The organism is Streptomyces sp. CB01249, assembly GCF_001905735.1.
In the GTDB taxonomy this organism is placed as follows: domain Bacteria; phylum Actinomycetota; class Actinomycetes; order Streptomycetales; family Streptomycetaceae; genus Streptomyces.
This window is the reverse complement of the sequence record NZ_LISW01000002.1, coordinates 718,426-774,301: the sequence shown is the minus strand read 5'-3', so window position 1 is coordinate 774,301 and position 55,876 is coordinate 718,426. Positions and strand designations below refer to the sequence as shown.

Here is a 55,876-nt window from a genome sequence, read left to right as displayed (position 1 = left end):
AGTAGATCTTCGGCAGCTTCGACTGGTCCGGCTTGTCCGCGCCGACCTTGATCCAGTGGCCCATGTAGTCGCCCATGTTGTAGCCGCAGAACGGCAGCATGGCGAACGGGTCGCGGCGCAGCTCGCCGACCTTGCCCTCGGCGGCGGCGGTCTTCTCGGAGGCGACGTTGGCGCCGAGGAAGACACCGTGCTGCCAGTTGAAGGACTCGGTGACCAGCGGGACGGCGGAGGCGCGGCGGCCGCCGAAGAGGATGGCCGAGATCGGCACGCCCTTCGGGTCCTCCCACTCGGGCGCGATGATCGGGCACTGCCCGGCCGGGACGGTGAAGCGGGCGTTGGGGTGGGCGGCGGGCGTCCCGGACTCGGGGGTCCAGTCGTTGCCCTTCCAGTCCGTGAGGTGCGCGGGCGGCTCCTCGGTCATGCCCTCCCACCAGACGTCGCCGTCGTCGGTGAGCGCGACGTTGGTGAAGACGGAGTTGCCCCACATCGTCTTCATGGCGTTGGCGTTGGTGTGCTCGCCGGTGCCGGGCGCGACGCCGAAGAACCCGGCCTCCGGGTTGATCGCGTACAGCCGGCCGTCCTCGCCGAACCGCATCCACGCGATGTCGTCGCCGATGGTCTCGACGGTCCAGCCGGAGATCGTGGGCTCCAGCATGGCGAGGTTCGTCTTGCCGCAGGCGCTCGGGAACGCGGCGGCGACATACTTCGCCTCACCGCGCGGCGGCGTGAGCTTCAGGATCAGCATGTGCTCCGCGAGCCAGCCCTCGTCGCGGGCCATGACGGAGGCGATGCGCAGCGCGTAGCACTTCTTGCCGAGCAGCGCGTTGCCGCCGTAGCCGGAGCCGTACGACCAGATCTCGCGGTCCTCCGGGAAGTGCGAGATGTACTTGGTCTCGTTGCAGGGCCAGGGGACGTCCTCCTGGCCCTCCGCCAGGGGGGCACCGAGGGTGTGGACGGCCTTCACGAAGAAGCCGTCGGAGCCGAGCTCGTCCAGCACCGGCTGCCCCATGCGCGTCATGGTGCGCATCGAGACGGCGACGTACGCGGAGTCGGTGATCTCGACGCCGATCGCGGACAGCGGGGACCCGAGCGGGCCCATGCAGAACGGGACGACGTACATCGTGCGGCCGCGCATCGAGCCGCGGAAGACACCCCGCTCACCCGTGAAGATCTCCCGCATCTCGGCGGGGTCCTTCCAGTGGTTCGTCGGACCGGCGTCCTCCTCCTTCTCGGAGCAGATGAACGTACGGGTCTCGACGCGGGCGACGTCGCTGGGGTCGGAGGCCGCGTAGTAGGAGTTCGGGCGCTTGATCTCGTCCAGCTTGGTGAAGGTGCCCTTGGCGACGAGCTCCCCGCACAGGCGCTCGTACTCGGCCTCGGAACCGTCGCACCAGACCACCCGGTCCGGCTCGGTGAGTGCTGCGATCTCGTCCACCCAGGAGATCAGCTCCTGGTGGTTGGTGGGAACAGTGAGGGGAGCCGCGATGTCGCGCGCCACGATCGCTCCTTGATGAGGGTGTATTCGGTTGGTGCTCCTGCTGCCCCGTGGGGGCCTCGACCCGGATGCGTGTACCCCTTCGATTCCCCTGGCGCTCATCCGGTGCCGACCGCACTCATTTGATCATCCGACCCTCGCGCCCATATGTCCAGAGGGCCGCCCATGTGAGCATGCACACTCGGTTCCGGCCCATATCCGGTACCTACGGGCCCGTAGGTACGATGCGGGAATGACTGCTGCCGCTGCCGCACCCGACAACGCCGGCCCCCGCACGGCCACGCTCGCCGACACTCCGCTGAAGCCCCTGATGCGCGGCTGGCTGCACGCCGGAATGTTCCCCGCCGTGGTCATAGCGGGCATCGTGCTCGTCGCGCTCTCGGACAGCACCCGGGGGCGGATCGCCTGTGCGATCTACGTCCTGACGGCGTGCCTGCTCTTCGGCGTGAGCGCGGTCTACCACCGGGGGACGTGGGGGCCGCGCGGCGAGGCCGTCCTGCGCAGGCTCGACCACGCGAACATCTTCCTGATCATCGCGGGGACGTACACCCCGCTGACCCTGCTCCTGCTGCCCGAGTCCACCGGGACCCCGCTGCTGTGGGCGGTGTGGGCGGCGGCGCTCGCCGGCATAGCCTTCCGGGTCTTCTGGGTCGGCGCCCCGCGCTGGCTGTACACGCCGTGCTACATCGCGATGGGCTGGGCGGCGGTCTTCTTCCTGCCCGACTTCATGCGGACCGGCGGGATCGCGGTGCTGGTCCTGGTGGTCGTCGGCGGCGTGCTCTACAGCGCGGGCGGTGTCATCTACGGCATCAAGCGGCCGAACCCGTCACCGCGCTGGTTCGGCTTCCACGAGGTGTTCCACTCGCTGACGCTGGCCGCGTTCGTGGTGCATTACGTGGGCATCTCGCTGGTGGCGTACACCCACAGCTGACGTCTTCGCGGGGGCTTGTGCGGGGCGCCCCGGGGGCGCCCCGCACAGGTCTCACGCCCCGCCGAGCGCGCGGGCCAGCGTCTCCGGGTCCGTCGTCGGGGCGTCGCAGACGAAGTGCCGGCAGACGTACGCGGTCGGCGCGCCGTCCGCCTTCGGCCGGTCGGCCAGCAGCGGGAACTCCGCCCCGCCCGACTCCCCCGCCGCGACGACCGCACCGGGCGCCCGCCCGAGCAGGGCCGTACGGTGCAGCTCCCCGCCGACCGGCCCGGCGACGGCCACCTCGCGCGGCCCGTCGAGCAGCGCCTCGGCCACCGCGAGCCCCCAGCCGATGAAGCGCGGGGCGCGCGGGCCCAGCGCCTTCACGACGCCCAGGGCCTCCTCGGCGGCGGTGCGGTGCGGCTCGGAGCCGGTGTGCGCGGCGTACGAGAGGAGCGCCCCGGCGGCGGCCGTCCAGCCGGCCGGGGTCGCGCTGTCGGTGGGGTCCTGGGGGCGCCGGATCAGCCGCTCGGCGTCGTCCGCGGTGTCGTACAGCTGGCCGCCCTCGCCCCGGAAGTGCTGGAGCACGATGTCCAGCAGGAATCCGGCGAACTCCAGCCAGGCCCCCTCGCCGGTGACCCCGGCCAGCGCGAGGAAGCCCTCCGCGACGTCCCCGTAGTCCTCCAGGACCCCGGCGTGGTCACCGGCGCGCCCGTCCTTCGACGTCCGCACGAGCCGGGCGACGGGGCCCATGTGCACCCGCACCAGCAGATCGGCGGCCTCGGTGGCGCGCTCGACCAGGTCGGGCCGGCCGAAGAAGGCGCCGGTCTCCGCGAGCGCGGCGATGGCGAGCCCGTTCCAGGCGGCGACGATCTTGTCGTCGCGCCCGGGGCGCGGGCGCTCGTCCCGGGCGGCGAGCAGCCGCGCGCGTACGGCGGCGGCGCGGGGGTCGTCGGGGTCACGGAGGTCATCGGGGCCGCCGGGCAGCTGGAGAACGGAGGAGCCCTCCTCGAAGGTGCCCTCCTCGGTCACCCCGAAGTGCGCGGCGGCGAACGCGGCATCCTCCTCGCCCAGCACCTCGCGCAGCTGCTCCGGCGTCCACACGTAGTACGCGCCCTCGACGTGCTTGCCGTGCGCGTCCTCGCTGTCGGCGTCGAGCGCGGAGGCGAATCCGCCCTCGGGCGTCCGCAGCTCGCGCACCATGAAGTCGGCGGTCTCCAGGGCCACCCGCCGGGCGAGCTCGGACCCGGTGGAACGCCAGAGGTGGGCGTACACGCGGCAGAGCAGCGCGTTGTCGTAGAGCATCTTCTCGAAGTGCGGGACGACCCAGTCCCGGTCCACGGCATACCGGGCGAACCCGCCGCCGAGCTGGTCGTAGATCCCACCCCGGGCCATCGCCGCGCAGGTGTCGGCGGCCATCTGAAGGGCGCCGTCCGCGCCGGTGCGGGCGTGGTGGCGCAGCAGGAACTCCAGCGCCATGGACGGCGGGAACTTGGGCGCCCCGCCGAACCCGCCCCGCTTCTCGTCGTAGTCCCGGGTCAGCCCGAGCAGCGCCTGCGCGAGCTCCGCCTCCCCGGGCGGCCCGTCGCCGCCGTGCGCGAGACTCCTCTCGGACAGGTCCCGCACGATCCGCCCCGCGACCTCCCCGACCTCGTCGCGCCGGTCGGCCCAGGCGGCGCCGACCCCTTCGAGCACCTGCCGGAAGGAGGGCATCCCGTGCCGGGCCTCGGGCGGGAAGTAGGTCCCGAAGTAGAACGGCTCCGCGTCCGCGGTGAGAAACACGGTCATCGGCCACCCACCCTGCCCGGTGGCCGCCTGCACCGCCTCCATGTACACCGCGTCCACATCGGGCCGTTCCTCACGGTCCACCTTCACGGACACGAAGTGCTCGTTCATGTACGCGGCGGTCGCCTCGTCCTCGAACGACTCGTGCGCCATGACGTGACACCAGTGACAGGACGAGTACCCGACGCTGAGCAGCACCGGAACGTTCCGCCTTCTGGCCTCCTCGAACGCCTCGGGCGACCACGGCCACCAGTGGACGGGGTTGTCGGCGTGCTGCAGGAGGTACGGGGAGGTGCTCTGCGCTAGTCGGTTGGCCATGGGGCCATCCTTGCGCACGCGCCCCCGGACGCCCACGTACGACAGGGGCCGGGGGCGGAAGCGCTTGGTCGGTCAGACGAAGTAGCGGGCCTGTAGGCGGTACAGGTCGGCGTAGGGGCCGTTGGCCTGGATGAGGTTGTCGTGGGTGCCGACCTCGGCTACCCGGCCGTGGTCCAGGACGACGATGAGGTCGGCCGCGCGGGCGGTGGTGAAGCGGTGGGTGACCAGTACGGTCACCCCGCCGTCGAGGCGGTCGATCTCGGCGTACTGCTGGAACAGCCACTCCTCGGACCGGGCGTCGAGACTGGCGGAGGGCTCGTCCAGGATCCGCAGCAGCGGTGTCCGCCGCATCGCGGCCCGGGCGTTGGCGAGGGTCTGCCACTGGCCGCCCGACAGGCCCTTGCCGTCCCACGAGGTGCGGCCGAGCCGGGTGTCCAGGCCGTCGGGGAGCCCGGAGAGGAGCCTGTCGCCGCCCGCGGTGCGCAGCGCTTCGAGGATGCGTTCCGGGTCGTCGCGGTGGTCGAGCAGGCCCAGTCCGACAGTGTCCTGGAGGGACATCTCGATCGGGACCGGGTCCTGGAAGGCCACGGTGGTCCGGGCCCGCCACTCCTCCGGGGAGAACTGGGCGAGGTCGGTGCCGTCCACCAGGACGCGCCCCGCGTCGGGACGGTAGAAGCCGGAGAGCATGGTGACGAAGGTGGACTTCCCGGCGCCGTTCTCGCCGACCAGGGCGACCACCGCACCGGCCGGGAGGCGGAGGTCGACGGCGTCCAGGGAGGGCTGGTCGCGGTTCCAGTACTGGAAGGTGAGGCCTTCCAGCGTGATCCCGTCGCGCAGTGCGTCCGGCACCGCCGCCGGGGTGGCCGGGACGACGGCCGCCCGCTCCGCTTCGGCGTCCTCGACCACGTCGAGGAAGACCCGGGTCGCCCGCAGCGACTCCAGGGTCCAGAAGCTCAGGTTCAGCAGGCCCTGCACCTGTCCGGTGATCTGGCTGCTGACGGCGACGGCGGTGATGACCAGGCCGAGCGACGCGTCGCCGGACAGGGCGGCGCGCACCATCAGGACGATCGCGCCCGCGTAGGCCAGCACGAAGAGCAGCCACGCCAGGGCGACCCGCACCCGGGCCCGCCCGTCGGTTGCGGCGATGTCGCGGCCGGCGGCGTCCCACTGCGCGCGGTGCCTGCGCCGCAGTTCGCCCGCAAGTCCGAACAGGCGGGTCTCCCGGCCGGGTGCCGCGGTGGTGGCGAGCGTGAACAGGTGCCCGGCCAGCCGGGTGCCGGGCGTGGTCCGCTCTTCGGCCTCGCCGCGCCGCTTGTCCGCGGCCTTGGTGGCCAGCACGGTGGGGACGGCGAAGAGCGGCAGCACCGCGAGGACCGGGACGACCGACGCCATCAGCACCGCCGAGGCGATCAGCGCCAGCGCGGCTCCGGTCAGCCAGAGCAGCCGGTCGAAGGCCGGTCCGATCTCACCGCGGGTGGCCCGGGCCGTGGCCGCCTTGTCGGAACGGCTCGGACGCTCGTAGACCTCCAGCGTCGGCGTCGTACCGACCACGTCGATGAACCGCAGCTCGATCCGGTTCTGGATCTCCTCCTGAAGCCGCAGCCGGGTGAAGTACCCGGCGATGAACGTGCCCTGGGTGAGCATCACGAATATCGCCGCGGCGAGCGTCAGGAGCAGCAGGCCGTCCGTCGAGTGACGGGTCGCCACCTCGCTGAAGAGGCCGAGCAGCACGGCCAGGCCCACCCCGGTGGCCGGTTCGAGCAGGGCCACCGCCACCACGAGCAGGGACCGGATCCGGTCCGTACGGGGTCCGATCGCCAGGACGAACCGCAGCGCGCCGATCAAGACGCCACCTCCTCAAAGCGCTTGGCCTGCAGGCGGAACAGCTCCGCGTACCGGCCGTCGGCGGCCAGCAGGTCCTCGTGGGTGCCGTCTTCGATGATCCGGCCGCCGTCGAGCACGACCACCCGCTCCGCTTTGCGCACGGTGGCGAACCGGTGCGAGATGGCGATGGTGGTGGCCCCCGCGGTGAGCTCGTGGAACGTGTCGTAGAGCCGGGCCTCCGCGCGGGGGTCCAGGCTGGCGGCCGGTTCGTCCATGATCAGCAGCTGTGCGCCGTGGCGCAGGCCGAACAGCGCCCGGGCGATGGCGATGCGCTGCCATTCGCCGCCCGACGCATCGACCCCGCCCGCGTAACCGCTGGACATCACCGTGTCCCAGCCGTCGGGGAGCCGCTCGATGAAGTCCAGCAGTCCGGCCTGTCGTGCCACGGCGCGCAGTCCGTCCTCGTCGTCCGCGTGGGCCAGCGAGCCGAACGCGATGTTGTCGCGCACGGTCAACTCGTAACGGCCGAAGTCCTGGAACACCGCGACGACTTGGCGCTGCCAGCCGCGACGCCCCGCGTCGTCGACCGGCACCCCGGCGACGTTGAGCGAGCCCCCGCTCGGAGCGTCCAGTCCGGCGATGAGGCGGGCCAGTGTGGTCTTGCCCGCGCCATTGAGGCCGACGACGGCGAGCGACTGTCCGGCGGGCACGGTGAGGTCGATGCCGTGCAGCACCTCGCCCGCGCCGCCGCCGTAGGAGAACCGCAGGCCCGCGCAGGTGAGGGCCCCGGAGGCCGCCGGGGCGACGGCCGATGCAACGGCCGGTTCCGTGGCGGGTTCTGCTGCGGGGAAGGACAGCGCCTCGGCCGCGGCCTTCCCTCCGAAGCCCATACGCAGATCATCGTCGTCCGCCCGCAGCACCTGCATCAGCGCCCGCACGGCCAGGCCGCCGATCGCCAGATCACCCACGGTCGTCCCGTCGGCGCGGGTCGCGGCCCGGTACGCCAGGTAGCAGAAGACCGAGGCGACGGCGGCGCCGGTGAGCAGCACGACCACCACCACGAACAGGTCGTGCTCCCGCCGTCGCCGCCAGACGCCCGCCATGTTCGTACGCCACTCCGCCTGGTACGCGTCGCGGAAGAACCCGGCCAGGCCGAACAGCCGCACCTCCCGGGCGGCTCCGGGGGTGATCGGCACGTCCCGCAGGTAGGACGTACGGCGCAGTTCCGTCGTCTGGTTCACCGTCTCGACCACGGCTTTGCGGTAGTTCCGGACCAGCCGGGAGTGGAGCAGGGTGAACACGACGAAGACGATCGGCCCCAGCCACCAGGCGACCCCGGTGAGCAGCGCGGCGGAACCGATCGCGGTCACCCACAGGGTGGACCGGGTGGAGTAGCCGAAGACGGCCTCCCCCGGGGGCATGTCGATGGTCCCGGCGCCCCGGGCCCGGCTGATCCGGCCGAGGTAGGCGGAATCCTCCAGGTGACCGACGGTCGTCGGCTCCGAGGCCGCCCCCATCACCCGCTCGCCCAGCCGCCCGGTGACCCGGCGGCCGAGCGCCCGGCCCAGCGCGCTGCGTGCCGACTCGGTGAGGTGGGTGACGAGGAACAGCACGACGATGACCGCGACCCAGCGGTAGCAGTCGTCCGCCACCGAACCGCTCGTGCCCTTGCCGGCCGCCGAGGTGAGACCGTCCACGAGTTCACCGATCGCGACGGTGATACCGACCGGCGCGGCGCCGGCCAGCACGGCCGTGAGCACGGTCAGGGTACTCACGGCCGGGGCCTCCGCAAAGGAGTACCGGACGAGAGCGGGCAACACCCGCTGCTTCGCCGGGGCCGCGGGGCGGCCCGTACCCGTAGTCATGCCTGCCCCTGGGTGCTTGACATCGCTCTTTCTCCTGCTCGGTCAGTGCTTCTGCGGCGCTGCGGTGCGGTCAACACCTGTGGACGGCCGCGGCAGCATACGCCTCGCGGAGCCTGCGCTTGAGAACTTTTCCGGTAACGCCCACCGGGATCGACTCCCGGTCAGCAGAACGGAGTTCGGCGAGCGGTGGCTTGTCCAGGCCCACAGCGACCCAACACCCCATCGCCCTAAAGGCGTTCCCGACCGGTGGGCCGCTCCCCTCCCTCGCGCAGACGCGCCGTACGCAGGACACTGGACCTCGCGACCAGCGGAGCCTGAGGGGGACACAGATGCTGATGCGGGACGGCCACCGGGCCGACGCGGAACGGCTGTTGGTACGGGCGGTGGAGGAAGAGGCACGGCGCAGCGGCGGACGGACCGACCCGTCCGTCCTGCTGACCCGGGCGCGGGCCGCCCTCGACACCATCGCGGAGGGCGCGGCGGAGGAGTACGCGGCGTATGTGCAGGCGCTCGACGCGGCGGCGGGCGGGCAGCGCTTCCGCCGGGAGAGCATGGCGACGCCGTTGCTGGTCACCGGGGTCGCCGCCGCCGCGGCCTTCGGCGCCGACGTGGCGCTCGGCACCGCGTCCGGTCTCGCGCTCGGCGCGGGCGCGGTCGTCGCCGTGGCGGGGGCCACCGCGACGGTCGCCAAGGCCACCTCCTCGCACCGGCCGGCCGCCCCGGCGGGCGCGAGTCCGGAGCAGCTGCGGCTGCAATGGCTGGCCGCCCTGGACGTACGGGGCATACGCCCGTTCCTCGACCAGCAGCGGATGCTCACCGCCACCACCCGCGCCCCGGCGAAGAAGGCCGCCGCCAAGGCGCGCACCCCGCTGCGCGGCGGGGACCGCAGCGCGGCCGCGCGGATGCGGTCGCTGCTTGAGCAGTCGTTCGGCCATCTCCCGGCGGCCGACGGGCTGTTCGCGGGGCGGCGGGGCGAGCTGGCCCGCATCGGCCAGTGGGTGCACGCGGCCCGCGCGTCGACCGAGACGAAGCCGACCGTCGTCGTGCTGCACGGCCCCCCGGGCGCCGGGCGCACCACGCTCGCCGTACGCGCGGCGCACGAGTTGAAGGACCAGTTCAAGGGCGCGTGCGTGGTGGACCTGCGGGGCGACGCGGAGGGCGAGGCACCGCTGCCGACCCGGGACGCGCTGCTGCATCTGCTGAACCGGCTGGGCGCGCCCCGCGAGCAGCTGCTGTTCCGGGACAGCGCGTCCGCCGAGCAGCAGGTGCGGCGGCTCAGCGAGCTGTACCACCAGCATCTGACGGGCACGGCCGTGACGATCGTCCTGGACGACGCCCGGGACGCGGAGCAGGTCGCGACGCTGATCCCGGAACGCTCCGACAGCCTGGTCCTGGTCACCGCCCGCGAGCCGCTGGACCTGCCGGACTCGCTGCCCGCCTGGGTGCACCGGCTGGAGGTCGGGGCCCTCGATCCGGGCGGCGCGGAGGAGCTGCTGCGCGGGGTCTCGCAGGAGGCCGAGCCGGGTCCGTACGACTATCCGTCGAGCGAGGCGATCACCGAGCTGTGCGGGGGGCTGCCGCTGGCCCTGCGCGTCGCCGGTTCCGCGCTCGGGGCGCGTACGGCGGACGTGCTGGCCGCGGACCTGGCCGCGTACGGCCCGGTGCCGCCCGTCGAGCGGGCCCTGTGGCTGCGCTACACCGACCAGTCCGAGCAGGCCAGGCGGCTGCTGCGGCGGCTCGCGCTGGCGGGCCGGGCGAGCCTGGGCGCTGCGGCGGCCGCGGCGCTGCTCTCCGCCGACGAGCAGGAGGCCGGGCGGCTGCTGACGGCCCTGTCCGGGGCCGGGCTGCTCGACCACGTACGCGGCTCCCGCTACCGGCTGCACGACCTGGTACGCGGCTTCGCCCTGGCCCGGCTGCTGGACGAGGAGGAACCGGCGGAGCGCGCCGCCGCGCAGGAGCGGCTGATCGCGAACTACGCGGAGCTGGCCGGTGCGGTGATCCGGATGGTGGACGGCAAGATGTCGACCCGGGCCGGTCAGTTCGGCTCGCACGGCTTCAGCTCGCTGGACGCGGCCCTGCGCTGGCTGGACGACGAGTCGAGCTTCATCACCTCCGCCCTGCGGCACGCGGAGGGCGTCGACCAGGCGGCGGTCCTCGCCCTGCTCGGCGCGCTCTGCGACTACTGCCTGCTGCGCGGCGACCTGTACCGGCTGGGCGAGATCAGCGAGCTGTCCCAGGCGGTCGACCAGGGCCTCCTCGAACGCTCGGTGCGGTGGCGTACGGGCATCGCGGCCCGGCAGCTCGGCGAGCTGGACAAGGCCCGCACCACGCTGTCCTCCGTCGTCGGCCTGTACCGCGAGGCGCAGAACGACGCCGGTACGGCGTTGGCGCTGTGCTCCCTCGGCATCACGCTGCACCACCAGGGCAACCTGACCGAGGCGGCGGCCCGGCTCCGCGAGGCGATGGAGCTCCAGCTCGCCGCGGGGCAGGACGCGGACCGGGCCTGGTCGCTGCACGCGCTGGCCGCCGTCGAACGCGACCGGGGCAACCTGGCCGAGGCGGTGACCCTCCTGGACACCGCGCTCACCCTGCACCGCGAGGGCGAGTCGCTGCACGGCGAGGCGTGGACCCGGTTCCAGTCGGGCCAGGTCCGGCTGCGTCTGGGCGAGGTGGAGGAGGCCGAGACCGCCCTGCGCGCCGCCCTCGATCTGTACGGGCGGACCCGGGACGAGCGCGGTGTGGCGTGGGCGACGACCCAGCTGGCCCGGGCCCGGCTGCTGGACGGCGAGCCGGGCGCGGCGGTCGAGCAGCTGGCCGCGGCCCTGACCCGGCACCGGGACAACGAGGATGCGCGCGGCGAGGCGTGGACCCTGTACTACCTGGGCCAGGCGCTGGAGGAGACCGGCGACACGGTGGAGGCCGTACGGCACCTGGAGCGGGCCCGGACGATGTTCTCGCGGATGCGCGACGTCTACGGTCTCGCGTGCGCCCGGCACCACTCGGGGCGCGTCACCCGGGACCAGCGGGCCGCCCAGACGGGCAACCTGCGCAATTCCGGCTTCGCCCGCCAGCTGCTGGCCGACGCGCGGGCGGACTTCCGGCGCATCGGGGTCGCCCACGGCGAGGCGTGGACCTGCCTGGACCTCGCGCTGATCGACGCGGGCAACCAGCGGACGCCCCAGGCCCTCGGGCTGTGCGACGAGGCGGTCGCCCTGTTCGAGTCGTACGGGGACGCGCGCGGCGCGGACTGGGCGCGCTTCCTGCGGTGCACGCTGCTGCCGTACGCCTCGCCGGGCGGCGCCGAGGTGGGCACGGTCGTCGCCCAGCAGGAGCTGGCCGAGCTCCGCGCGTCCGGCCACCCGGCCAGGGACCGCAAGGTGGACGAGTGCGCGGACACCTACCGGGTGATCCTGGACCGGGGCGCGGACCTGGAAACGGGCTGGCAGGCGTGGTCACTGCACCTGACGCCGTCCCGACGGACCCGGGAGATCATGGGCGTAAGGGTCTGATCTCCGCACCATCAACGGCAGGCGGGGCGCAGCCAAGCGCGCGCCCCGCCGTCCTACTTCCGCTTCGCGGACACCGGCTCGGCCGACTCCTCGGCCGCCGGGTCCGGGGTCTCCTCGAAGTTCACCCGCCCCATGTGCCGGTTCATCGACTTCATGAGCGCCCACACGCCCACGGCGAGCGCCGCGAAGACGATGAAGCCGAGGACCCCGGGGGTCACCTTGTTCTTGTCGAGTTCCTCGGCGAGCGGGACGAGGTTCGTCAGTGCCTGAGTCGCGTACATATCAGGCATTGTCGCGGATGCCCGCGAAGAGGTCGCTCTCGGGGAGGGAGGTATCGACCAGAGACTTCGCCAGCTCGTACTCCTCGGTCGGCCAGACCTCCCGCTGGATGTCCATCGGGACGCGGAACCAGCCGCCGTCCGGATCGATCTGCGTGGCGTGCGCGATCAGCGCCTTGTCCCGGATCTCGAAGAAGTCCGCGCACGGAACGTGCGTGGTCAGGGTGCGCTCGGCGCGCCCGAACTCCTTCCACCGCTCCAGCCACTCCCCGTACGGCGACTCCATGCCGCGGGCGAGCAGCGCCTCGTGCAGGGCGACGGTGCGCGGCCGGTTGAAGCCCTGGTTGTAGTAGAGCTTCTGCGGCGCCCAGGCGGGGCCGAACTCCGCCTCGGGGAACTTCTCGGTGTCCGCCGCGCCCTCGAAGGCGATCATCGAGATGGTGTGGGTCATGATGTGGTCGGGGTGCGGGTAGCCCCCGTTCTCGTCGTACGTGGTGATGACCTGCGGCCGGAACGCGCGGATCTTCGCGACGAGGCGGCCGGCGGCGACGGTCTCGTCCTCCAGGGCGAAGCAGCCCTCGGGGAGCGGGGGCAGCGGGTCGCCCTCGGGCAGGCCCGAGTCCACGAAGCCGAGCCACTCCTGCTTCACGCCCAGGATCTCCCGGGCCTCGTCCATCTCCTTGCGGCGCACCTCGTGGATGTTCTCCTCGATGTACGCGTCGCCCTGGAGTTTCGGGTTGAGGATGGAGCCGCGCTCGCCTCCCGTGCAGGTCACGACCAGCACGTCCACCCCCTCGGACACATACTTGGCCATGGTGGCCGCGCCCTTGCTCGACTCGTCGTCGGGGTGAGCGTGTACGGCCATCAGTCGAAGCTGCTCAGTCAAGACTCGATCCTCAGTGATTGGTCGCGATGTGCGACTTCTATAGTGACCGAACCGGGGGGTGGAAAATTCCTCGATCCCCGGCACGGGAGGAACGATCATGACGGCGGTGCGCGAGGCGCTTCCCGAGAACCGCTACGGCCGCTCCGCGGACCAGCGCGCGGACCGCAAGCTCAAGATCATCGGCGCGGTGCTCGGCGCGGTCCTGCTGGGCGTGGTCGGCTGGATCGGCTACGACTACGTGGGCGGCAAGGGCCTCAGCGCCGAGATGATCAAGTTCAAGGTCACCTCGGACGAACGCGTCGAGGTGCACCTGGAGGTCCGCAAGGGCCGGGACGACCGGGGCTACTGCACCCTCCGCTCGCTCAGCGAGAACGGCACGGAGGTCGCCCGCAAGGACTTCCGCTTCGATGACGACAGCGACCGGATCGACAGGATCCTGACCCTGCGGACCACGTCCCGGGCGACCGCCGTCGAGCTGCTGGGCTGCACGGAGGACGGCGGGGCGTCGAGTTGACCGCAGCACGCCCGTCGTAACCCCATTTGACCGGCCCTGACCTGCGGTTTCCACGGTCGGGACTTTTACCTTCTCCCCCTTTTCCCGGTGAATTGTTAGGCTCGTGGTTTCGCCCACCCGTAGCAGCGCATGCTTGCGGGTAGGGCGTTGCTTTGTATTCCCAGTACCGACGAGGAGCACCCTGTGACCCAGACCAGCGAAAACGTCACCTGGCTCACGCAGGAGGCGTACAACCAGCTCAAGGCCGAGCTGGAGTACCTGTCTGGTCCCGCGCGCACGGAGATCGCCGTCAAGATCGCGGCGGCCCGTGAGGAGGGGGACCTGCGCGAGAACGGCGGGTACCACGCGGCCAAGGAGGAGCAGGGCAAGATGGAGCTCCGGGTGCGCCAGCTGACCCAGCTCCTCGAACACGCGAAGGTCGGCGAGGCGCCGGCCGACGACGGCGTGGTCGAGCCCGGCATGGTCGTGACGATCGCCTTCGACGGCGACGAGGACGACACGATGACCTTCCTTCTGGCCTCCCGTGAGTACGCGAGCGCGGACATCGAGACGTACTCCCCGCAGTCGCCGCTCGGCGTGGGCGTGAACGGCAAGAAGACCGGCGACAACGCCGACTACGAGCTGCCGAACGGCAGGACCGCCACGGTGAAGATCCTGTCGGCGAAGCCGTACACCGGCTGATCCGTACGTGAGAGAGCCCCGGCCGCACCATGCGGCCGGGGCTCCTCCGTGTCCGGGAACTCCCGGACGGCGACTCCCGGACAGCGACTCTCAGACGGCGACCGAGCGGTACTTGCGTACGGCCAGGGTCCGGAAGACCACGATGATCAGCACCGACCAGATCAGCGAGGCCCAGACGGGGTGCTCCATCGGCCAGGCGCCCGTCACCGACTTCGGGACGCCCGCGATCGTGTTGCCGAACAGTTCGCGGGCCGCCGCCACCGTCGCGCTGAACGGGTTCCACTCGGCGACGTACTGGAGGAACTTCGGCATGCCGTTGACCGGCACGAAGGCGTTCGAGATGAACGTCAGCGGGAAGAGCCAGATCAGGCCGCCGGAGGTGGCCGCCTCCGGGGTGCGGACGGAAAGGCCGATCAGCGCGCCGATCCAGGTGAACGCGTAGCCGAGCAGGAGCAGCAGGCCGAAGCCGCCGAGGACCTTGCCGATGTTCTCGTGGGTGCGCCAGCCCACGATCAGCGCGACGCCCGCGAGGACGACGAGCGTGACGGCGGTCTGCACCAGGTCGGCCAGTGTCCGCCCGGTCAGCACCGCGCCCCGGGCCATCGGCAGCGACCTGAACCGGTCGATGAGGCCCTTGTGCATGTCCTCCGCGATGCCCGCGCCGGCGCCCGCCGTGGCGAAGGTGACGGTCTGCGCGAAGATGCCCGCCATCAGGAATTCCTTGTACGCACTGGCGCTGACGCCCGCGCCCGGAATGGCGATAGAGCCGCCGAACACGTACGTGAAGAGCACCACGAACATGACCGGCTGGATGATCCCGAACAGGATCATCTCGGGGATCCGGGTCATCCGGATCAGGTTCCGCTTGCCGATGACCAGGGAGTCGCGGACCGACTGGCCGATGCCGCCGCCCGGGCGTGGGGCGGCGGTACGGGCTTCGCTGAGGGCGCTCATTTCTCCGTCTCCGTTCCGGAATTCCCGGCCTCGTTCTTCTCCTGCTCGGCCGCGTGGCCGGTGAGGGAGATGAACACGTCGTCCAGGGTGGGGCGGCGCAGCCCGATGTCGTCGATCTCCACGCCCTGGGCGTCGAGGTCGCGGATGACCTCGGCGAGGAGCTTGGCGCCGCCGTCGACCGGGACGGTCAGCTTGCGCATGTTCGGCAGGACGGTGGTCTCGCCCTTGCCCAGGCGGGTGAGGACGGTGCGCGCCGGTTCGATCTGCTCGGGGTCGTGCACGACGACCTCGACGCGCTCGCCGCCGATGCGGGCCTTGAGCTGGTCGGAGGTGCCGCGTGCGATGACGCGTCCGTGGTCGATCACGCAGATGTCGTGGGCAAGGTGGTCCGCCTCCTCCAGATACTGCGTGGTCAGCAGCAGGGTCGTACCCCCGGCGACCAGCTCCTCGATGACCTCCCAGAGCTGCTGGCGGTTGCGCGGGTCGAGCCCGGTCGTCGGCTCGTCCATGAACATGACCGGCGGCGAGACGACGAGCGCCGCCGCCAGGTCGAGGCGGCGGCGCATGCCGCCGGAGTACGTCTTGGCGGGGCGGTCCGCCGCGTCGGCCAGGTTGAACCGGTCCAGGAGCTCGCCCGCCCGGACCTTCGCCGCGCGTCCGCTCATCTGGTAGAGCTGGCCGACCATGCGCAGGTTCTCGCGGCCGGTCAGATATTCGTCCACGGCGGCGAACTGGCCGGAGAGCCCGATCGAGCGCCGCACCTCGTTGGGGTTCTTCAGGACGTCGATCCCCGCCACGAAGGCGCGGCCGCTGTCCGGCCTGAGCAGGGTCGTCAGGACCCGGACGGCGGTCGTCTTGCCGGCCCCGTTGGGGCCGAGGAGTCCGAGCACGGTGCCTTCCGGCACGTCGAGGTCGACACCGCCGAGTGCAGTGACGTCACCGAAGGTCTTGACGAGCCCTTCGGCGTAGATGGCGCCTGGCATATGGGATTCCCCCAGTGCGTTCGGGTGGCTACCTCTCAGACCCCAGATCCTAGGTTTGCCGGGGGCGCCGTGCCCGATGAACACACAAGCCGGGGCATACCTGTCAGCCCATCACCAAATAGCCCGCGTCCCGCAGCGCCGCCTTCACGTCGTCGCAGTGCTCCGGCCCCTTGGTCTCCAGGTGCAGTTCCACCTCCGCCTCGGTGAGGCCGAGGCGCGGGTCCGTACGGGCGTGGCTGACGTCCAGCACGTTGGCGTCGGCGACCGAGAGGACGCCGAGCATGGCGGCCAGCGCGCCGGGCCGGTCGGTGAGCCGCAGCCGCAGGCTGAGGTAGCGGCCGGCCGCCGCCATGCCGTGGGTGAGGATGCGCTGCATCAGCAGCGGGTCCACGTTGCCGCCGGAGAGCAGGGCCACCACCGGGCCGTGGAACGCCTTCGGGTCGCCGAGGAGCGCGGCGACCGGGCTCGCCCCGGCGGGTTCGACCACCATCTTGGCCCGCTCCAGGCAGAGCAGCAGGGCGCTGGACAGCTCGTCCTCGGAGACCGTACGCACCTCGTCCACCAGGTCCCTGACCAGGGCGAACGGCACGTCGCCGGGGCGCCCGACCTTGATGCCGTCCGCCATGGTCTGGAGCATCCCGATGGAGACGGGGCGGTCGGCCGCCAGGGACGGCGGGTAGCACGCGGCACCGGCCGCCTGCACGCCGACGATGCGCACGTCGGGCCGGACGGCCTTGACCGCGACCGCGATACCGGCCGCGAGCCCGCCGCCGCCCATGCCTACGACGATCGTCCGGACCTCGGGGCACTGCTCCAGGATCTCCAGGCCGACGGTGCCCTGCCCGGCGATGATGTCGGCGTGGTCGAAGGGGTGGATGAACACCGCGCCGGTCTCGCGCGCGTACTCCTGCGCGGCGGCCAGGGTCTCGTCCACGACGGTGCCGTGCAGCCGCACCCGGGCCCCGTACTCACGGGTGGCGGCGACCTTCGGCAGCGGCGCCCCGACGGGCATGAAGACCGTGGCGCGTACGCCGAGGAGCGCAGACGCGAGGGCGACACCCTGCGCATGGTTCCCGGCGCTCGCGGCCACGACCCCCGCGGCGCGTTCGACCGGGGTGAGTCCCGAGATGCGTACGTAGGCGCCCCGCAGTTTGAACGAACCGGTCCGCTGGAGGTTCTCGCACTTGAAGAGGACGGGCGCGCCCACGAGGCCCGAGAGATGGCGGCTTCCTTCGAGCGGAGTGACCTTGGCGACCCCGGAGAGCATCTTCTGCGCCCCCCGTACGTCATCGAGGATCACGGAGGGAAAGCTGCCGGGCGACGGGAAGTTCATACCGTAAGTCTTGCAGCTCGCAGGGGTCCCGGCCGCCGCTTGCGGGGCCGTCCTGCGCCGATGTCCGCAGGTTTGTGCAGCACTGGTACGCGTTGCCCCGGGGCCGCGTACTCTGTCCCCCACCCATCCGACACCGCACGAAGAGAGCCCCCGGCCATGCCCCCTCAGGACATGACGACTGCCTCGTCTCCTTCCGGGGGCGCTGCCCCGGAAAACCCGGGTCCCGACCACGTTCTCGACACCCTTCAGCATCAGGTGGCCGTATTCGCCCGCCGGGCCGAGCAGACCCGTCTCGGCGGGGTGGGCCAGGTGCGCAACTCCATGGACCGGGCGGCCTATCTGCTGCTGAACCGGCTGGATCTGGAAGGTCCGATGGGCGTCAAGGCGCTGGCCGCCGGGATGGGGATCGACTCGTCCACGGTGACCCGGCAGGTCGCGCCGCTGGTGGACACCGGGCTGGTGAAGCGGACCTCGCATCCGGAGGACGGCCGGGCGGTCGTGCTCCAGCTGTCGCCGCGCGGCCAGGCCCGTCTCGACGAGGTCCGGGACTCGCGGCGGGAGTTGATGTCGCAGGTGACGGACGGGTGGAGCGAGGAGGAGCGGGACACGTTCTGCGCGCTGCTGACCCGCTTCAACGCGGCGCTGGCGGCCCGGCAGGCCGCGCACCAGACGGCGCACGCGAACTGAAAGCCCGCGGTGTTCCGAGGGGTTGACCTGGGGACCGCGGCGCGTTCGGATTGACGTGTGCGAGAGCGTCATGCGGGCCCGCTGCGGGGCCGCGCCCAGGACTTCGAGTCCTTCGTCGCGGGCGCGGCGGGCCGTCTGCTGCACACGGCCACGCTGCTCACCGCCGAACCGGCGGACGCGTCCGGCGCCCGCCCGCACGCGCTGCGGCTGCTGACGGCCTCGCTGGCCCGGACGTTCGCCGACTGGGAGCGGCTGCGGGGCGAGGACCCGTACGACCGCACCCGGCAGGAGCTGGCGGCGAGGTTCGCCCGCGAGACATGGCGCCATCACCGGCCGCGCGGCGGACTGCTGGACCGGCTGACCCCGCAGGAACGCCTCGTCCTGGTGCTGCGGCTGTACGAAGGGGTGCCGGAGGAGCAGACGGCGGCCCTGCTCGGGCTGCCCGAGGAGCGGGTGCGCGCGGTCTGCAACCGGTCGGTGGCCACGATGCGCGGCACCAGGAGCCCGACCGCCCGCCGGGGCCCGGCCCGGCTGCTGAGGGCCGCGCCGTGAGCGGCACCGGCCGCCGCCAGGACGAGGTGCGCCGGATGCTGGAGGGCCCGCACCCGCCGGTGCCCGCCGGTCTGGCGGCGTCGGCGGCGGAACGGGGTGCCCGGCTGCTGCGCCGAAGACGGGCGCTGCGCCGCCTCTGGGTGATGGCGCTGGTCGCGGCGGTGACGGTGTTCGCGGTGTGGGCGCTGACGGTCCGGCCCTGGGAGACGCCTCCTGCGGAGACGACGCCGGTGGAGGGCTGGTAGACGCGGCGGGCGGGGCGTTCCGGACTACCCTGGAAAGGAGTGGTCAGGAGGCTGTCATGACCCGGAAAATCGCTGACTGCCGCAAGTACCCGAGTGAGACGAACTGCTCGCTGACGATCGCCGGCGAGGAGGAGGAAGTCGTGCGGGCCGCGAGCGAGCACGCCGTCTCCGTCCACCAGCACACGGACGGTCCCGAGCTGCGGGAGCAGGTCAGGGCGACGCTGGAGGACGAACCGGCCTGACGCCCGAGCGGGCGGGACCGGCTAACCGGCCCCGCCTCTTTTACGCCCTAGCCCAGCGCCTGCGTCAGGTCCGCGAGGAGGTCGTCCGCGTTCTCGATGCCGACGGAGAGGCGGACCAGGTCGGCCGGGACCTCCAGCGGGGAGCCGGCCGCCGAGGCGTGCGTCATGCGGCCGGGGTGCTCCAGCAGCGATTCGACGCCGCCCAGGGACTCGCCCAGGGTGAACAGCTTCGCCCGGTTGCAGACTTCCAGCGCCGCCTCCTCGCCGCCCGCGACGCGGAAGGACACCATGCCGCCGAAGGACCGCATCTGCTTGGCCGCGACCTCGTGGCCCGGGTGCTCGGGCAGGCCCGGGTAGAGGACCTGGGAGACCTTGGGGTGCCGGGTCAGCAGCTCGGCGATCTTGGTGGCGTTCTCGCTGTGGCGGTCCATGCGCACGGCGAGCGTCTTGATGCCGCGCAGCACCAGCCAGGCGTCGAACGGCCCGGCGACGCCGCCCATCGCGTTCTGGTGGAAGACCAACTCGTCGGCCAGATCCGGGTCGTTGACGATCAGCGCGCCTCCGACGACGTCCGAGTGGCCGCCCATGTACTTGGTGGTGGAGTGCACGACGACGTCCGCGCCGAGCGCCAGCGGCTGCTGGAGGTAGGGGCTCGCGAAGGTGTTGTCCACGACGAGCCGTGCCCCGGCGTCGCGGGCGGCCTGGGCGACGGCGGCGATGTCGGTGATGCCGAGCAGCGGGTTGGACGGGGTCTCCACCCAGACCGCCTTGGTGCGCGGGGTGATCGCCGCGCGGACCGCCGCCACGTCCGAGGTGTCGGCGACGGAGAACTCCACGCCCCAGCGCGAGGCGACCTTCGCGAACAGCCGGAACGTGCCGCCATAGGCGTCGTTCGGGATGACCACGTGGTCGCCGGGGGTCAGCAGCGTACGGAGCAGGCAGTCCTCGGCGGCGAGGCCGGAGGCGAAGGCGAGCCCGCGCCGGCCGCCCTCCAGGGCCGCGAGGTTCTCCTCCAGGGCGGTGCGGGTCGGGTTGGCGCTGCGGCTGTACTCGTAACCGCCGCGCAGCCCGCCCACGCCGTCCTGCTTGTACGTGGACACCTGGTAGATGGGCGGAACCACGGCACCGGTGAGGGGGTCGGCGGTGTTCCCCGCGTGGATCGCGCGCGTTTCGAAGCTGTGCTGGTCGCTCATGGGGCCGAGCGTAGTTCGTCACGAGGTCCCGCACGGGTCACATGGCCGTCCGGTGACAATGGGGGCATGGAGATTCTGTGGTTCCTGCTCGCGCTGTGCCTGCTGACCGCCGCGATCGGCCCGTACGTGCTGCGCCGCCGCGGCGGTGGCATCCGGCTGGCCGCGCCCGGCTCCCCCGATGCCGCCGACCCGCAGGACTACGGCTTCGTACGCCAGGAGGAGCTGGACGTCCGGACGCCGGGGGCGGACCAGGACCTGCTGGACGTGCTGGAGGTCGTGCAGCACACGCAGGAGTGGCGGGCCGCGTCCCAGCTGCTGGCCGGGACGCCGAAGGAGGGCGAGCTTCGCTGGCAGCGGGTACAGGCGTTCGCCGGGGCGGCCTCGCTCGAACTGCTGGGGAAGCCGGGCGTCGGCGGGGCGTGGCTGCGCAAGTGGCGCGCCGAGGCGCCGAAGGACGCGGGCGCGGCGGCGGTGCACGCGGAGTTCCTGGTGCAGCAGGCGTGGCGCTCGTCCACGGCGGGGACGGACGACTTCCGGATCATCCTGGAGGAGGCCCGTACGGTGGTCGGCGAGGCCGCCCTGCTGGCCCCGGGCGACCCGGTCCCGTACATCGTGGAGCTGGCGGTCGCGCGCGGGCTGGGTTACTCCGGCGAGGAGTTCGACCGGCTGTGGGCGAAGATCATCGACCGGGCCCCGGCGCACCTGGGCGCGCACATCGCGGCGCTGCACTTCTGGAGCGAGCGCTGGCACGGCTCGCGCGAGGAGGCCGACCGCTTCGCGACGGCCGCCGCCGCCCGCGCCCCGCAGGGCTCGCTGCTGGCGGGCCTGCCGCTGTTCGCGGTGTACGAGCATCTGCCCGAGGTCAATCTGGTGCGCGGCTTCTACGAGAGCCAGGTGGTGACCCGGGCCGTGGAGGGCGCGATGTACGCGGTGCACTCGGCGCGCGCGGACGACCCGATGCTGCCGCACGTCCGCCATCTGCTGGTGCTGTTCCTGGTGCGGATGGAGCGCTGGGCGGAGGCGGTGCACCAGCTGGTGCACATCGACGGCTACGTGGGCGCGCTGCCGTGGACGGCGAGCGAGGACCCGGCCGCGGAGTACGCGGTGTACCGGGCGCTGGCGGTCGCGGGCTACGAGGCGAACGGCGGCAGCCCGGCGACGCTGCCGCACTAGGAATCCGCAGGGCCCTTCGCGCGTTGTACGGACAGCACGCCGACCCAGGAGGAGCCCCCGCATGTTCCTGCACCGCCGCACCCCCCAGCTCCCCACCCCGGAGGAGGCCCTGCGCGGCCGTCCCGTCCCCGAGTTCACCGTCCCGGCCCGGCACACGGTGCTGGGCAACCCGCTGCTGGGCCCGTACCCGGAGGGTCTGGAGGTCGCGGACTTCGGGCTGGGCTGTTTCTGGGGCGCCGAGCGCAAGTTCTGGCAGACGGACGGCGTCTGGACGACGCTCGTCGGCTACCAGGGCGGCTATACGGAGAACCCCGCGTACGAGGAGGTCTGCTCGGGCCTCACCGGCCACACGGAGGCCGTCCGCGTGGTGTACGACCCGAAGACCGTCACGTACGCCGAGCTGCTGAAGCTGTTCTGGGAGTCCCATGACCCGACCCAGGGCTTCCGCCAGGGCAACGACGTGGGTACGCAGTACCGCTCCGCGGTCTACACCCACACCCCGGACCAGGCGGCGGCCGCCGAGGCGTCCCGCCAGGCGTACCAGAAGGTCCTGACGGCCTCCGGCCACGGCGAGATCACCACGGAGATCCTGCCGGCCGAGGACCGCCCCTTCTACCCCGCCGAAGCGGCACACCAGCAGTACCTGGACAAGAACCCGGCCGGCTACTGCGGCATCGGCGGCACAGGCGTCTCCTGCCCGGTGGGCGTGGCCCCGGCGGAGAGCTGAGACACCTCTGAACGGGACGGGCCCGGGCAAGTGCGCCCGGGCCCGTCCCGTTCGGCCGGCCTCACAGGCTCCGGTACGCATCGCTCCGGTGTCCGAGGTGGAGGACCAGGATGACCAGCACGTCGCCCCGTACCTCGTACACCACCCGGAAGTCTCCGGCGCGCACCCGGTAGAGCCCGTCGTGCCCCGCGAGCTGCTTGACATCCGCGTCCGCCCGCCACGGGTCGTCGCCGAGCGGGGTGATGGCCGTCAGGATGCGGAGCGCGTCCTGACGGTCGATCGCGCGCAGTTGGCGCTGGGCGTGAGCGGTGAAGCGGAAGGCGTACTTCACGCGGCCGGGTTCCCCCCCTCGAAGAGGTCGGCGAGGAGTTCCGCCATGCCGACGGTCGGGTCCTGACGGTGCGCCTCCGCCTCCCGGGCGGCCAGTTCGTCGGCAGCCGCGTCCAGGGCGTCGAGAACCTCTATCGGGACCAGCGCGGCAACGCGCTTGCCGTTGCGGGTCACCACCGTCGTTTCGCCGGACTCGGCCCTGTCGATGACTTCCGCCAGGTGCATACGGGCCTCGCGCACGGTCACGGTCTCAGTCATACCTCAAGCGTACACACAAACGTGTACACAAGCCCGCCCTTCGGCGGACGGGAACGGGCCCGGGGAAGCGTCCCCGGGCCCGTTCCGTGCGTCGTGGCCGGGGTCAGATGAGGCCCTGGGCCAGCATCGCGTCCGCGACCAGTTCGAAGCCGGCGATGTTGGCGCCGACGACGTAGTTGCCGGGGCTGCCGTACTTCTCGGCGGTGGTGTAGCAGGAGTCGTGGATGTGGCGCATGATCTCCGAGAGCCGCTGCTCGGTGTGGGCGAAGGTCCAGGAGTCGCGCGAGGCGTTCTGCTGCATCTCCAGGGCGCTGGTGGCCACGCCGCCCGCGTTGGCCGCCTTGCCGGGGGCGAAGGCCACTCCGGCGTCCTGGAAGACGCGGACGGCCTCGGGGGTGGTGGGCATGTTGGCGCCCTCGGCGACCGCCTTGACGCCGTTGCGGACGAGGGCGAGCGCGTCGGCCTCGTGCAGTTCGTTCTGGGTGGCGCAGGGCAGGGCCACGTCGACGGGGACGTTCCAGACGCCGGTGCCCTCGACGTACTTCACGTGCGCGCCGCGCCGCTCGGCGTACTCGGAGATGCGGCCGCGGCCGCGCTCCTTGATCTCCTTGAGCAGGTCGAGGTCGATGCCCTTGTCGTCCACGACGTAGCCGCCGGAGTCCGAGGCGGTGACGACGGTCGCGCCGAGCTGCTGGGCCTTCTCGATGGCGTAGATCGCGACGTTGCCGGAGCCGGAGACGGAGATCCGCTGGCCGTCCAGGGACTCGCCCCGGCTGCGCAGCATCTCGGCGGTGAACATGACGCAGCCGTAGCCGGTCGCCTCGGTGCGGACGAGGGCGCCGCCCCAGCCGAGGCCCTTGCCGGTGAGGACGCCGGACTCGTGGCGGTTGGTGATCCGCTTGTACTGGCCGAAGAGGTAGCCGATCTCGCGGCTGCCGACGCCGATGTCACCGGCGGGTACGTCGGTGTACTCGCCGACGTGGCGGTGGAGCTCGGTCATGAAGGACTGACAGAACCGCATGATCTCGGCGTCGGAACGGCCCTTCGGGTCGAAGTCCGCGCCGCCCTTGCCGCCGCCGATGGGCATGCCGGTGAGGGCGTTCTTGAAGATCTGCTCGAAGCCGAGGAACTTCACGATGCCGAGGTTCACCGAGGGGTGGAAGCGCAGACCGCCCTTGTACGGGCCGAGCAGGCTGGAGAACTCGACGCGGAAGCCGCGGTTGACGTGGATGTCGCCCGAGTCGTCCGACCACGGCACCCGGAAGATGAGCTGACGCTCCGGCTCGCATATGCGTTCGATGACCCGGGCGTCCACGAACTCCGGCCGCTTGGCGAGCACGGGGCCGAGGGTCTCCAGGACCTCCCGGACCGCCTGGTGGAACTCCTTCTCGCCCTGGTTGCGGCGCAGCACCTCGGCGTACAACGGCTCGATGATGCGGTTCTCGGCGGCGTGCGAGGTGGCGGAGTCAGGGGTGACCGGCATCTGATCAAGACCTTCCATGGGTCGGCTCATACGCGGGGGCAGCCCCGATTCTCCCAGTGGGCCCGCCGGAAGGCCCGTGGCATCCACCTGATGACCCTGCCCCGCACCCCCCGGACCTGGGCCAACGGCCTTGCGGGGGCCGGGATCGGCGCACGATTGGCCGGACCGGAGCGGCCACCGGCGCCCCGCCGAAGTGGTGAATCTCACAGCCGCACGGTCTCGACGGTGAGGTTCCGGAAATCCAGCCGTTACGCCACCGGAGCGGCGCCCGCCGCCGCCCGCAGCGCCGCGGCGGTCGCCCTCGGGTCGTAGTCCGCCGCGACGCCCTCCACGAGCACCAGGTCGCCCGCCATGTTCCGGGTCCGCAGCGGCGCCAGCTCCTGGTAGGCCGGAGAGGCGTACCAGGCGCGCGCCTCCCCGATGGACGGGAAGCCGAGGACCACCACCGCACCGGGCCACGCGCCCTCGACCACCTCGACCGGCGCGTTGTGGACCAGGAAGCGGCCGCCGTACGGGTCCATCGTCGACTGGATGCGCTCGATGTAGTCGATGACCTCCGCGTCGGGGCGGCCCTCGGGGTACAGGTGCGCGATGGCGTAGGCGGTCATGGCGGGCCCTCCGGTTCGTGCGGTCGTGGTCGTCCGTCGGCTGATGGGCTCCATGCTGCCGAGGGCACCGGAGGGCGTCGATTACCCGCGGGGTAATACGGAACGCCCCGGGACGTAATGACGGGTCATCAGACATGATTCGCTCATGACATCCATACGGGGAAACCGCAGAGGTCTCCGTCCGCCCCGGCCCGCCGGGCCCGCACGGCCCGCCCGGTCCGGGTACAGCGGCTCGTTACGCCCCGGGCCGCGCACCCCGCCGCGCGCCGGTGAGATGCGGCGCTGCCTCGCGGTGGGCCTGGACTGCTACCTCTGCGTACTCACGGCGGGGCTGCTGGCCAGGCCGTACGTGGACAGCGCGTCCCTGCCCGAGGCGGCGGCGCTGCTGGCCGGTCCGGTGCTCGCGCTGTCCTTCGTCAACCAGGTCGTGCTCACCGCGTTCCTCGGCGCGGGCGCGGGCAAGCTGATCATGGGCATCCGGGTGGTGAGCCTGCCGGACGTCCGCCGCCCCGGACCCGGCCTGCTGGTGCGGCGCTGGCTCTACGGGCTGGCCTGGCTGCCGCTGCGCCCCTGGCACGGGCTGCGCGGGCGGGACGACGAGGCCGGGCCCCCGCTGGTGCGGAGCTGCGAGCAGGAGGTCTGGTACGCGGACCCGCTCGGCCTGCGCCAGGTCCGCCGGGGCGACCTCGTGGCGTACCGCAGGGCCGCGCGGCCCGGGAGCTGACACCGCCGCCGGGGGCACGGGGGCCCGCCGGCGGCGGTCGGGGACGGGGTCGGGGCGGATCAGGCCGGGGCGTTCTCCGTGATGGTCACCTTGCCCTTGCGGATGGTGGCCAGGCGCGGGGCGCGGCGGGCGATGGCGCTGTCGTGGGTGACCATGACGAAGGTGAGCCCGTGCTCCTTCCACAGGGTCTCCAGGACCTCCATGATCTCGTCGCGCATGGACTCGTCCAGGTTGCCGGTCGGCTCGTCCGCGAGGAGCACCTTGGGCCGCTTGACCAGGGCCCGGGCGATGGCGACGCGCTGCTGCTGGCCGCCGGACATCTCGCCGGGCACATGGCCCAGACGCTCGCCGAGCCCGACGGAGTCCAGCGCCTCGGCGGCTCTTCTGCGCCGCTCGGACGCCTTGACGCCGAGGGGCACGAGGGCGGTCTCGACGTTCTCCTGGGCGGTGAGCGTCGGGATGAGGTTGAAGCTCTGGAAGACGAAGCCGATGTTCTCGGCGCGCACCTTGGTGAGCTTGGCCTCGCTCAGCTTGGCGAGGTCCATGCCGTCGAGCTCGATGCTCCCGGCGGTGGGCCGGTCCAGTCCGCCGAGCATCTGGAGCAGGGTGGACTTGCCGCCGCCGGTCGGGCCCTGGATGACCAGGCGGCCGCCGTCCTCGATGGTGAGGTCGACGCCGGCGAGGGCGTGCACGGTGGACTTGCCGCGCTGGTACTGCTTGGTGACGCCTTGAAGGGTGTACATGGGTGCTCTCCTGACGGGGTGTGAGGTCCGGGCTGCTACTCGACGCGGCGGAGCGCGTCCGCCGGGCGCAGCCGGGAAGCGCGCCAGCCGCCGAAGGCGCCCGCGATCAGCCCGCCCGCCACGGCCAGGCCGACGGCGGTGAGGATGACGGAGAGGGAGACGGGCGCGGTGAGCGCGATGTCGAGGGCCTTGGAGGCGCTCTGCCGACCGAAGCCGGGCCCGCCGCCGCCCATCATGCCGCCGCGCATCCCGCCACCGCCGCCGGAGGAGCCGAGCTCGGCGGTGAGCGTGGGGCTGACGGCGGTGACCACGTAGGCGCCGGCCAGGCCGACGGCGATGCCGAGGACGCCGCCGATGAGGCCGTTGACCAGGGCCTCGCCGACGACCTGGCGGGTGACCCGGCCGCTCTTCCAGCCGAGGGCCTTCAGCGTGCCGAACTCGCGGACCCGGCGGCTGACGGCGGAGGAGGTGAGGAGCCCGGCGACCAGGAACGCGGCGGCCAGGACCGCGAAGGACAGCCACTTGCCGACGCCCGCGGCCAGGTCGGACGCGGTGGACAGGGAGCCGGAGACGGTGTCCGCGAGGTCGGCGGAGGTGGTGACGGTGGTGCCGGAGATGTTCTTCTGGATGGCCGACTTGACGCCGTCGATCTGCTGGGAGTCCGCGGCCTTCACGTAGACCGTGGTGACCTTGTCCTTGGAGTCGGACAGGGTCTGGGCCTGCTTGAGCGGGATGTAGAGGTTGGCCGCCGCGTCACCGCTGTCGGCCGTCGAGACGCCGATGATCGTGAACTTGGTGCCGTGGATGGTCACGGTCTTGCCGGTGGCGAGGCTCTTCTCCTTGGCGTACGCGGAGTCGACCACGGCCACCTCGGCGTTGGTCTCCGTCGTCTTGAACGTACGGCCGGAGGTGATCTTCGAGGAGGTGAGCGGGCCGAGGCCCTGCTGGGTGACGTCGGTTCCGTACACCGTGTAGGAGTTGACGTCGAAGGAGGCGCCGCCGCCCCTGACCTCGCCCTGCGGCATGCCGCTGCCGCCGCCGGGCCGTCCGCCGCCCTGGCTCGTACCGCCCTCCTGCTTGAACTCGCCGCGCTTGAACTGCCCGTCGACCTTCATGACGGACAGGCTCAGCCCGCCGACCGCACCGGCGACGCCGTCCTGCTCGCCGACCTTGGTGACGGTGGAGGAGGCCAGGGTCTGGAAGCCCTGGACCATGACCCGGTCCGTGCTCTGGGTCGCGTCGTCGTCGCTGTCCTTGGCGTCGAACTCGAACTTGGGGCGGCCGGTGGAGCCCGACCCCGGCGCCGCGGCCGCCTTGGTGACGGTCATGTCCGTGCCGAGCCCGTACAGCGATTCGAGGACCTTGTCCTGGGCCTTGCTCATGCCCGAGGAGACGGAGCTGACGACGATGACCAGCGCAATGCCGAGGGCGAGCCCGGAGGCGACGACGAGCGCCGCCTTTCTGCGGCGGCGCAGCTCGCGCCGGAGGTAGGTGAAGAACATGGCGTGAGGCTAGAAACGGCTCGTGATGGTGGGTTAAGGCCACCATGAGAGCCGGATGAGAAGAGTGTGTACGCCGAAGGCGGCGGCACCGGACGGGTGCCGCCGCCCTCGGGCGTACGGGGTGGGGTTCGGCCGGACGGACCGGTCAGGCGGTGGAGCCCGCCGTCCACTCGGCCCAGCTGAGGTTCCAGCCGTTCAGGCCGTTGGAGGGCTGGATCGTCTTGTCCGGGGAGTTCTTGACGACGACGACGTCACCGACCATGGAGTTGTTGTAGAACCACGCGGCGGCCGTGTTGGGGTCACCGGCGCCCTTGGCGTCCTCCAGGCCGACGCAGCCGTGGCTGGTGTTGACCTTGCCGAAGATGCCCTTGCCCCAGTAGTTGCCGTGGATGAAGGTGCCCGACGTGGACAGCCGCATGGCGTGCGGCACGTCCTTGATGTCGTACTCGCCCTTGCCGTCGTCGTCCGTGAAGCCGACGGTGGCACCGTTCATCCGGGTCTCCTTGTACTTCTCGGAGATCACCATCTGACCGTTGTACGTGGGGTTGTCGGGCCCGCCCGCGGAGATCGGGATGGTCTTGATCGTCTTGCCGTCCCGCGTCACGGTCATCATGTGCGTCTTGGCGTCGACCGTGGAGACCTGGTTGCGGCCGACCTTGAAGGTGACCGTCTTCTGCTGGACGCCGTAGACGCCGTCCGCGCCCTCGACGCCGTCCAGGGACAGCTTCAGGGTGACGGTCGAGCCGGCCTGCCAGTAGTCCTCGGGGCGCAGGTCGAGGCGCTGGTTGTTGAACCAGTGGCCGACGACCTCCTGACCGCTGCTGGACGTCACCTTGATGCCGTCCTGGACGGCCTTGGTGTCCGTGATCGGCTTGTTGAAGTTGATCGAGACGGGCATGCCGACGCCGACCGTGGAGCCGTCCTCGGGGGTGAAGTTCCCGATGAAGCTCTTGTCGGGCGAGACGGTGGTGAAGGAGGAGTTCTCGTGGGCCTCGCGGCCCTTGGCGTCCTTCGCCGTGGCGCTGACCTTGTAGGTGGTCGAGCGCTCCAGCTGGGCGTCCGGCTGCCAGCTCGTGCCGTCGGCGGAGAGGGTGCCCTTGACGCTCTTGCCGTCCGCGCTGGTCATGGTGACCTCGGTCAGCTTGCCCTTGGCGACGGTGACCTTGGCGGCGTTGTTGATGCTCGCGTTGGTCGCGCCGTTCTTGGGCGCGATCGTTATCTGCGCCTCGGAGGTCTCCTGGGCCGCCGCCTTGTCGACGTCGGCCGCCTGGGACTTCGAGCTCTCGGGGCTCGGACCGCCCTTGTCGCCGCCGTCGTCGCAGGCGGAAAGCACCAGTACGCCGCCGAGCAGTGCGGACGCGGCCATCAGGCCCTTGCGCCGCTTGCTGTCCGTCATCACACGCTTCTCCATCGTTGCCGAAATCCCCAAAACCCCGAACAAGGCCGCCCAACGGCGAAACCCCGTCAATGTTCCAAGAACCCCTTGTACGGGATCCCCGTTCCACGTGCGTCGAATGTGTGGGGAACACCACTCTTCGACGCCGTGCCGGGGGCGGTGGTTCCCGCGTCCGCGACACGGACCGGCTCGGGTCCGCCGCGAGCGGGCAGGGCCTGCGTTCCCGCAGGTCGGGCCCGCCGCTCCGGGCCGCCGAAGCCGTCGCCCTCCCTCCCATTGTGCGGGACGCCCGGGGTGCCCCCCGCCGTGCACGCATTCCCCCGGGGCCTCACCGCCATGCCTTCCCCAGGGCCCTGGCGTGATGCGAAGGACAGGCCCTAGCATCGGCACGAGCCGGACGTCCGGCCGTCGCAAGGGAGACCGATTTCGTGGCCATCGCCCTCCGCCCGCTCCTGACCGCCACCGCTGCGGGGGCCCTGCTCTGCGCCCTGTGGTTCGTCCCGTCGGCCGATGCCACCACGGGCGATACGGGGACCGCGCCCGGCGCGGCCGCGACAACGGGCGACGACGCGGATTCCGGCGCGCTTCCCGAGATCGGGCTCAGGCCAGCGGACCGGTGACCGGCTCCACGGCGGAGACCAGCCCGCCCGCCCGTACGAAGGCATCGGCGGCGGCCAGGTCCGGCGAGAGGAAGCGGTCGGGGCCGGGGCCCTCGACACCGGCGGCCCGCAGCGCCTCGATGACGGCACGCGTGGCGGGGGCCGGGGTCAGCCCCTGCCGGCCGCGCAGCTCGACCGCGCGGGTCGCCGCGTAGAGCTCGACGGCGACGATCCGGGCGAGGTTGCCGACGGCGGTACGCAGCTTGCGCGCGGCGGACCAGCCCATCGAGACGTGGTCCTCCTGCATGGCGGAGGACGGGATGGAGTCGGCGGAGGCCGGGACGGCGAGCCGCTTCATCTCGCTGACCAGGGCGGCCTGGGTGTACTGGGCGATCATCAGTCCGGAGTCCACGCCCGCGTCGTCGGCCAGGAACGGCGGCAGCCCGTGCGACCGGTTCTTGTCGAGCAGCCGGTCGGTCCGGCGCTCGGTGATCGAGCCCAGGTCCGCGGCGGCGATGGCCAGGAAGTCGAGGACGTAGGCGACGGGCGCCCCGTGGAAGTTGCCGTTGGACTCGACCCGGCCGTCCGGGAGGACCACCGGGTTGTCCACGGCGGCGGCCAGCTCGCGGTCGGCGACGGTCGCGGCGTACGCGAGGGTGTCCCGGCCCGCCCCGTTGACCTGCGGCGCGCACCGCACCGAGTAGGCGTCCTGGACGCGCGGCGCGTCGTCCTGGTGGTGGCCCGTGAGACCGGAGCCCGCGAGGACCCGCAGCATGTTGTCGGCACTGGCGCCCTGGCCGGGGTGCGGGCGGATGGCGTGCAGCTCGGGCGCGAGGACCTTGTCCGTGCCGAGCAGGGCCTCCAGCGAGAGGGCGGCCGTGATGTCGGCCGAGGTGTAGAGCGTGCGCAGGTCGGCGAGGGCCATGATCAGCATGCCGAGCATGCCGTCGGTGCCGTTGAGGAGAGCCAGGCCCTCCTTCTCGCGCAGCTCGACCGGGGCGATGCCGTGCGCGGCGAGGAGTTCCCCGGCCGGGCGGACGGTGCCGTCGGGGCCCTCCGCGTCGCCCTCGCCCATCAGGGCCAGCGCGCAGTGCGACAGGGGTGCCAGGTCGCCGGAGCAGCCGAGCGATCCGTACTCGTGGACGACCGGGGTGATCCCGGCGTTCAGCACGTCGGCCATGGTCTGCGCGACCTCGGGCCGGACACCGGTGTGGCCGGAGGCGACCGTCTTCAGTCGGAGGAACATCAGCGCGCGGACGACCTCGCGCTCGACGCGCGGGCCCATGCCGGCGGCGTGCGAGCGGACGATGTTGCGCTGCAGCTGGGCGCGCAGTTCCGGGCTGATGTGGCGGCTGGCCAGGGCGCCGAAGCCGGTCGAGACGCCGTAGACCGGCTCGGGCTTCGCGGCGAGCGCGTCCACGATCTCGCGGGCGGCGGCGAGCGCGGCCACCGCGTCGGCGGAGAGCTCGACACGGGCGTTGCCGCGGGCCACGGCGATGACGTCCTGAGCGGTGGTGCCGGACGTCCCCACCACGACTGTATGCATATCCATATTCAGCAGCGTACGGATTGAAACCCTTCATGTCACCAGTGGTCGGCGGGTTGACCCCTTACGCGAATCCTGAGCCGACCCCGACGCGCGTACCGTTCGTACGGGTCAGTGCTCGGGCGGATTGCCGCGCAGGCGGCGGCGGTCGTGCGGGGACTTCGGCGGGGAGTCCGCCAGCCGGATGACCTCGTCGTCGCGCCCCGCCACCACCGGGCGGTCCGAGCGGGCCGCCTTCGCCCGGTACTGCGCCGCGTCCGCCAGCCGGAACAGCCGCCGGGCCGAGACCACGGGCCCGATCTCGTCACCGGTGGACGCGATCCCGCAGGCGACCCCGTTGCCGAACTCCAGACCGGCCGCCCGCTCGCACAGTTCGGTGGCGACGGCGACCACCTCGTCCGCCCCGGGCCCCACGGCCAGCAGGCAGAACTCGTCGCCGCCCAGCCGGGCCGCCAGCGCGCCGGGCAGTATGGCCCCGCACCGCGACAGCACCGAGCCGAAACGTTCCAGCAGCCGGTCGCCCACCGCGTGGCCATGGGTGTCGTTGACCCACTTCAGCCCGTTCAGGTCGCAGACGACCAGGCTGACCACCACACCCTCCGTCCGGTGCGCCTCCAGCGCCTCGTCCAGCCGCACATCGACGGCCCTGCGGTTGGCGAGGCCGGTCAGCGGGTCCGTGAAGGCCAGCTTGCGGACCTCCTCCAGGCGCTCGGTCTGGGCGAGCCCGGCGGCCACCACGGCGGCCAGCACCGTCGCGAAATCGGCGTCCGCGCGCCCGAAGACCGACTCGCCCACCGGCCGCGCAACGTACAGCTCGCCCCAGGCCCGCCCGTGCAGCACGATCGGCGCGACCACGCAGCAGCCCCGCCCGCGCCGGCGCAGCGCCGCCACCCGCTGGTGGCAGTAGCCGGGCCCGTACCCGTGCGCACCGGCCGCCGCCCGCCGCCCCGGCCCGCCGTCCACGGGGCCCTCGGCGGTCTCCACCCAGGCGTCCGGCTCGCCGCCCCCGGCCCACCGCTCGTGCAGGAACTCGGTGATCTCCGGGAACCGGTGGACCGGATAGACCTCCTCCTCGGGGAACTCCTCCTCGCCCTCGGCCCGCTCACCCGCGTTGACCAGGACCCTCAGCCGGCCCCGGTCGCGCTCCCAGACCGAGAGCGCGGCGAAGCTGCCGCCCAGCGCCTCGCAGGCCCCCAGGGCGGCAGCTCGCCAGCACCCCCGGGGCGTCTGCGCCGCGGCCATCGTCTGCGCCAGCGAGACCACGGCGCGCAGTCGTGCGTCGTCACCACCCATTGCGCCAGTTTAGGGCGATATGGCCCCGGTGATCACTCGGCGACTCCGGAGCGTGATCGATCCGCCCGGAATCGGGCACTCAGGGTCACTCCCCCGGCCAGTTCGGCTTCCGCTTCTCGTTGAACGCGGCCACGCCCTCCGCCCGGTCCCCGGAGAAGGCCACCGACCGCCACGCGGAGTCCTCGACCTCAAGGCCGGCCCGCAGGTCGAGCCCGTGCCCCAGCCGCAGCGCCCGCTTGGCCGCCCGCAGCCCGACCGGCGAGTGCGCGGCGATCCGGCCGGCCAGCGCCAGCGCCTCGGTCCGGTCCTCGCCCTCCGCCACCAGCTCGTCCACCAGGCCCAGCTCCCGCGCCTCGGGGCCGTGCACCCGGCGGGCGCTGAAGATCAGCTCGGCGGCGCGCGCGGCCCCGACCCGGCGGGGCAGCAGCTGGGTGCCGCCGCCGCCCGGGATGACGCCGACGGAGACCTCGGGCAGGCCCACCAGGGCGGTCGGGTCGGCGACGATCAGGTCGCAGGACAGGGCCAGTTCGAAGCCCCCGCCCAGGGCGAAGCCGTGCACGGCGGCGATCGTCGGCATCGGCAGCTCAAGGACGCCGGTGTAGGCGGCGCGCGCGGTGGGCCGCTGGCGCACCAGGTCGGCGTCGGAGAAGGAGTTGCGCTCCTTGAGGTCCGCGCCCACGCAGAACGCCCGTTCATGGCTGGAGGTCAGGACGGTGACGCGTACGTCCCGGTCGGCGGCGAGCGCGTCGCAGGCGGCGGCGATCGAGCGGGCCATGTCCGTGGACACCGCGTTCATGGCCTTCGGCCGGTCGAGAACCAGCTCGGCGACGTGATCGAGGCCCTCGTGGCCCCGGACGACGACGAACTCCCCGTACCGCTGCTCGGACGTGACGGTCATGCTGCACCCCTGTCGGTTAACGAGCGTTACCGAAGGGATCCTAGAGCTCTCCCCCGAAAGGGTGTGCGGAACGGATGCGGGACGGGCCGGTCAGGAGCCGCCGCGCCGGGCCAGCAGCCAGGGTTCGACCACGCCGAGGCCGCGGACCGGGCGCTGCCACATCGGCTGGAGCCCGTAGCGGTACTTCGGCACCGGGACCACCTCCGCGTCCGGGCCCTCCTTCGCGGCCCGCTCCGCCGCCGCGGCGGCCTCCTCGGCCGCGCGCGCCTCGGAGACCGGGGCGTCGCCCGTACGCGTCAGCTCCTCGGCGAACGCCCCGTCGACCAGCACCGCGTCCTTGGGCGCTATCGACGTGAGCCGGCTGGCCAGGTTCACCGTGGTGCCGAAGACATCGCCCATCCGGGTGGTGACCGTGCCGAAGGCGATGCCGACCCGGAGCGCCGGCATGGTCTCGTCCACGGTCATCGCCTCGACCAGGCGCAGCGCGATCTCGGCGGCGGTGCCCGCGTCGTCGGCGGCGAACAGGACCTCGTCGCCGAGGGTCTTGATGAGCCGGCCGCCGTGCGCCGCGACCAGGTCGGCGCAGGTGGTCTCGAAGGACTCGACCAGCTCGCCGAGCTCCTCCTCCTCCAGGCGGCGGGTGAGCCGGGTGAAGCCGACCAGGTCCGCGAAGCCCACGGCCAGGCGCCGGTCGACCATCTCGTCGTCGTCGGCCGCCTGCACGACCCGGCCCGTGGCGGCGGCGAGCTGACGCCGCCACACGTACACCAGGAACTCCTCCAGCTCGGGCAGGAGCAGTTCGACCAAGGGGTACGTGACCTCGGTGCGGGTCATGCCGGGCTCGGGGGGCTCGGTCAGCCCCTCCAGGAAGGAGTCGATCTGCCATTCGGCCAGCCGGGCGGTGGTCTGCCCGGTCGACCGGGCGACCTGGATCGCCATCGGCTCGCTGAGCAGCCCGGCCTCCACGAGACCGGAGAGCCGCCGCAGGGCCAGCACGTCGGCCTCGGTGAGCGCCTTGGCCTGGCCGATGTCCGCGAAGCCCATGGCCCGCCAGAAGCGGGAGGCCAGGTCCATGGAGACGCCGGCCGTGCGGGCCGCCTGGAACGGCGTGTAGCGACGGTCGGCGCCCAGGATCAGCTGTTCCAGCCGGATCGCGAGGGGGTCGTCGGTCGGCTCGGCCGTGTGGTCGACTTCGTGGTGCGGTGTGGCGTGCACCGAGGAGTCCGACGACTGCTGCTCTCCATCGCCGGAGGTCGTGTCGTCGACGGTCACCAGCCGCCTCCTGCCCGTTCCCTGCGCACTGCCCTGCCGATCTGTCCGTCGGTGGATCACCTCAACGATACGGCAGGTGTGCCCTACCTCACGTCCTCAGGGCACGGTGCGCGGGCGGCGCCGGTTCAGGTCAGGCCGCCCGCCGCGCCCCTCAGGTGCACGATGTCGCCCGCGGAGACCGGTTCGCGCAGTCCGCCGTCCGTGGCCAGGACGAGCCGGCCGTCCCCGTCGACGGCGACCGCCTCCCCGGTGAGCGTGCGGTCGCCGGGCAGCTGGGCCCGTACGGCCTTGCCGAGGGTCGCGCAGCCCGCCGCGTACGCCTCCTGCACCCCGCTCGCCGCCGCGTCGCCGTCCGCGTCGCGCCAGAGCCCGTACCAGTGCTCCAGGGACCGCAGGACGCCCCGCAGCAACGTCTCGCGGTCGGTGGAGACCGCGCCGGCCAGGGCGAGCGAGGCGGCGGTGGGGGCGGGGAGCTCGTCGGCGCGCAGCGAGACGTTGAGGCCGATGCCGATGACGACGCCGTCGCCGGCCCGCTCCGCGAGGATGCCGCCTGTCTTGCGCTCCTCCCCATCGACCGAGACGAGCAGGTCGTTGGGCCACTTCAGGGCCATGTCCACGCCCGCGGCGCGGGCCAGGCCGGTCGCGGCGGCGACGCCGGTGAGCAGCGGCAGCCAGCCCCAGCGCTCAGCGGGCACGTCCCCGGGGGTCAGGTAGACGGAGAAGAACAGGCCCGAGCGCGCCGGGGCGGTCCAGGTGCGCTCCAGGCGGCCGCGCCCGGCGGTCTGCTCCTCGGCGACGAGGACCGTGCCCTCGGCGAGACCCGCGGCGCGCCCGGCGAGATCGGTGTTGGTGGAGCCGGTCGACTCGACCACGTCGAGGGCGGTCCACAGCGAGCCGGGCCGCAGCAGTCCGCGGCGCAGCGCGGGGACGTTGAGGGGCGGCCGGTCGAGGTCCGACCAACGGCTCTGTGGCGCATCCGAAGGTGTCATGCAAGCCACCCTAGGTGTGTCAAAGGACGCACTGCCGAACCGTATCCGCGCCGATACGCTACGGCTCAGTAGCTGTTCGTCAGCAGATCAGCAGCCAAGTCGTCCCCGTGACCAGGCAGGGAGCCGCCACCCGATGTCCGAGCCGGAAGAGACCGACATCCACACGACCGCGGGCAAGCTCGCGGACCTGCAGCGCCGTATCGAAGAGGCGACCCACGCCGGGTCGGCGCGCGCGGTGGAGAAGCAGCACGCGAAGGGCAAGCTGACGGCGCGCGAGCGCGTGGAGCTGCTGCTCGACGAGGGTTCCTTCGTGGAGCTCGACGAGTTCGCCCGGCACCGCTCGACCAACTTCGGCATCGAGAAGAACCGGCCGTACGGGGACGGCGTCGTCACCGGCTACGGCACGGTCGACGGCCGTCCCGTCTGCGTGTACTCGCAGGACTTCACCATCTTCGGCGGCTCGCTGGGCGAGGTCTACGGTGAGAAGATCGTCAAGGTGATGGACTTCGCGCTGAAGACCGGCTGCCCGGTCATCGGCATCAACGACGGCGGCGGCGCCCGCATCCAGGAGGGCGTGGCGGCGCTGGGGCTCTTCGCGGAGATCTTCCGGCGCAATGTGCACGCCTCGGGTGTGATCCCGCAGATCTCGCTGATCGTCGGCCCGTGCGCGGGCGGCGCGGTGTACTCCCCCGCGATCACCGACTTCACGGTGATGGTCGACCAGACCTCGCACATGTTCATCACGGGTCCCGACGTCATCAAGACGGTGACCGGTGAGGACGTCGGCTTCGAGGATCTGGGCGGAGCCCGTACGCACAACACCACCTCGGGCGTCGCGCACCACATGGCGGGCGACGAGAAGGACGCCATCGAGTACGTCAAGTCGCTGCTGTCCTACCTCCCGTCGAACAACCTCTCGGAGGCCCCGGCCTTCCCGGAGGAGGCGGACCTGACGGTGAGCAACGAGGACCGCGAGCTGGACACGCTCATCCCGGACTCGGCGAACCAGCCGTACGACATGCACACCGCGATCGAGCACGTGCTGGACGACGGCGAGTTCCTGGAGACCCAGGCCCTGTTCGCGCCGAACATCGTCACGGGCTTCGGCCGCGTCGAGGGCTACCCCGTCGGCATCGTCGCCAACCAGCCGATGCAGTTCGCCGGCTGCCTGGACATCAACGCCAGTGAGAAGGCGGCGCGTTTCGTCCGCACCTGCGACGCGTTCAACGTGCCGGTGCTGACCTTCGTGGACGTGCCCGGCTTCCTGCCGGGCGTCGACCAGGAGTACGGCGGCATCATCCGGCGCGGCGCCAAGCTGATCTACGCGTACGCGGAGGCGACGGTCCCGCTGATCACGGTGATCACGCGCAAGGCGTTCGGCGGCGCGTACGACGTGATGGGCTCCAAGCACCTGGGCGCCGACATCAACCTCGCCTGGCCGACCGCGCAGATCGCCGTCATGGGCGCGCAGGGCGCGGTGAACATCCTGCACCGCCGCACGATCGCCGCCGCCGAGGATCAGGACGCCACGCGCGCCGAACTGATCGCGGACTACGAGGACACGCTCCTCAACCCGTACGTGGCGGCCGAACGCGGGTACGTGGACGCGGTGATCATGCCGTCCGACACCCGGGCCCACGTGGTCAAGGGCCTGCGCCAGCTCCGCACCAAGCGCGAGTCCCTGCCGCCCAAGAAGCACGGCAACATCCCCCTCTAGAAAGGGTCCTGGCCATGATCAAGGTCGTACGGGGCAACCCGACCCCGGAGGAACTGGCCGCCGCGCTCGCGGTGGTTCAGGCCCGTGCCGCCGCGGTGTCCGCGGTGCCGTCCAACACCCCGGAACCCCCGGCCGGCTGGTCCCACCCGAGCCGCCTGGCCCGACGCGCCCGCCACCTGCCGGGCCCCCGCGCCTGGGCCCGTACGTACTGGCCCGCGTAACGCCTGGGGCGGCGGTTGAGTACGCGTACTCAGGCGCCGCCCGGGCCTCCCGCAGCAGGATCGAGTCATGCTCTGGTCCGACCCCGAGAACAAGCCCCCCAAGGAACTCCGCGACGCGGAAACGATGATGCGCCGAGCAGGGTTGATCCTGGCCCTGGCGATGGTCGTCGCGATGTTCGTACTCGGTACGCGCTGAGGCGTTCCAAGCCCCTCCGGCGATTGAGGAGCGGGGGCCCGGGGGCAGCGCCCCCGCAACGGCCCGCGTCCGTACGATGGCGCGCATGACCGCACCCCGCCGCTTCGTACTCGCCTCCGCCTCCCCGGCCCGCCTCGGCCTGCTCCGCCAAGCCGGCCTCGCCCCGGAGGTGATCGTCAGCGGCGTCGACGAGGACGCCCTCACCGCAGACACTCCCGCAGAACTCGCCCTCGTCCTCGCCCAGGCCAAGGCGGCCGTCGTCGCCGCGCTCCCCGAGGCCGCCGGCGCCCTGGTCATCGGCTGCGATTCGGTGCTGGAGCTCGACGGACAGGCGCTCGGCAAGCCCGCCGACGCCGAGGAGGCCACCGCCCGCTGGAAGGCGATGCGCGGCCGCGCCGGGGTCCTGCAGACCGGGCACAGCCTGACGGACACCACGACCGGCCGCACGGTCTCGCGGACGGCGTCCACCACGGTGAACTTCGGAGAGCCGACGGACGCCGAGATCGCCGCCTACGTGGCCTCCGGCGAACCGCTGTACGTGGCGGGCGCCTTCACCCTGGACGGGCGCTCGGCGCCGTTCGTGGACTCCATCGAGGGCGACCCGGGCAACGTCATCGGGCTCTCGCTGCCGCTGCTGCGCCGCCTGCTGGGCGAGCTCGGTGTCGAGATCACCGACCTCTGGGCCTGAGCGGGGATCAGGCCGGCTCGGGCTCCGGCTCGGGCCCGGCCGCCTCGGGAGCGGCCTTCCCGGACCGGGCGGCCGGCTCGGCACCGTACGCCACCAGGACGAGCACGATCAGGGCGAGCGTCACCATCATGCAGGCGAACGCCGTCCAGCCGACGAGTCCGACCGTCAGCGCGCCGAGCACGCCGTGGACGACCGCGCAGCAGATCAGCACGATCCGGCCGACGCGCCCCGGGCCCCGGTCGCGGATTCCCGCCACCACGAGCAGCACGGCGCACAGGAGCAGGAAGACCCCGGAGACCCCGCCGAGCACCCAGGTGCCCTTGGACATCGCCTCGGGGTCCGTACCGGCGAGGGACATGTCCTGGTTCTTCACGACCGTGCCCAGGACCACGTTGATGATCACGATCCCCACGGCCTCCACGGCCAGCACGAGCGCGGCCAAGAAGGCGACCAGCCTGCGCACCACGACACTCACCCCCTGTTACCAGCAGTACGTGCAATAGCGCGGACCCTACTAACCGGTAATGGCCACGACAAGAGCTGTGCGCAACCCGGACGCACCCCTCCTTCTCCGCGCTTTCGTGGGTCGGGCAAAGAATTGCCCACCCCTTAGTGGGAACTCCACAAAGAATCACCGTAAGTCGCTGCTCGTGGCGATAGAGACCTGGGCCACACCTGGTCGCTACTGTGCGGTTTCAGAACCCGGCGTACCGTGGTGGCACAAGGGATTTCGCGACTCGAGCACACCTCGAATCACACTCCGTGTGGGCAAGCTCACCATTGGGGGCGGGTCGTAGGACCGTGTGGGTTGTCCCTAAACTCAGCTTGTTTCAAGGAGGGAGCCATCGTGCGCAAGGTGCTCATCGCCAACCGTGGCGAAATTGCTGTCCGTGTTGCTCGGGCCTGCCGGGACGCGGGGATCGGGAGCGTGGCCGTTTACGCCGACCCGGACCGTGACGCTCTGCACGTCCGTGCGGCCGACGAGGCATTCGCTCTGGGCGGTGACACCCCGGCGGCCAGTTATCTGGACATCGCCAAGGTGCTCCAGGCTGCCAAGGACTCGGGTGCGGACGCGATCCACCCGGGGTACGGCTTCCTCTCGGAGAACGCCGAGTTCGCCCAGGCGGTGCTGGACGCGGGTCTGACGTGGATCGGTCCGCCGCCGCACGCGATCCGGGACCTGGGTGACAAGGTCGCCGCCCGTCATATCGCGCAGCGCGCCGGTGCCCCGCTCGTCGCGGGCACCCCGGACCCGGTGGCCGGTTCCGCCGAGGTCGTCGCGTTCGCTCAGGAGCACGGGCTGCCGATCGCGATCAAGGCCGCCTTCGGCGGCGGCGGGCGCGGGCTGAAGGTCGCGCGGACGCTGGAGGAGATCCCGGAGCTGTACGACTCCGCCGTCCGCGAGGCCGTTGCGGCGTTCGGGCGCGGGGAGTGCTTTGTCGAGCGCTACCTCGACAAGCCCCGGCACGTGGAGACGCAGTGCCTGGCCGACACGCACGGCAACGTGGTCGTCGTCTCCACCCGTGACTGCTCGCTGCAACGGCGTCATCAGAAGCTGGTGGAGGAGGCCCCGGCCCCCTTCCTGTCGGATGCGCAGAACGCGGAGCTGTACGCGGCCTCCAAGGCGATCCTGAAGGAGGCCGGCTACGTCGGCGCCGGCACGGTCGAGTTCCTGGTCGGTATGGACGGCACGATCTCCTTCCTGGAGGTCAACACCCGCCTGCAGGTGGAGCACCCGGTGACCGAGGAGGTCTCCGGTATCGACCTGGTCCGTGAGATGTTCCGGATCGCCGACGGCGAGGAACTCGGCTACGACGACCCCGCCTCGCGCGGTCACTCCTTCGAGTTCCGGATCAACGGCGAGGACCCGGGCCGCGGCTTCCTCCCCGCCCCCGGCACCGTCACCAAGTTCGAAGCCCCGAGCGGCCCCGGCGTCCGGCTGGACGCGGGCGTGGAGTCCGGCTCGGTCATCGGCCCGGCGTGGGACTCGCTGCTGGCGAAGCTGATCGTGACGGGTGCGACGCGTGAGCAGGCGCTGCAGCGCGCGGCCCGCGCCCTGGCGGAGTTCCACGTCGAGGGCATGGCCACCGCCATCCCGTTCCACCGTGCGGTCGTGGTGGACCCGGCGTTCACCGCCGACCCGTTCCGGGTCCACACCCGGTGGATCGAGACGGAGTTCGTCAACGAGATCAAGCCGTTCGCCGCCCCCGCCGAGGCGGACGCGGATGACGAGGCCGGTCGCGAGACGGTCGTCGTGGAGGTCGGTGGCAAGCGCCTGGAGGTCTCGCTGCCCTCCTCGCTCGGGATGAGCCTGGCCCGTACCGGGCTCGCGGCGGGCGCCAAGCCCAAGCGCCGCGCGGCCAAGAAGTCCGGCTCGGCCGTCTCCGGCGACACCCTCGCCTCCCCCATGCAGGGCACCATCGTCAAGATCGCCGTCGAAGAAGGCCAGGAAGTCAAGGAAGGCGACCTCATCGTCGTCCTCGAAGCCATGAAGATGGAGCAGCCGCTCAACGCGCACCGCTCCGGCACGGTCAAGAGCCTGGCCGCCGAGGTCGGCAGCTCGATCTCCTCGGGCGCCGTCATCTGCGAGATCAAGGACTGACCCGCGTCTTTCCCGCCGGTGCCCCGGTCATGTCCTCGGACGTGACCGGGGCACCGGCGCATTCGGGGAACGGAGGCCGCCCGCGCGATGGCATCCTGGAGACCGGGGAGACAGGAGGGACCGCACCATGGCGATGAGTACGGCAGGGACGTCGGCCCGGCCCATGCGTGCCGACGCGCGCCGCAACTACGGCCGGCTGCTGGCGGAGGCCCGTACCGCCTTCGCGGAACACGGCACCGACGCGTCCCTGGAGGACATCGCCCGGCGCGCGGGGGTGGGCATCGGCACGCTGTACCGCCACTTCCCGACCCGGCACGCCCTGATGAGCGCGGTCTTCCAGGAGGCGGTGACCGCCCTGATCACCCGCTCCCGCGAACTCGCGGGCGCGGATCGGCCGTGCGCCGCGCTGGTGGAGTGGCTGGGCGCGATCGTCACCCACGCGGGCGAGTACCGCGGCCTGGCCCAGGCCCTCATGTCCACGTGCCGCGACGAGAGTTCGGCCCTGGCGCGCTGCAACACCCCGCTGCGCGAGGCGGGTTCGACGCTCCTGACCCGCGCCCAGTCGTCGGGCGCGGTCCGCCCGGACGTCTCGATAGACGACCTGATGCAACTGACCAACGCGATCGCCCTGGCAGCGGAACAGTCCCCGGACGACCCGGAACTGGCAAACCGCCTGCTGAAGCTGACGCTACGAGGGCTTACTCCAGGCCCCTCCGACGACGGCACATCAAGCCCCTCCGGCGATTGAGGAGCGGGGGTCCGGGGGCAGCGCCCCCGAGCTACCGCCGCCGCAGGTCCGCCACCCGCGCCCGATCCCGCTCACCGGCCCCCGCCTCCCCGAGCGCCCGCAACGGCTGCCCCTGCGTACGCCGCTGCCCGGGCAACGGCATCTCGCGCCGGGCGGAGGGCCTCCCACCCGCCCCCGGGTCCGCGGCGGCGGAAGACGCCGCCCCGCCCCCCGCGACAGCGATCCGTACGCCCTGATCCGCCAGCGCCTGCAACTCCGCCGCCGACCGGTCGTCATGCGCGGCGGGCTCGTCCGTCACCAGATGGGTGATGAGATCCGTCGGCACGGTCTGGAACATCGTGTCGGAACCGAGCTTCGTGTGGTCCGCGAGGACCACCACCTCCGCCGCGGCCTGCACCAGCGCCCGGTCCACGCTCGCGGAGAGCATGTTGGACGTGGAGAGCCCGCGCTCGGCGGTGAGCCCGCTCCCGGACAGGAACGCGCGGGAGACCCGCAGCCCCTGGAGGGACTGCTCGGCCCCGCTGCCCACCAGGGCGTAGTTGGAGCCACGCAGGGTGCCTCCGGTCATCACCACCTCCACCCGGTTGGCATGGGCCAGCGCCTGGGCGACGAGCAGCGAGTTGGTGACGACGGTCAGGCCGGGGACGCGCGCGAGCCGGCGGGCCAGCTCCTGCGTGGTCGTACCGGCACCGACGACGATGGCCTCGCCTTCTTCGACCAGGCCGGCGGCCAGGTCGGCGATGGCCGTTTTCTCCGCGGTGGCGAGATGGGATTTCTGCGGAAAGCCGGACTCCCGCGTAAAACCGCCCGGCAAGACCGCACCGCCATGCCGGCGGTCGAGGAGTCCTTCTGCCTCCAGTGCCCGCACGTCCCGCCGTACGGTCACTTCGGAGGTCTGGACGACGCGGGCGAGCTCACGGAGCGATACCGCCCCGTTGGCGCGCACCATTTCGAGGATCAACTGACGACGTTCTGCAGCGAACACGAAACTGACAGTAACGTGACCGCGCGAGACTTTTCAGCAGTTTGCGCCGAATAGCAGAAGTTGTACACACAGGCGGTCACCAAGTGATATAGGAGGTCGCCTTGTTGTCGTCTCCTGATCGAACAGCGGTCACGCCCCGCCCGTGCGCTTACGGCTGTGCAACTGGCGGGCCACTTCGGCGATCGATCCCGACAGGGACGGGTACACAGTGAAGGTGTTTGCGATCTGGTCGACCGTCAGATTGTTGTCGACCGCGATCGAGATCGGATGGATCAGCTCGCTCGCCCGGGGCGCGACGACACAGCCGCCGACCACGATGCCGGTGCCGGGGCGACAGAAGATCTTGACGAAGCCGTCCCGGATGCCCTGCATCTTCGCGCGCGGGTTGCGCAGCAGCGGCAGCTTGACGACCAGCGCCTCGATCTTGCCCGCGTCGACGTCCGCCTGGGTGTAGCCGACGGTGGCGATCTCCGGGTCGGTGAAGACGTTCGAGGAGACCGTCTTGAGGTCCAGCGGGGCCACCGCGTCGCCCAGGAAGTGGTACATCGCGATGCGGCCCTGCATGGCGGCGACGGAGGCGAGCGCGAAGATGCCGGTGACGTCACCCGCCGCGTAGACGCCGGGGGCGCTGGTACGGGAGACCTTGTCGGTCCAGATGTGCCCGGAGTCCTTGAGCCGGACGCCGGCCTCCTCCAGGCCCATGCCCGCGGTGTTCGGGATGGCGCCGACGGCCATCAGGCAGTGCGTGCCGGAGATGACCCGGCCGTCGGCGAGGGTCACCTCGACCCGGTCGCCGACGCGCTTGGCGGACTGGGCGCGGGAGCGAGCCATGACGTTCATGCCGCGCCGCCGGAACACGTCCTCCAGGACGGCCGCCGCGTCCGGGTCCTCGCCGGGGAGCACCCGGTCGCGGGACGAGACGAGGGTGACGCGGGAGCCGAGGGCCTGGTAGGCGCCGGCGAACTCGGCACCGGTCACACCGGAACCGACGACGATGAGCTCCTGCGGCAGCTCGTCCAGGTCGTAGACCTGGGTCCAGTTCAGGATGCGCTCGCCGTCCGGCTGCGCGTCCGGGATCTCGCGGGGGTGCCCGCCGGTCGCGATGAGCACGGCGTCCGCGGTGAGCGTCTCCTCCGTACCGTCGGCGGCCGTGACGACGACCTGGCGGGAGCCGTCGGCGGCCTGAAGGCCCTCCAGACGGCCGCGGCCGCGCATGACGCGGGCGCCGGCGCGGGTGACGGAGGCGGTGATGTCGTGCGACTGGGCGAGCGCCAGGCGCTTCACGCGGCGGTTGACCTTCCCCAGGTCGACGCCGACCACACGCGCGGCCTGCTCTATGTGCGGGGTGTCGTCCGCGACGATGATGCCCAGCTCCTCGTACGAGGAGTCGAAGGTGGTCATCACCTCGGCCGTCGCGATCAGGGTCTTCGAGGGCACGCAGTCGGTGAGGACGGACGCGCCGCCGAGGCCGTCGCAGTCGACGACGGTCACCTCCGCGCCGAGCTGGGCACCCACCAGGGCCGCCTCGTACCCGCCGGGTCCGCCGCCGATGATCACGATCCGGGTCACGAAAAGTCCGCCTCGCGTTTCTCGTCCCACGGCCGTCTGCTGCCCCGGCCGGGGGTCCGGGGGATCGCCCCGGGGGAATGCAGTACGTACTTCATTGTCCCGCACGCGCCAAGGTGCTTCTCCCCGGGGCCCTCCATACGTGCGCCGGGGCGCACGGCGCACGCGCGCGGCGGACTCGGCCGCCTCGTTCCCGCCTCCCCCCGGGGGTCGTTCCTCACAGGAACCGGCATGCCCGCCGCCACCTCCCGTACCCTCGATCCCATGTCGCTCTACGCCGCGTACGCCGGCAACCTCGACGCGCGGCTGATGACGCGCCGCGCCCCGCACTCACCGCTGCGCGGGACCGGCTGGCTGAACGGCTGGCGGCTGACCTTCGGCGGGGAGCAGATGGGCTGGGAGGGCGCGCTGGCCACCGTGGTGGAGGCGCCTCGCTCGCAGGTCTTCGTCGCCCTGTACGACCTGGCCCCCATGGACGAGGACTCCATGGACCGCTGGGAGGGCGTCGGCCTCGACATCTACCGCCGCATGCGGATCCGGGTGCACACCCTGGACGGCGAGGAGCCGGCCTGGATCTATGTGCTGAACGGTTACGAGGGCGGCCTGCCGTCCGCCCGCTATCTCGGCGAGATTGCGGACGCGGCGGAATCGGCGGGCGCGCCCCACGACTACGTGATGGAACTGCGCAAGCGCCCCTGCTGAGGGGCCCGGCCGCCGACCCGATTGTCGGAACACACGAACGATTCCCGCCAGACTCTGTACAGGGGCATCTACGCGCGTAGGGGTTCAGCGGTTACGCTCGTCCGCGTGAACGCATCACTTATTCCGGACCACATCCAGGGCGACCCGCACGCCGCCGCCGCCGACGCCGCCGCCCGCCTGCGCGAGCTGACCGGTGCCGAGACTCACGACGTCGCCCTCGTGATGGGCTCCGGCTGGGCGCCGGCCGCTGCCGCGCTCGGCGTTCCGGCGGCCGAGTTCCCGGTGACGGCCCTGCCCGGCTTCCCGGCGCCCGCCGTCGAGGGCCACGGCGGCACGATCCGCTCGCACGTGATCGGCGACAAGCGGGCCCTGGTGTTCCTGGGCCGCACGCACTACTACGAGGGCCGCGGCGTCGCCGCCGTCGCGCACGGGGTCCGCACAGCGGTCGCCGCGGGGTGCCGGACGGTCATCCTGACGAACGGCTGCGGCGGCCTGCGGGAGGGCATGCGCCCCGGGCAGCCGGTCCTGATCAGCGACCACATCAACCTGACGGCGGCCTCGCCGATCATCGGCGCGAACTTCGTGGACCTCACCGACCTGTACTCGCCGCGCCTGCGCGCGCTGTGCAAGGAGGTGGACGAGACGCTCGAAGAGGGCGTGTACGTCCAGTTCCCCGGCCCGCACTACGAGACTCCGGCCGAGATCAACATGGTCCGCGTCATGGGCGGCGACCTGGTCGGCATGTCCACGGTCCTGGAAGCGATTGCCGCCCGGGAGGCGGGGGCGGAGGTCCTCGGGCTGTCCCTGGTGACGAACCTGGCCGCGGGGTTGAGCGGGGAGCCGCTGAACCATGAGGAGGTCCTTCAGGCGGGCCGCGATTCCGCGACGCGGATGGGGTCCCTGCTGGCGCGGGTGCTGGACCGGATCTGAGCCTGCGGCACCTTGCGGGGCGCTGCCCCCGTGCCCCCGCTCCTCAATCGCCGGAGGGGCTTGATTTGGCCGCGCGCGGCCACCAGCGCACCGCACACGAAAGGCACCCCGTGACGACACCCCCGGACCTCCTCGCCCGTGCCGGCGCCTGGCTCGCGGAGGACCCCGACCCCGACACCCGCGAAGAGCTCGCCAAGCTCATCGCCGCCGAGGACACCGCAGAGCTCACCACCCGCTTCGCGGGCACCCTCCAGTTCGGCACCGCCGGACTGCGGGGCGAGCTCGGCGCGGGCCCGATGCGCATGAACCGCTCCGTGGTCATCCGCGCCGCCGCCGGCCTCGCCGCGTACCTGAAGGACCAGGGACAGACCGGCGGTCTCGTCGTCATCGGCTACGACGCCCGCTACAAGTCCGCCGACTTCGCGCGGGACACCGCCGCGGTGATGACGGGCGCGGGCCTGCGCGCGGCGGTCCTCCCCCGCCCGCTGCCCACCCCCGTGCTGGCGTACGCCATAAGGCACCTGGGCGCCGTCGCCGGCGTCGAGGTGACCGCCAGCCACAACCCGCCCCGTGACAACGGCTACAAGGTCTACCTCGGCGACGGCTCGCAGATCGTGCCGCCGGCGGACGGCGAGATCGCCGCGGCCATCGCCGCGGTCGGCCCGCTGGACACCGTGGACCGCCCGGAGTCCGGCTGGGAGACCCTGGGCGAGGAGGTCCTGGAGGCGTACCTGGCGCGGACGGACGCGGTGCTCGACGCGGAGTCGCCGCGCACCGCCCGCACCGTGTACACCGCGATGCACGGTGTCGGCACCTCCGTGCTCACCGCCGCGTTCGACCGGGCCGGCTTCCCGGCCCCGGTGCTCGTCGCGGAGCAGGCCGAGCCGGACCCCGCGTTCCCTACCGTGGCCTTCCCCAATCCGGAGGAGCCCGGCGCGATGGACCTCGCGTTCACCACCGCGCGCCGCGCGAAACCGGATCTCGTCATCGCGAACGACCCGGACGCGGACCGCTGCGCCGTCGCTGTGCCGGACCCGGCGGCGGACGGCGGCTGGCGGATGCTGCGGGGCGACGAGACGGGCGCGCTGCTCGCCGCGCACCTGGTGCGCCGGGGCGCGACCGGCGTGTTCGCGGAGTCGATCGTCTCGTCCTCGCTGCTGGGCCGGATCGCCGAGAAGGCGGGCCTGGGCTACGAGGAGACCCTGACGGGCTTCAAGTGGATCGCCCGCGTCGAGGGGCTGCGTTACGGGTACGAGGAGGCGCTCGGCTACTGCGTGGACCCGGACGGCGTCCGCGACAAGGACGGCATCACGGCCGCGCTGCTCGTCGCCGAGCTCGCCTCCGTACTGAAGGAGCAGGGGCGCACGCTCCTGGACCTGCTGGACGACCTCGCGCTCGAACACGGGCTGCACGCCACCGACCAGCTGTCGGTGCGGGTCGAGGACCTGTCGGTCATCGCGGACGCGATGCGCCGCCTGCGCGAGCAGCCGCCGGCCGCCCTGGCGGGGCTGCCCGTGACCTCGGCCGAGGACCTGTCGCGGGGCACGGACCGGCTGCCGCCGACGGACGGGCTGCGCTACACGCTCGACGGCGCCCGGGTGATCGTCCGCCCGAGCGGCACCGAGCCGAAGCTGAAGTGCTACCTGGAGGTCGTCGTGCCGGTGGGCTCCGCCGACGCGCTGCCGACCGCCCGCGCCCGCGCCACGGAGCTGCTGACCGGCATCAAGCGGGACCTGGCGGCAGCGGCGGGCATCTGAGACGGGGCGGCCGGGGCCCGGCCCGGCCGCCCTCCGCTCAGCCCGCCACGCGCGCCATCCACGCCTCGACCTCGTCCGCCGAGCGCGGCAGCCCGGCCGACAGGTTCTCATGGCCGGAGTCCGTCACGACGAGGTCGTCCTCGATGCGGACGCCAATGCCGCGCCACTCCTCCGGGACCGTCAGGTCGTCCGGCTGGAAGTACAGCCCGGGCTCGACGGTCAGCACCATGCCCGGCTCCAGCACCCCGTCGACGTACGCCTCGTTGCGCGCCCGGGCGCAGTCGTGGACGTCCAGGCCGAGCATGTGGCCGGTGCCCGCCATGGTGAAGCGGCGCTGGAGGCCGAGTGCGTAGGCCCGCTCGGCCGGGCCCTCGATGAAGCCCCACTCCACGAGCCGGGCGGTGAGATGGCGCTGCGCGGCCTCGTGGAAGTCGCGGTAGTGGGCGCCCGGCTTCACCGCGGCCATGCCCGCCTCCTGCGCCTCGTACACCGCGTCGTAGACCTTGCGCTGAAGCGGGGTGAACGTGCCGCTGACGGGCAGGGTGCGCGTGACGTCGGCGGTGTAGAGGGTGCGGGTCTCCACGCCCGCGTCGAACAGGAGCAGGTCGCCGGGGCGCACGGGGCCGTCGTTGTCCGTCCAGTGCATGATCGTCGCGTGGTCGCCGGCGGCGCAGATGGAGCCGTAGCCGACGGCGTTGCCCTCCAGGCGGGCGCGGCGGAAGAACGTGCCCTCGATCCACCGCTCCGAGGTCGCCACGGCTGTGGACAGGTCGGCGATCGCGTCGGTGAAGCCGCGCACGGTGGAGCCGACGGCCTTGCGCATCTCGCCGATCTCCCACGCGTCCTTGACGAGCCGGAGGTCGCTCAGCGCCTCCGCCAGCTCCGCGTCGCGCTCCTCGTCGGTGGCGACCGCCCGTTCCAGGGCCGGATCGATGCCCCGGACGATCCGGGTCGGCACCGAGCCACCCGCCGCGCCTGCGGCCAGCGCCTCGGCCGCCGTGCGGACGTCGCGGCAGGGCAGCCCCAGGACGCGCGCGGACTCGGCGAGCGTGCGGCGTCGCCCCGTCCACAGCTCGGCCGTGGCCCCGGTCCAGAACTCGTCGTTGTCCCGGCTGTCGCGCGGCAGCTGGAAGCAGTAGGCGTCGTGGCCGCCGTCCGCCCGGGGTTCCAGGACGAGGGCGCCGTCGCGGGCCTGGTCGCCGGTCATGTGGACGTAGCCGGAGTAGGGCCGGAAGGGGTAGTCGTCGTCGTTCGACCGGGTTTTGAGGTTCCCGGACGGAATGACGAGGCGTTCGCCGGGGAAGCGCGCGGAGAGCCTGGCGCGCCGGGCGGCGGCATGAGGAGCCTGCTCGTCGGGTACGAGGTCGTGCCGTTCGGTGTCCGCCCACCCGGTCCGCATCAGCGCGGAGAGTTCCTCGGTGATCTCGGTGTAGAGCCCGTTCTTCCGGCCTTTCGCCACGTCATGCTCCCTCTGTGCAGGTGTGGGACCGCCGGGTCCTCACCGACGGCACCCGGAAGCTATCGCCGCCAGGGGCGCACGGGTGCACGGCTGTGCCAGTGGCACCGATCGGCCACCACCGCGCCTCCTTCCCGGCGGACAATGCCGTACATGACGAACGCGAAGCTGGCCGACGCCCTTCGGCTCCTCGGGATCGGCGAGGCGGCGGCCCGGGTCTATCAGGCGCTGCTCGACCTGGCGCCCGCTCCCCTGACCGTGATCGGCCGGGCGGCCGGTCTGGACGCCCCCGCGCTGTCGGCGGCGTACGGGGAGCTGGCGGACGCGGGGCTGGTCAGCGGCGCGGGCACCAGCGCGGACGTGGTCGCCCCGGTCCCGCCGGGCGACGGTCTGGAGATCCTGGTCCGGCAGCGGGCGAGCGCGGTCGAGGAGTCCCGGATCGCGGTCGGGGGCGCCTTCGAGTCGTTCCGGCGGCAGCGGCTCGCCGCGTACAACGACCATCTGGTCGAGTCCGTGACCGGCGAGGCGGTCGGGCCGAGGATCCGCCGGGCGTGGGCGAGCGCGCGGGAGCAGATCCGGCAGCTGGAGTCGCCGCCGTACGTACCGCTGCCCGGGGCGACCGAGGACGCGCTGGCCACACTCGCGCGCGGGGTGACGCAGCGCGTCGTGTACTCGCGGGAGTCCCTGGAGCACCCCGGGCATCTGAAGGACGTCATCGAGCCGTGCGTCCGGGCCGGGGAGCAGGCCCGGGTGGCGCCCGCGGTGCCGGTGAAGCTGGTGATCATCGATGACGCGTCGGCGCTGGTGTCGCTGTCGATCCGGGAGGCGGACGTGCACAACACGATGCTGGTCGTGCAGCCGTGCGGACTGCTCTCGGCGCTCATCGCGCTGTTCGAGCAGTACTGGCAGAACGCGCTGCCGTTCAGCGGCCGGACGACGCGCCCGGGCGGGCTGGCGCCCGCGGACCGGCGGCTGCTGTGGCTGCTGGCGGGCGGCACGAGCGACGAGGTGATCGCGCGCGAGCTGGGCGTCAGCCGCCGCACGCTGTTCCGTCGGTTGCAGGTCCTGATGGCCAGGCTGGGCGCCACGAACCGCTTCCAGCTGGCCTTGCAGGCGCAGCGCCAGGGCTGGCTGTGAGCGTCCGGGGGCCTTGGACGTCAGCCGGTCGCGCCGAGCACCACGAGCAGCACCGCGCCGACGACGGCCGGGGCGATGACCTCGTACGCCCAGCGCACCGAGGCGGCGGGGGCGTCGGCCACGGGCTTGTCACCGGCCCGCTCGGACAGCTCGCGCAGGTCCGCGACGGTCTGGTCGGCGGCCGCGGTGCGGGCCTTGGTGTTGCGTACGTCGGCGATCGTGGACGTACGCCGGTACGGGTCGTCCATCGCCTGCCGGGACTGCTGGCGGGCGGCCTTCTTGCGCTGCCGCAGCGAGACGGGGACGGCCCAGAGCTGGAACTTCTTGCCGTCGTTCGTGAAGAGCTCGCTCGAATAACCGGCCCGTACGTCGGCCACGTCGCTCCACGGCAGCGTGACCGTGCGGAAGGGGTTGCGGATGCGGATGCGGGCGTCGTTCGCGGCGACCACCGGGCGCAGCGTGAAGGCGACGATCACGGGCACGGCGGTCAGCATGCCGGCGAGCGCCATCCACGGCACCCGGCCGTCGCCCCGGAGCAGGGCGTCGCCGCCGATCCCGCAGACGAGCACGAGGAGCAGGATGCCGCCGGCCAGCCCGGCGGGCGACCGGAAGGTCCGGTCGGCGTAGGTGGGCTCGTCGGCAGGCGTGGGGCTCGTCATGAGCCCGATTGTGCCTGACGCGGCGCGGGGGCGCGGTGGCGGCTTCGCCCGCGGTGGGGGCGCGGTGCGGGAACCTCCGGTGACCTGGGTCCCTGTACAGGTCGCTACGCGCGTAGATATGCTCATGTGGTGACCATGCCCACCACCCTCCCCGCATTCGCCGACGCGACGGCGTCCGACAGTGCGCTGCGCCGCTTCCTGCACGGGCTGCCCGGCGTCGACGCGGTCGGCCTCGAAGCGCGTGCCGCCGCCCTCGGAACCAGGTCGATCAAGACGACGGCCAAGGCGTACGCCATCGACCTCGCCATCTCGATGATCGACCTGACGACGCTCGAAGGCGCGGACACCCCCGGCAAGGTCCGGGCCCTCGCCGCCAAGGCCGTCAACCCCGACCCCACCGACCGCACGACCCCGCGCACCGCCGCGGTCTGCGTCTACCCCGACATGGCGGCCACCGCCGCCGCCGCCCTGGCCGGCTCCGGCGTGAAGGTGGCGTCCGTGGCGACGGCCTTCCCCGCCGGGCGCGCCGCGCTCGACGTGAAGCTCGCGGACGTCCGGGACGCCGTGGCGGCCGGGGCCGACGAGATCGACATGGTGATCGACCGGGGCGCGTTCCTGGCCGGCCGCTATCTGAAGGTGTACGAGGAGATCCTCGCCGTGAAGGCGGAGTGCGGGTCCGCCCGGCTCAAGGTGATCTTCGAGACCGGTGAGCTGTCCACGTACGACAACATCCGGCGGGCCTCCTGGCTCGGGATGCTGGCCGGCGCGGACTTCATCAAGACCTCGACCGGCAAGATCGGGACGAACGCCACGCCCGCGAACACCCTGCTGATGCTGGAGGCGGTGCGCGACTTCCGCGCGCAGACCGGCGTCCAGATCGGCGTGAAGCCGGCCGGTGGCATCCGCACCTCGAAGGACGCGATCAAGTTCCTCGTGCTGGTCAACGAGACGGCGGGCGAGGACTGGCTGGACAACCACTGGTTCCGCTTCGGCGCCTCCAGCCTGCTGAACGACCTGCTGATGCAGCGCCAGAAGCTCAGCACCGGCCGTTACTCCGGCCCCGATTACGTGACGGTGGACTGATACCCATGGCATCCGCATTCGAGTACGCACCGGCGCCGGAGTCCCGTTCCGTCGTCGACATCGCCCCCTCGTACGGCCTGTTCATCGACGGTGAGTTCACCGACGCGGCCGACGGCAAGGTCTTCAAGACGGTCAGCCCGTCCTCCGAGGAGGTGCTGTCCGAGGTCGCCCGGGCCGGCGCCGACGACGTGGACCGGGCCGTGAAGGCGGCCCGCCGCGCGTTCGAGAAGTGGTCGGCGCTGCCCGGCTCCGAGCGCGCCAAGTACCTGTTCCGGATCGCCCGGATCATCCAGGAGCGCTCCCGCGAGCTGGCCGTCCTGGAGACCCTGGACAACGGCAAGCCGATCAAGGAGACCCGCGACGCGGACCTCCCGCTGGTCGCCGCGCACTTCTTCTACTACGCGGGCTGGGCCGACAAGCTGGACCACGCGGGGTTCGGCCGGAGGACGACAGACGGAAACGCCGGCCCGAACCCGCGCCCGCTGGGCGTGGCCGGCCAGGTCATCCCGTGGAACTTCCCGCTGCTGATGCTCGCGTGGAAGATCGCCCCGGCGCTCGCCACGGGCAACACGGTCGTCCTGAAGCCCGCCGAGACGACGCCGCTGTCCGCGCTGTTCTTCGCGGACATCTGCCGCCAGGCGGGCCTGCCCAAGGGCGTCGTGAACATCCTGACGGGGTACGGCGACGCGGGCCAGGCGCTCGTGGAGCACGGGGACGTCAATAAGGTCGCGTTCACCGGTTCGACCGCCGTCGGCAAGGCCATCGCCCGGAGCGTCGCGGGGACGGACAAGAAGGTCACGCTGGAGCTGGGCGGCAAGGGCGCCAACATCGTCTTCGACGACGCCCCGATCGACCAGGCCGTCGAGGGCATCGTCACCGGCATCTTCTTCAACCAGGGCCAGGTGTGCTGCGCGGGCTCCCGGCTGCTGGTCCAGGAGTCGATCCAGGACGAGCTGCTGGACGCGCTGAAGCGCCGCCTGTCCACGCTGCGCCTCGGCGACCCGCTGGACAAGAACACGGACATCGGCGCGATCAACTCCTCCGAGCAGCTGGCCCGGATCACCGCGCTGGTGGAGACCGGCGAGGCGGAGGGCGCGGAACGCTGGAGCGCCCCGTGCGAACTGCCGTCGGCCGGTTACTGGTTCGCCCCGACGCTCTTCACCAACGTCACCCAGGCGCACACGATCGCCCGCGACGAGATCTTCGGCCCGGTGCTCTCGGTGCTGTCGTTCCGTACGCCGGACGAGGCGGTCGCCAAGGCGAACAACAGCCAGTACGGCCTGTCGGCTGGCATCTGGACGGAGAAGGGCTCGCGCATCCTCGCGGTGGCGAACAAGCTCCGGGCGGGCGTCGTCTGGGCCAACACGTTCAACAAGTTCGACCCGACCTCGCCGTTCGGCGGTTACAAGGAGTCGGGCTTCGGCCGCGAAGGCGGCCGTCACGGCCTGGAGGCGTACCTCGATGTCCGATAACCGTCTGAGCGTCTTCAAGACCTACAAGCTGTACGTCGGGGGCAAGTTCCCCCGCTCCGAGAGCGGCCGGGTGTACGAGGTGACGGACTCGAAGGGCAAGTGGCTGGCGAACGCGCCCCAGTCCTCCCGCAAGGACGCGCGCGACGCGGTCGTGGCCGCCCGCAAGGCGTTCGGCGGCTGGTCCGGCGCGACCGCGTACAACCGCGGCCAGATCCTCTACCGCGTCGCGGAGATGCTGGAGGGCCGCCGCGAGCAGTTCGTACGCGAGGTGGCCGAGGCGGAGGGCCTGTCGAAGTCCAAGGCGGCGGCCGTCGTCGACGCGGCGGTGGACCGCTGGGTCTGGTACGCGGGCTGGACGGACAAGATCGCCCAGGTCGTGGGCGGCGCGAACCCGGTCGCGGGCCCGTTCTTCAACCTGTCGACGCCCGAACCGACCGGTGTGGTCACGGTCCTGGCGCCGCAGGAGTCCTCGTTCCTGGGCCTGGTCTCGGTGATCGCCCCGGTGATCGCGGCCGGCAACACCGCGGTCGTGGTGGCCTCCGCGAAGGCCCCGCTGCCCGCCCTGTCGCTGGGCGAGGTGCTGGCCACCTCGGACCTGCCGGGCGGTGTGGTCAACGTCCTGTCGGGGAAGACCGCGGAGATCGCGGCGCCGCTCGCCGCCCACCAGGACGTGAACGGCATCGACCTGACGGGTGCGGACGCGGAGCTGGCGAAGGAGCTGGAGATCGCGGCGGCCGACAACCTGAAGCGCGTTTCTCGTCCACAGGCTGTGGACGGCGACGGCGACTGGGCGGCCGACCCGGGCACGCACCGCCTGACGGCGTTCCTGGAGACCAAGACGGTCTGGCACCCGACGGGCGCGCTGGGCGCGTCGGGCTCCTCGTACTGACCGCACACGGCGACGGCCCGTTTCCCGGAGGTGCCTCCGGGGAACGGGCCGTCCCGCTGTCAGCCGCGCAGGCCCTCCACGACCGGACCCACGACGGGCAGGTCCTTGATGGCGCCGCCGCTCGTCAGCGGGTCGGTGACCAGCGCGGTGGAGAGCGGCTTGAAGTCGGCGATCTGGGTGCCCACCGCGTTGTCCAGCGGGTCCGTGCCGGTGCCGGCCAGCGGGTCGAGCCGCAGGTGGGTGACGGGCGCGACGCTGTGCTCCAGCGACTGCCCGAGCGCCCCGGTGACCGCGCCGCCGGCCGCCCCGGTGGCCTCCGCGAGGCCGACGTCGGCCCCGGTCTCCTGGACGACGGGCAGCGGGGCGGCCTGCGCCGCCGCACCCCCCGCGCCGAGTGCGGCGCCGACCGCGGTGACGGTCAGACCTGCGCGCAGCAGGGTGCGGCGCCGGGACTTGGAAAGTGCGTGACGTGCCATGGATTTCCCACCTGATCGAGCCGATCGAACCATCGGTCGCGTAATCAACCGAACGCTCAGCGTAGTTGAGTTGTGATGCGCGATACCAACAAGACCTCCGGGGGTCCCACGTGCGGGTCAATGCCTCACACTCGTGTCCTGTGAGTTCCCAAGCGCTTTCGACCCGCGTCGTCCTGTTGACGGGCCCCTCCGGCTCCGGCAAGTCGTCCCTCGCCGCCCGCACCGGCCTCCCGGTGCTGCGGCTCGACGACTTCTACAAGGAGGCCGACGACCCCACCCTGCCGCTGGTCACCGGCAGTACGGACATCGACTGGGACTCCCCGGGCTCCTGGGACGCCGACGCGGCGGTCACCGCGATCACGGAGCTCTGCCGGACCGGCCGCACCGACATCCCGGTGTACGACATCTCCACCAGCTCCCGCACCGGGCACGAGGTCCTGCACATCGGGCGCACCCCGCTCTTCGTCGCCGAGGGCATCTTCGCGGCCGACATCATCGACCGCTGCCAGTCCCTGGGCCTCCTGGCCGACGCCCTCTGCCTGCGCGGCCGCCCCTCCACGACCTTCCGCCGCCGCCTCCTGCGCGACCTCCGCGAGGGCCGCAAGTCGGTCCCGTTCCTGCTGCGGAGGGGCTGGCGCCTGATGCGTACGGAACGCCGCATCGTGGCCCGCCACGTCGCGCTGGGCGCACACGCGTGCGCGAAGCCGGAGGCGTTGGGCCGCCTGGCGGCGGCTGCGGCGGGCCGGTGCCGTTTGCCGGCGCCTGCCGGGGCGAAATCGAGCCCCTCCGGCGATTGAGGA

General features: G+C 72.1%; 54 protein-coding genes (1 of these 54 cut by a window edge). 26 read left to right on the top strand and 28 right to left on the bottom strand.

Annotated elements, in window-relative coordinates; all coding sequences use genetic code 11:
- On the bottom strand, positions 1-1,498 hold the 5' portion of the coding sequence (locus AMK18_RS11995) for a phosphoenolpyruvate carboxykinase (GTP) (RefSeq protein ID WP_073862760.1). 329 nt of this gene lie to the left of the window's left edge; only the first 1,498 of its 1,827 coding nucleotides appear in the window; the start codon lies at positions 1,496-1,498; its stop codon lies beyond the left edge, outside the window.
- Between the two features lie 229 nt (positions 1,499-1,727).
- Here AMK18_RS11995 and trhA point away from each other — a divergent pair, with 229 nt between their 5' ends.
- Positions 1,728-2,426 carry a PAQR family membrane homeostasis protein TrhA gene (gene trhA, locus AMK18_RS11990; protein ID WP_018100997.1) on the top strand — a complete coding sequence of 233 codons (699 nt, stop codon included), beginning with the start codon at positions 1,728-1,730 and terminating at the stop codon, positions 2,424-2,426.
- 51 nt (positions 2,427-2,477) lie between these two features.
- On the opposite strand, the gene AMK18_RS11985 is transcribed toward trhA, so the two are convergent.
- From AMK18_RS11985 to AMK18_RS11975, 3 genes are all read right to left on the bottom strand, one after another.
- Entirely contained in the window at positions 2,478-4,505 is a 2,028-nt protein-coding gene (locus AMK18_RS11985; protein ID WP_073862759.1) for a thioredoxin domain-containing protein, read from the bottom strand.
- A 72-nt stretch (positions 4,506-4,577) separates the two neighbouring features.
- A complete protein-coding gene (locus AMK18_RS11980) occupies positions 4,578-6,350 on the bottom strand; it encodes an ABC transporter ATP-binding protein (protein WP_073862758.1) in 1,773 nt (590 codons plus the stop codon).
- On the bottom strand, positions 6,347-8,104 hold the full coding sequence (locus AMK18_RS11975; RefSeq protein ID WP_241836548.1) for an ABC transporter ATP-binding protein: 1,758 nt from the start codon (positions 8,102-8,104) through the stop codon (positions 6,347-6,349). Before AMK18_RS11975 ends, AMK18_RS11980 begins: the two co-directional genes overlap by 4 nt.
- 419 nt (positions 8,105-8,523) lie before the next feature.
- On the opposite strand from AMK18_RS11975, the gene AMK18_RS11970 reads away from it, so the two are divergent.
- The gene (locus tag AMK18_RS11970; protein WP_018101001.1) at positions 8,524-11,703 is read left to right on the top strand and encodes a tetratricopeptide repeat protein; all 3,180 of its coding nucleotides are present in this window, start codon (positions 8,524-8,526) and stop codon (positions 11,701-11,703) included.
- Between the two features lie 53 nt (positions 11,704-11,756).
- Here AMK18_RS11970 and AMK18_RS11965 read toward each other — a convergent pair whose 3' ends face one another.
- Positions 11,757-11,984 (bottom strand): hypothetical protein, encoded by a 228-nt coding sequence (locus AMK18_RS11965; protein ID WP_018101002.1) that lies wholly within the window; start codon positions 11,982-11,984, stop codon positions 11,757-11,759.
- Position 11,985: 1 nt separating this feature from the next.
- Positions 11,986-12,867, bottom strand: coding sequence for a mycothiol conjugate amidase Mca (gene mca, locus AMK18_RS11960; protein ID WP_026171245.1), 882 nt, complete (start codon positions 12,865-12,867; stop codon positions 11,986-11,988).
- Positions 12,868-12,964: 97 nt separating this feature from the next.
- Here mca and AMK18_RS11955 point away from each other — a divergent pair, with 97 nt between their 5' ends.
- Positions 12,965-13,381, top strand: a complete 417-nt coding sequence (locus tag AMK18_RS11955; RefSeq protein WP_018101004.1) for a DUF4307 domain-containing protein — start codon at positions 12,965-12,967, stop codon at positions 13,379-13,381.
- Between the two features lie 183 nt (positions 13,382-13,564).
- Positions 13,565-14,062, top strand: a complete 498-nt coding sequence (greA, locus tag AMK18_RS11950) for a transcription elongation factor GreA (protein ID WP_073862756.1) — start codon at positions 13,565-13,567, stop codon at positions 14,060-14,062.
- 90 nt (positions 14,063-14,152) lie between these two features.
- On the opposite strand, the gene AMK18_RS11945 is transcribed toward greA, so the two are convergent.
- The 3 genes from AMK18_RS11945 to ilvA form a co-directional block, all read right to left on the bottom strand.
- A complete protein-coding gene (locus AMK18_RS11945; protein ID WP_018101006.1) occupies positions 14,153-15,016 on the bottom strand; it encodes an ABC transporter permease in 864 nt (287 codons plus the stop codon).
- Positions 15,013-15,999, bottom strand: a complete 987-nt coding sequence (locus AMK18_RS11940) for a daunorubicin resistance protein DrrA family ABC transporter ATP-binding protein (RefSeq protein ID WP_018101007.1) — start codon at positions 15,997-15,999, stop codon at positions 15,013-15,015. Before AMK18_RS11940 ends, AMK18_RS11945 begins: the two co-directional genes overlap by 4 nt.
- 103 nt (positions 16,000-16,102) lie before the next feature.
- A complete protein-coding gene (gene ilvA, locus AMK18_RS11935; RefSeq protein ID WP_073862755.1) occupies positions 16,103-17,332 on the bottom strand; it encodes a threonine ammonia-lyase in 1,230 nt (409 codons plus the stop codon).
- Positions 17,333-17,488: 156 nt separating this feature from the next.
- Here ilvA and AMK18_RS11930 point away from each other — a divergent pair, with 156 nt between their 5' ends.
- Genes AMK18_RS11930 through AMK18_RS11915 form a run of 4 tightly spaced genes read left to right on the top strand, consistent with a single transcriptional unit; the run spans position 17,489 to position 19,058 of the window.
- Entirely contained in the window at positions 17,489-18,019 is a 531-nt protein-coding gene (locus AMK18_RS11930; RefSeq protein WP_026171246.1) for a MarR family winged helix-turn-helix transcriptional regulator, read from the top strand.
- A gap of 57 nt (positions 18,020-18,076) precedes the next feature.
- Positions 18,077-18,571, top strand: a complete 495-nt coding sequence (locus tag AMK18_RS11925; RefSeq protein WP_018101010.1) for a sigma factor-like helix-turn-helix DNA-binding protein — start codon at positions 18,077-18,079, stop codon at positions 18,569-18,571.
- Positions 18,568-18,816 carry a hypothetical protein gene (locus tag AMK18_RS11920; protein WP_073862754.1) on the top strand — a complete coding sequence of 83 codons (249 nt, stop codon included), beginning with the start codon at positions 18,568-18,570 and terminating at the stop codon, positions 18,814-18,816. Before AMK18_RS11925 ends, AMK18_RS11920 begins: the two co-directional genes overlap by 4 nt.
- Positions 18,817-18,872: 56 nt before the next feature.
- The gene (locus tag AMK18_RS11915) at positions 18,873-19,058 is read left to right on the top strand and encodes a DUF1059 domain-containing protein (RefSeq protein WP_073862753.1); all 186 of its coding nucleotides are present in this window, start codon (positions 18,873-18,875) and stop codon (positions 19,056-19,058) included.
- A 47-nt stretch (positions 19,059-19,105) separates the two neighbouring features.
- Here AMK18_RS11915 and AMK18_RS11910 read toward each other — a convergent pair whose 3' ends face one another.
- Complete coding sequence (locus tag AMK18_RS11910) at positions 19,106-20,251, bottom strand: cystathionine gamma-synthase (RefSeq protein ID WP_018101012.1); 1,146 nt, start codon at positions 20,249-20,251, stop codon at positions 19,106-19,108.
- Between the two features lie 66 nt (positions 20,252-20,317).
- Between AMK18_RS11910 and AMK18_RS11905 the strand changes: the two genes are divergently transcribed.
- Positions 20,318-21,424 (top strand): hypothetical protein, encoded by a 1,107-nt coding sequence (locus AMK18_RS11905; protein WP_018101013.1) that lies wholly within the window; start codon positions 20,318-20,320, stop codon positions 21,422-21,424.
- Between the two features lie 61 nt (positions 21,425-21,485).
- Positions 21,486-22,151 (top strand): peptide-methionine (S)-S-oxide reductase MsrA, encoded by a 666-nt coding sequence (gene msrA / locus AMK18_RS11900; RefSeq protein ID WP_073862752.1) that lies wholly within the window; start codon positions 21,486-21,488, stop codon positions 22,149-22,151.
- A 61-nt stretch (positions 22,152-22,212) separates the two neighbouring features.
- On the opposite strand, the gene AMK18_RS11895 is transcribed toward msrA, so the two are convergent.
- From AMK18_RS11895 to AMK18_RS11880, 4 genes are all read right to left on the bottom strand, one after another.
- On the bottom strand, positions 22,213-22,482 hold the full coding sequence (locus tag AMK18_RS11895) for a type II toxin-antitoxin system RelE family toxin (protein ID WP_073862751.1): 270 nt from the start codon (positions 22,480-22,482) through the stop codon (positions 22,213-22,215).
- Positions 22,479-22,739: a type II toxin-antitoxin system Phd/YefM family antitoxin gene (locus AMK18_RS11890; RefSeq protein ID WP_073862750.1), complete on the bottom strand. Its 261-nt coding sequence runs from the start codon at positions 22,737-22,739 to the stop codon at positions 22,479-22,481. The genes AMK18_RS11895 and AMK18_RS11890 overlap by 4 nt, the downstream gene beginning before the upstream one ends.
- A 103-nt stretch (positions 22,740-22,842) precedes the next feature.
- A complete protein-coding gene (gene gdhA, locus AMK18_RS11885) occupies positions 22,843-24,222 on the bottom strand; it encodes an NADP-specific glutamate dehydrogenase (protein ID WP_073862749.1) in 1,380 nt (459 codons plus the stop codon).
- Between the two features lie 248 nt (positions 24,223-24,470).
- The gene (locus AMK18_RS11880; protein WP_073862748.1) at positions 24,471-24,830 is read right to left on the bottom strand and encodes a DUF1330 domain-containing protein; all 360 of its coding nucleotides are present in this window, start codon (positions 24,828-24,830) and stop codon (positions 24,471-24,473) included.
- A 274-nt stretch (positions 24,831-25,104) separates the two neighbouring features.
- Between AMK18_RS11880 and AMK18_RS11875 the strand changes: the two genes are divergently transcribed.
- Positions 25,105-25,554: an RDD family protein gene (locus AMK18_RS11875; protein WP_073862747.1), complete on the top strand. Its 450-nt coding sequence runs from the start codon at positions 25,105-25,107 to the stop codon at positions 25,552-25,554.
- A gap of 59 nt (positions 25,555-25,613) precedes the next feature.
- On the opposite strand, the gene AMK18_RS11870 is transcribed toward AMK18_RS11875, so the two are convergent.
- The 3 genes from AMK18_RS11870 to AMK18_RS11860 all read right to left on the bottom strand — a co-directional run bounded on the left by AMK18_RS11870 (position 25,614) and on the right by AMK18_RS11860 (position 29,210).
- On the bottom strand, positions 25,614-26,297 hold the full coding sequence (locus AMK18_RS11870) for an ABC transporter ATP-binding protein (protein WP_018101018.1): 684 nt from the start codon (positions 26,295-26,297) through the stop codon (positions 25,614-25,616).
- A gap of 35 nt (positions 26,298-26,332) precedes the next feature.
- The gene (locus tag AMK18_RS11865; RefSeq protein WP_073862746.1) at positions 26,333-27,799 is read right to left on the bottom strand and encodes an ABC transporter permease; all 1,467 of its coding nucleotides are present in this window, start codon (positions 27,797-27,799) and stop codon (positions 26,333-26,335) included.
- A 145-nt stretch (positions 27,800-27,944) separates the two neighbouring features.
- Entirely contained in the window at positions 27,945-29,210 is a 1,266-nt protein-coding gene (locus AMK18_RS11860; RefSeq protein WP_020207411.1) for a L,D-transpeptidase, read from the bottom strand.
- A 413-nt stretch (positions 29,211-29,623) separates the two neighbouring features.
- Here AMK18_RS11860 and AMK18_RS11855 point away from each other — a divergent pair, with 413 nt between their 5' ends.
- Positions 29,624-29,815 carry a hypothetical protein gene (locus AMK18_RS11855; protein ID WP_018101021.1) on the top strand — a complete coding sequence of 64 codons (192 nt, stop codon included), beginning with the start codon at positions 29,624-29,626 and terminating at the stop codon, positions 29,813-29,815.
- On the opposite strand, the gene hutH is transcribed toward AMK18_RS11855, so the two are convergent.
- From hutH to AMK18_RS11830, 5 genes are all read right to left on the bottom strand, one after another.
- Positions 29,796-31,340, bottom strand: coding sequence for a histidine ammonia-lyase (hutH, locus tag AMK18_RS11850; protein ID WP_073862745.1), 1,545 nt, complete (start codon positions 31,338-31,340; stop codon positions 29,796-29,798). The genes AMK18_RS11855 and hutH overlap by 20 nt on opposite strands.
- A 111-nt stretch (positions 31,341-31,451) precedes the next feature.
- A complete protein-coding gene (locus AMK18_RS11845) occupies positions 31,452-32,633 on the bottom strand; it encodes a GGDEF domain-containing protein (RefSeq protein WP_073862744.1) in 1,182 nt (393 codons plus the stop codon).
- Positions 32,634-32,718: 85 nt separating this feature from the next.
- Positions 32,719-33,531 carry an enoyl-CoA hydratase/isomerase family protein gene (locus AMK18_RS11840; RefSeq protein ID WP_018101024.1) on the bottom strand — a complete coding sequence of 271 codons (813 nt, stop codon included), beginning with the start codon at positions 33,529-33,531 and terminating at the stop codon, positions 32,719-32,721.
- A 90-nt stretch (positions 33,532-33,621) separates the two neighbouring features.
- Positions 33,622-34,803 carry an adenylate/guanylate cyclase domain-containing protein gene (locus AMK18_RS11835; RefSeq protein WP_018101025.1) on the bottom strand — a complete coding sequence of 394 codons (1,182 nt, stop codon included), beginning with the start codon at positions 34,801-34,803 and terminating at the stop codon, positions 33,622-33,624.
- 125 nt (positions 34,804-34,928) lie between these two features.
- Complete coding sequence (locus AMK18_RS11830; protein WP_073862743.1) at positions 34,929-35,792, bottom strand: biotin--[acetyl-CoA-carboxylase] ligase; 864 nt, start codon at positions 35,790-35,792, stop codon at positions 34,929-34,931.
- Between the two features lie 133 nt (positions 35,793-35,925).
- Here AMK18_RS11830 and AMK18_RS11825 point away from each other — a divergent pair, with 133 nt between their 5' ends.
- From AMK18_RS11825 to AMK18_RS11815, 4 genes are all read left to right on the top strand, one after another.
- Positions 35,926-37,509, top strand: coding sequence for an acyl-CoA carboxylase subunit beta (locus AMK18_RS11825; protein WP_073862742.1), 1,584 nt, complete (start codon positions 35,926-35,928; stop codon positions 37,507-37,509).
- A 14-nt stretch (positions 37,510-37,523) separates the two neighbouring features.
- Positions 37,524-37,730, top strand: a complete 207-nt coding sequence (locus tag AMK18_RS11820; RefSeq protein WP_073862741.1) for an acyl-CoA carboxylase epsilon subunit — start codon at positions 37,524-37,526, stop codon at positions 37,728-37,730.
- A gap of 67 nt (positions 37,731-37,797) precedes the next feature.
- Positions 37,798-37,926 carry a morphogenic membrane protein MmpB gene (mmpB, locus tag AMK18_RS35500; RefSeq protein WP_018101029.1) on the top strand — a complete coding sequence of 43 codons (129 nt, stop codon included), beginning with the start codon at positions 37,798-37,800 and terminating at the stop codon, positions 37,924-37,926.
- 76 nt (positions 37,927-38,002) lie between these two features.
- Positions 38,003-38,614: a Maf family protein gene (locus AMK18_RS11815; RefSeq protein ID WP_073862740.1), complete on the top strand. Its 612-nt coding sequence runs from the start codon at positions 38,003-38,005 to the stop codon at positions 38,612-38,614.
- Positions 38,615-38,621: 7 nt separating this feature from the next.
- On the opposite strand, the gene AMK18_RS11810 is transcribed toward AMK18_RS11815, so the two are convergent.
- Positions 38,622-39,089, bottom strand: coding sequence for a hypothetical protein (locus tag AMK18_RS11810; RefSeq protein ID WP_073862739.1), 468 nt, complete (start codon positions 39,087-39,089; stop codon positions 38,622-38,624).
- Between the two features lie 372 nt (positions 39,090-39,461).
- Here AMK18_RS11810 and AMK18_RS11805 point away from each other — a divergent pair, with 372 nt between their 5' ends.
- A complete protein-coding gene (locus AMK18_RS11805; RefSeq protein ID WP_073862738.1) occupies positions 39,462-41,216 on the top strand; it encodes an acetyl/propionyl/methylcrotonyl-CoA carboxylase subunit alpha in 1,755 nt (584 codons plus the stop codon).
- 127 nt (positions 41,217-41,343) lie between these two features.
- Positions 41,344-41,964 carry a TetR/AcrR family transcriptional regulator gene (locus tag AMK18_RS11800; protein WP_079199270.1) on the top strand — a complete coding sequence of 207 codons (621 nt, stop codon included), beginning with the start codon at positions 41,344-41,346 and terminating at the stop codon, positions 41,962-41,964.
- 31 nt (positions 41,965-41,995) lie between these two features.
- Here the strand turns inward: AMK18_RS11800 and AMK18_RS11795 are convergent, their stop codons facing one another.
- Together AMK18_RS11795 and AMK18_RS11790 are read right to left on the bottom strand one after the other, a co-directional pair.
- Positions 41,996-42,913, bottom strand: coding sequence for a DeoR/GlpR family DNA-binding transcription regulator (locus AMK18_RS11795; protein ID WP_020207413.1), 918 nt, complete (start codon positions 42,911-42,913; stop codon positions 41,996-41,998).
- 165 nt (positions 42,914-43,078) lie between these two features.
- Positions 43,079-44,518, bottom strand: coding sequence for an NAD(P)H-quinone dehydrogenase (locus AMK18_RS11790; protein WP_018101035.1), 1,440 nt, complete (start codon positions 44,516-44,518; stop codon positions 43,079-43,081).
- A gap of 261 nt (positions 44,519-44,779) precedes the next feature.
- On the opposite strand from AMK18_RS11790, the gene AMK18_RS11785 reads away from it, so the two are divergent.
- From AMK18_RS11785 to AMK18_RS11775, 3 genes are all read left to right on the top strand, one after another.
- Entirely contained in the window at positions 44,780-45,217 is a 438-nt protein-coding gene (locus AMK18_RS11785; RefSeq protein WP_026171252.1) for a gamma-glutamylcyclotransferase, read from the top strand.
- A gap of 105 nt (positions 45,218-45,322) precedes the next feature.
- A complete protein-coding gene (locus AMK18_RS11780; RefSeq protein WP_018101037.1) occupies positions 45,323-46,147 on the top strand; it encodes a purine-nucleoside phosphorylase in 825 nt (274 codons plus the stop codon).
- A 110-nt stretch (positions 46,148-46,257) separates the two neighbouring features.
- Positions 46,258-47,904 carry a phospho-sugar mutase gene (locus AMK18_RS11775; RefSeq protein ID WP_073862737.1) on the top strand — a complete coding sequence of 549 codons (1,647 nt, stop codon included), beginning with the start codon at positions 46,258-46,260 and terminating at the stop codon, positions 47,902-47,904.
- Between the two features lie 37 nt (positions 47,905-47,941).
- Here AMK18_RS11775 and AMK18_RS11770 read toward each other — a convergent pair whose 3' ends face one another.
- Positions 47,942-49,363 (bottom strand): aminopeptidase P family protein, encoded by a 1,422-nt coding sequence (locus AMK18_RS11770; protein WP_073862736.1) that lies wholly within the window; start codon positions 49,361-49,363, stop codon positions 47,942-47,944.
- 150 nt (positions 49,364-49,513) lie between these two features.
- On the opposite strand from AMK18_RS11770, the gene AMK18_RS11765 reads away from it, so the two are divergent.
- Positions 49,514-50,497: a LuxR family transcriptional regulator gene (locus AMK18_RS11765; RefSeq protein WP_198956981.1), complete on the top strand. Its 984-nt coding sequence runs from the start codon at positions 49,514-49,516 to the stop codon at positions 50,495-50,497.
- Positions 50,498-50,517: 20 nt separating this feature from the next.
- Here the strand turns inward: AMK18_RS11765 and AMK18_RS11760 are convergent, their stop codons facing one another.
- Positions 50,518-51,156: a PH domain-containing protein gene (locus AMK18_RS11760; RefSeq protein ID WP_018101041.1), complete on the bottom strand. Its 639-nt coding sequence runs from the start codon at positions 51,154-51,156 to the stop codon at positions 50,518-50,520.
- A 135-nt stretch (positions 51,157-51,291) separates the two neighbouring features.
- On the opposite strand from AMK18_RS11760, the gene deoC reads away from it, so the two are divergent.
- The 3 genes from deoC to AMK18_RS11745 are packed head-to-tail and all read left to right on the top strand — an operon-like array spanning position 51,292 to position 54,600.
- Entirely contained in the window at positions 51,292-52,239 is a 948-nt protein-coding gene (gene deoC, locus AMK18_RS11755) for a deoxyribose-phosphate aldolase (RefSeq protein ID WP_073862734.1), read from the top strand.
- 5 nt (positions 52,240-52,244) lie between these two features.
- Positions 52,245-53,711, top strand: a complete 1,467-nt coding sequence (locus tag AMK18_RS11750) for an aldehyde dehydrogenase family protein (RefSeq protein ID WP_073862733.1) — start codon at positions 52,245-52,247, stop codon at positions 53,709-53,711.
- Entirely contained in the window at positions 53,701-54,600 is a 900-nt protein-coding gene (locus tag AMK18_RS11745; protein WP_073862732.1) for an aldehyde dehydrogenase family protein, read from the top strand. Before AMK18_RS11750 ends, AMK18_RS11745 begins: the two co-directional genes overlap by 11 nt.
- A gap of 59 nt (positions 54,601-54,659) precedes the next feature.
- Here AMK18_RS11745 and AMK18_RS11740 read toward each other — a convergent pair whose 3' ends face one another.
- A complete protein-coding gene (locus AMK18_RS11740) occupies positions 54,660-55,076 on the bottom strand; it encodes a hypothetical protein (protein ID WP_073862731.1) in 417 nt (138 codons plus the stop codon).
- A gap of 140 nt (positions 55,077-55,216) precedes the next feature.
- Here AMK18_RS11740 and AMK18_RS11735 point away from each other — a divergent pair, with 140 nt between their 5' ends.
- Positions 55,217-55,873, top strand: coding sequence for a uridine kinase family protein (locus tag AMK18_RS11735; RefSeq protein WP_241836547.1), 657 nt, complete (start codon positions 55,217-55,219; stop codon positions 55,871-55,873).
- The last annotated feature ends 3 nt before the right edge of the window (positions 55,874-55,876 follow it).

Coding starts and splice junctions, on each gene's coding strand:
- deoC (WP_073862734.1), top strand. CDS start 51,292: ATGCCCACCACCCTCCCCGCATTCGCCGACGCGACGGCGTCCGACAGT.
- AMK18_RS11870 (WP_018101018.1), bottom strand. CDS start 26,297: ATGTACACCCTTCAAGGCGTCACCAAGCAGTACCAGCGCGGCAAGTCC.
- hutH (WP_073862745.1), bottom strand. CDS start 31,340: ATGCATACAGTCGTGGTGGGGACGTCCGGCACCACCGCTCAGGACGTC.
- mmpB (WP_018101029.1), top strand. CDS start 37,798: ATGCTCTGGTCCGACCCCGAGAACAAGCCCCCCAAGGAACTCCGCGAC.
- AMK18_RS11910 (WP_018101012.1), bottom strand. CDS start 20,251: ATGAGCGACCAGCACAGCTTCGAAACGCGCGCGATCCACGCGGGGAAC.
- AMK18_RS11860 (WP_020207411.1), bottom strand. CDS start 29,210: ATGGAGAAGCGTGTGATGACGGACAGCAAGCGGCGCAAGGGCCTGATG.
- AMK18_RS11965 (WP_018101002.1), bottom strand. CDS start 11,984: ATGTACGCGACTCAGGCACTGACGAACCTCGTCCCGCTCGCCGAGGAA.
- AMK18_RS11945 (WP_018101006.1), bottom strand. CDS start 15,016: ATGAGCGCCCTCAGCGAAGCCCGTACCGCCGCCCCACGCCCGGGCGGC.
- AMK18_RS11985 (WP_073862759.1), bottom strand. CDS start 4,505: ATGGCCAACCGACTAGCGCAGAGCACCTCCCCGTACCTCCTGCAGCAC.
- AMK18_RS11800 (WP_079199270.1), top strand. CDS start 41,344: ATGGCGATGAGTACGGCAGGGACGTCGGCCCGGCCCATGCGTGCCGAC.
- AMK18_RS11845 (WP_073862744.1), bottom strand. CDS start 32,633: ATGGGTGGTGACGACGCACGACTGCGCGCCGTGGTCTCGCTGGCGCAG.
- AMK18_RS11840 (WP_018101024.1), bottom strand. CDS start 33,531: ATGACCGTCACGTCCGAGCAGCGGTACGGGGAGTTCGTCGTCGTCCGG.
- AMK18_RS11820 (WP_073862741.1), top strand. CDS start 37,524: ATGATCAAGGTCGTACGGGGCAACCCGACCCCGGAGGAACTGGCCGCC.
- AMK18_RS11785 (WP_026171252.1), top strand. CDS start 44,780: ATGTCGCTCTACGCCGCGTACGCCGGCAACCTCGACGCGCGGCTGATG.
- AMK18_RS11880 (WP_073862748.1), bottom strand. CDS start 24,830: ATGACCGCCTACGCCATCGCGCACCTGTACCCCGAGGGCCGCCCCGAC.
- AMK18_RS11915 (WP_073862753.1), top strand. CDS start 18,873: ATGACCCGGAAAATCGCTGACTGCCGCAAGTACCCGAGTGAGACGAAC.
- AMK18_RS11930 (WP_026171246.1), top strand. CDS start 17,489: ATGCCCCCTCAGGACATGACGACTGCCTCGTCTCCTTCCGGGGGCGCT.
- AMK18_RS11865 (WP_073862746.1), bottom strand. CDS start 27,799: ATGTTCTTCACCTACCTCCGGCGCGAGCTGCGCCGCCGCAGAAAGGCG.
- AMK18_RS11825 (WP_073862742.1), top strand. CDS start 35,926: ATGTCCGAGCCGGAAGAGACCGACATCCACACGACCGCGGGCAAGCTC.
- AMK18_RS11940 (WP_018101007.1), bottom strand. CDS start 15,999: ATGCCAGGCGCCATCTACGCCGAAGGGCTCGTCAAGACCTTCGGTGAC.
- trhA (WP_018100997.1), top strand. CDS start 1,728: ATGACTGCTGCCGCTGCCGCACCCGACAACGCCGGCCCCCGCACGGCC.
- gdhA (WP_073862749.1), bottom strand. CDS start 24,222: ATGCCGGTCACCCCTGACTCCGCCACCTCGCACGCCGCCGAGAACCGC.
- AMK18_RS11745 (WP_073862732.1), top strand. CDS start 53,701: ATGTCCGATAACCGTCTGAGCGTCTTCAAGACCTACAAGCTGTACGTC.
- AMK18_RS11795 (WP_020207413.1), bottom strand. CDS start 42,913: ATGGTGCGCGCCAACGGGGCGGTATCGCTCCGTGAGCTCGCCCGCGTC.
- msrA (WP_073862752.1), top strand. CDS start 21,486: ATGTTCCTGCACCGCCGCACCCCCCAGCTCCCCACCCCGGAGGAGGCC.
- ilvA (WP_073862755.1), bottom strand. CDS start 17,332: ATGAACTTCCCGTCGCCCGGCAGCTTTCCCTCCGTGATCCTCGATGAC.
- AMK18_RS11830 (WP_073862743.1), bottom strand. CDS start 35,792: ATGACACCTTCGGATGCGCCACAGAGCCGTTGGTCGGACCTCGACCGG.
- AMK18_RS11955 (WP_018101004.1), top strand. CDS start 12,965: ATGACGGCGGTGCGCGAGGCGCTTCCCGAGAACCGCTACGGCCGCTCC.
- AMK18_RS11890 (WP_073862750.1), bottom strand. CDS start 22,739: ATGACTGAGACCGTGACCGTGCGCGAGGCCCGTATGCACCTGGCGGAA.
- AMK18_RS11875 (WP_073862747.1), top strand. CDS start 25,105: ATGCGGCGCTGCCTCGCGGTGGGCCTGGACTGCTACCTCTGCGTACTC.
- AMK18_RS11740 (WP_073862731.1), bottom strand. CDS start 55,076: ATGGCACGTCACGCACTTTCCAAGTCCCGGCGCCGCACCCTGCTGCGC.
- AMK18_RS11760 (WP_018101041.1), bottom strand. CDS start 51,156: ATGACGAGCCCCACGCCTGCCGACGAGCCCACCTACGCCGACCGGACC.
- AMK18_RS11970 (WP_018101001.1), top strand. CDS start 8,524: ATGCTGATGCGGGACGGCCACCGGGCCGACGCGGAACGGCTGTTGGTA.
- AMK18_RS11815 (WP_073862740.1), top strand. CDS start 38,003: ATGGCGCGCATGACCGCACCCCGCCGCTTCGTACTCGCCTCCGCCTCC.
- AMK18_RS11750 (WP_073862733.1), top strand. CDS start 52,245: ATGGCATCCGCATTCGAGTACGCACCGGCGCCGGAGTCCCGTTCCGTC.
- AMK18_RS11765 (WP_198956981.1), top strand. CDS start 49,514: ATGACGAACGCGAAGCTGGCCGACGCCCTTCGGCTCCTCGGGATCGGC.
- AMK18_RS11905 (WP_018101013.1), top strand. CDS start 20,318: ATGGAGATTCTGTGGTTCCTGCTCGCGCTGTGCCTGCTGACCGCCGCG.